The sequence below is a fragment of the Micromonospora sp. CCTCC AA 2012012 genome (genome assembly GCF_040499845.1).
Taxonomy (GTDB): domain Bacteria; phylum Actinomycetota; class Actinomycetes; order Mycobacteriales; family Micromonosporaceae; genus Micromonospora; species Micromonospora mangrovi.
The window spans coordinates 2,854,299-2,911,969 of the sequence record NZ_CP159342.1; the positions used below are offsets into that span (position 1 = coordinate 2,854,299).

The 57,671-nt window shown below is 73.4% G+C and carries 50 protein-coding genes, 1 tRNA gene and 1 pseudogene (2 of these 52 cut by a window edge); 16 read left to right on the forward strand and 36 right to left on the reverse strand.

Annotated features, from left to right (window positions below; genetic code table 11):
* The 7 genes from ABUL08_RS12315 to ABUL08_RS12345 all read right to left on the reverse strand — a co-directional run.
* On the reverse strand, window positions 1-83 hold the 5' portion of the coding sequence (locus ABUL08_RS12315; protein WP_350937591.1) for an acyl-CoA dehydrogenase. It extends 1,615 nt beyond the left edge of the window; 83 of the gene's 1,698 nt are visible here — the first part of the coding sequence; the start codon lies at window positions 81-83; its stop codon lies off the left edge, out of view.
* On the reverse strand, window positions 83-3,700 hold the full coding sequence (locus tag ABUL08_RS12320; RefSeq protein WP_350937593.1) for an AMP-binding protein: 3,618 nt from the start codon (window positions 3,698-3,700) through the stop codon (window positions 83-85). Before ABUL08_RS12320 ends, ABUL08_RS12315 begins: the two co-directional genes overlap by 1 nt.
* Complete coding sequence (locus tag ABUL08_RS12325; RefSeq protein WP_350937596.1) at window positions 3,697-4,902, reverse strand: MAB_1171c family putative transporter; 1,206 nt, start codon at window positions 4,900-4,902, stop codon at window positions 3,697-3,699. Before ABUL08_RS12325 ends, ABUL08_RS12320 begins: the two co-directional genes overlap by 4 nt.
* A gap of 31 nt (window positions 4,903-4,933) precedes the next feature.
* Complete coding sequence (locus tag ABUL08_RS12330) at window positions 4,934-5,269, reverse strand: hypothetical protein (protein WP_350937598.1); 336 nt, start codon at window positions 5,267-5,269, stop codon at window positions 4,934-4,936.
* 356 nt (window positions 5,270-5,625) lie between these two features.
* Window positions 5,626-6,324: a helix-turn-helix transcriptional regulator gene (locus tag ABUL08_RS12335; RefSeq protein WP_350937600.1), complete on the reverse strand. Its 699-nt coding sequence runs from the start codon at window positions 6,322-6,324 to the stop codon at window positions 5,626-5,628.
* A 577-nt stretch (window positions 6,325-6,901) separates the two neighbouring features.
* Window positions 6,902-7,369, reverse strand: coding sequence for a helix-turn-helix domain-containing protein (locus ABUL08_RS12340; protein WP_350937603.1), 468 nt, complete (start codon window positions 7,367-7,369; stop codon window positions 6,902-6,904).
* A 167-nt stretch (window positions 7,370-7,536) separates the two neighbouring features.
* Entirely contained in the window at window positions 7,537-8,760 is a 1,224-nt protein-coding gene (locus ABUL08_RS12345) for a multidrug effflux MFS transporter (RefSeq protein WP_350937605.1), read from the reverse strand.
* Window positions 8,761-9,015: 255 nt separating this feature from the next.
* Between ABUL08_RS12345 and ABUL08_RS12350 the strand changes: the two genes are divergently transcribed.
* Both ABUL08_RS12350 and ABUL08_RS12355 read left to right on the forward strand, forming a co-directional pair.
* Window positions 9,016-9,843, forward strand: coding sequence for a DUF72 domain-containing protein (locus ABUL08_RS12350; RefSeq protein WP_350938596.1), 828 nt, complete (start codon window positions 9,016-9,018; stop codon window positions 9,841-9,843).
* Between the two features lie 373 nt (window positions 9,844-10,216).
* Complete coding sequence (locus tag ABUL08_RS12355) at window positions 10,217-15,679, forward strand: ATP-binding protein (RefSeq protein ID WP_350937607.1); 5,463 nt, start codon at window positions 10,217-10,219, stop codon at window positions 15,677-15,679.
* 55 nt (window positions 15,680-15,734) lie between these two features.
* Here the strand turns inward: ABUL08_RS12355 and ABUL08_RS12360 are convergent, their stop codons facing one another.
* Window positions 15,735-16,274, reverse strand: a complete 540-nt coding sequence (locus ABUL08_RS12360; protein WP_350937609.1) for a hypothetical protein — start codon at window positions 16,272-16,274, stop codon at window positions 15,735-15,737.
* Between the two features lie 109 nt (window positions 16,275-16,383).
* Between ABUL08_RS12360 and ddaH the strand changes: the two genes are divergently transcribed.
* On the forward strand, window positions 16,384-17,154 hold the full coding sequence (gene ddaH, locus ABUL08_RS12365; RefSeq protein ID WP_350937611.1) for a dimethylargininase: 771 nt from the start codon (window positions 16,384-16,386) through the stop codon (window positions 17,152-17,154).
* A gap of 66 nt (window positions 17,155-17,220) precedes the next feature.
* Here the strand turns inward: ddaH and ABUL08_RS12370 are convergent, their stop codons facing one another.
* Window positions 17,221-18,660 (reverse strand): sensor histidine kinase, encoded by a 1,440-nt coding sequence (locus ABUL08_RS12370; RefSeq protein WP_350937613.1) that lies wholly within the window; start codon window positions 18,658-18,660, stop codon window positions 17,221-17,223.
* Window position 18,661: 1 nt separating this feature from the next.
* The gene (locus ABUL08_RS12375; protein ID WP_350937615.1) at window positions 18,662-19,339 is read right to left on the reverse strand and encodes a response regulator transcription factor; all 678 of its coding nucleotides are present in this window, start codon (window positions 19,337-19,339) and stop codon (window positions 18,662-18,664) included.
* A 114-nt stretch (window positions 19,340-19,453) separates the two neighbouring features.
* Between ABUL08_RS12375 and ABUL08_RS12380 the strand changes: the two genes are divergently transcribed.
* Genes ABUL08_RS12380 through ABUL08_RS12400 form a run of 5 tightly spaced genes read left to right on the forward strand, consistent with a single transcriptional unit; the run spans window position 19,454 to window position 22,924 of the window.
* Window positions 19,454-20,062 carry a phosphatase PAP2 family protein gene (locus ABUL08_RS12380; RefSeq protein ID WP_350937617.1) on the forward strand — a complete coding sequence of 203 codons (609 nt, stop codon included), beginning with the start codon at window positions 19,454-19,456 and terminating at the stop codon, window positions 20,060-20,062.
* Entirely contained in the window at window positions 20,059-20,673 is a 615-nt protein-coding gene (locus tag ABUL08_RS12385; RefSeq protein WP_350937619.1) for a DedA family protein, read from the forward strand. Before ABUL08_RS12380 ends, ABUL08_RS12385 begins: the two co-directional genes overlap by 4 nt.
* 18 nt (window positions 20,674-20,691) lie before the next feature.
* Complete coding sequence (locus tag ABUL08_RS12390; RefSeq protein WP_350937621.1) at window positions 20,692-21,624, forward strand: ABC transporter ATP-binding protein; 933 nt, start codon at window positions 20,692-20,694, stop codon at window positions 21,622-21,624.
* Window positions 21,621-22,475: an ABC transporter permease gene (locus ABUL08_RS12395; RefSeq protein ID WP_350937623.1), complete on the forward strand. Its 855-nt coding sequence runs from the start codon at window positions 21,621-21,623 to the stop codon at window positions 22,473-22,475. The genes ABUL08_RS12390 and ABUL08_RS12395 overlap by 4 nt, the downstream gene beginning before the upstream one ends.
* 2 nt (window positions 22,476-22,477) lie before the next feature.
* Complete coding sequence (locus ABUL08_RS12400) at window positions 22,478-22,924, forward strand: hypothetical protein (RefSeq protein WP_350937625.1); 447 nt, start codon at window positions 22,478-22,480, stop codon at window positions 22,922-22,924.
* 165 nt (window positions 22,925-23,089) lie between these two features.
* Here the strand turns inward: ABUL08_RS12400 and ABUL08_RS12405 are convergent, their stop codons facing one another.
* From ABUL08_RS12405 to ABUL08_RS12415, 3 genes are all read right to left on the reverse strand, one after another.
* Entirely contained in the window at window positions 23,090-23,701 is a 612-nt protein-coding gene (locus ABUL08_RS12405; protein ID WP_350937627.1) for a hypothetical protein, read from the reverse strand.
* Between the two features lie 129 nt (window positions 23,702-23,830).
* Window positions 23,831-25,390, reverse strand: coding sequence for a putative Ig domain-containing protein (locus tag ABUL08_RS12410; RefSeq protein WP_350937630.1), 1,560 nt, complete (start codon window positions 25,388-25,390; stop codon window positions 23,831-23,833).
* Between the two features lie 820 nt (window positions 25,391-26,210).
* Window positions 26,211-26,609: a winged helix-turn-helix transcriptional regulator gene (locus ABUL08_RS12415; RefSeq protein ID WP_350937632.1), complete on the reverse strand. Its 399-nt coding sequence runs from the start codon at window positions 26,607-26,609 to the stop codon at window positions 26,211-26,213.
* A gap of 110 nt (window positions 26,610-26,719) precedes the next feature.
* On the opposite strand from ABUL08_RS12415, the gene ABUL08_RS12420 reads away from it, so the two are divergent.
* From ABUL08_RS12420 to ABUL08_RS12440, 5 genes are all read left to right on the forward strand, one after another.
* Window positions 26,720-27,643: an NADP-dependent oxidoreductase gene (locus ABUL08_RS12420; protein WP_350937634.1), complete on the forward strand. Its 924-nt coding sequence runs from the start codon at window positions 26,720-26,722 to the stop codon at window positions 27,641-27,643.
* A gap of 271 nt (window positions 27,644-27,914) precedes the next feature.
* Entirely contained in the window at window positions 27,915-29,090 is a 1,176-nt protein-coding gene (locus ABUL08_RS12425; RefSeq protein ID WP_350937636.1) for an LLM class flavin-dependent oxidoreductase, read from the forward strand.
* A 43-nt stretch (window positions 29,091-29,133) separates the two neighbouring features.
* A complete protein-coding gene (locus ABUL08_RS12430) occupies window positions 29,134-30,426 on the forward strand; it encodes an ABC transporter substrate-binding protein (protein WP_350937639.1) in 1,293 nt (430 codons plus the stop codon).
* A 7-nt stretch (window positions 30,427-30,433) separates the two neighbouring features.
* Window positions 30,434-31,411, forward strand: coding sequence for a carbohydrate ABC transporter permease (locus ABUL08_RS12435; protein WP_350937641.1), 978 nt, complete (start codon window positions 30,434-30,436; stop codon window positions 31,409-31,411).
* Window positions 31,412-31,420: 9 nt separating this feature from the next.
* Entirely contained in the window at window positions 31,421-32,236 is an 816-nt protein-coding gene (locus ABUL08_RS12440) for a carbohydrate ABC transporter permease (protein WP_350937643.1), read from the forward strand.
* 106 nt (window positions 32,237-32,342) lie between these two features.
* Here ABUL08_RS12440 and ABUL08_RS12445 read toward each other — a convergent pair whose 3' ends face one another.
* The 3 genes from ABUL08_RS12445 to ABUL08_RS12455 form a co-directional block, all read right to left on the reverse strand.
* Window positions 32,343-32,660: a putative quinol monooxygenase gene (locus tag ABUL08_RS12445; protein ID WP_350937645.1), complete on the reverse strand. Its 318-nt coding sequence runs from the start codon at window positions 32,658-32,660 to the stop codon at window positions 32,343-32,345.
* 167 nt (window positions 32,661-32,827) lie between these two features.
* A complete protein-coding gene (locus ABUL08_RS12450) occupies window positions 32,828-33,364 on the reverse strand; it encodes a flavin reductase family protein (protein ID WP_350937647.1) in 537 nt (178 codons plus the stop codon).
* 32 nt (window positions 33,365-33,396) lie between these two features.
* Window positions 33,397-33,522 (reverse strand): hypothetical protein, encoded by a 126-nt coding sequence (locus ABUL08_RS12455; protein WP_350937649.1) that lies wholly within the window; start codon window positions 33,520-33,522, stop codon window positions 33,397-33,399.
* 169 nt (window positions 33,523-33,691) lie between these two features.
* On the opposite strand from ABUL08_RS12455, the pseudogene ABUL08_RS12460 reads away from it, so the two are divergent.
* Window positions 33,692-33,865 (forward strand): annotated as a pseudogene (locus ABUL08_RS12460) (M55 family metallopeptidase); the annotation flags it as partial.
* Window positions 33,834-34,310: a M55 family metallopeptidase gene (locus ABUL08_RS12465; RefSeq protein WP_350937651.1), complete on the forward strand. Its 477-nt coding sequence runs from the start codon at window positions 33,834-33,836 to the stop codon at window positions 34,308-34,310. The pseudogene ABUL08_RS12460 and the gene ABUL08_RS12465, both read left to right, overlap by 32 nt.
* Window positions 34,311-34,418: 108 nt before the next feature.
* Here the strand turns inward: ABUL08_RS12465 and ABUL08_RS12470 are convergent.
* The 9 genes from ABUL08_RS12470 to ald form a co-directional block, all read right to left on the reverse strand.
* Window positions 34,419-34,492, reverse strand: a tRNA-Pro gene (locus tag ABUL08_RS12470).
* 203 nt (window positions 34,493-34,695) lie between these two features.
* Window positions 34,696-36,099 carry a ribosome biogenesis GTPase Der gene (der, locus tag ABUL08_RS12475; protein ID WP_350937654.1) on the reverse strand — a complete coding sequence of 468 codons (1,404 nt, stop codon included), beginning with the start codon at window positions 36,097-36,099 and terminating at the stop codon, window positions 34,696-34,698.
* Window positions 36,096-36,776, reverse strand: coding sequence for a (d)CMP kinase (gene cmk, locus ABUL08_RS12480; RefSeq protein ID WP_350937656.1), 681 nt, complete (start codon window positions 36,774-36,776; stop codon window positions 36,096-36,098). Before cmk ends, der begins: the two co-directional genes overlap by 4 nt.
* A gap of 194 nt (window positions 36,777-36,970) precedes the next feature.
* Complete coding sequence (locus tag ABUL08_RS12485) at window positions 36,971-37,732, reverse strand: pseudouridine synthase (protein WP_350937658.1); 762 nt, start codon at window positions 37,730-37,732, stop codon at window positions 36,971-36,973.
* Complete coding sequence (gene scpB, locus ABUL08_RS12490; protein ID WP_350937660.1) at window positions 37,719-38,645, reverse strand: SMC-Scp complex subunit ScpB; 927 nt, start codon at window positions 38,643-38,645, stop codon at window positions 37,719-37,721. The genes ABUL08_RS12485 and scpB overlap by 14 nt, the downstream gene beginning before the upstream one ends.
* Window positions 38,646-38,650: 5 nt before the next feature.
* Window positions 38,651-39,712 (reverse strand): segregation and condensation protein A, encoded by a 1,062-nt coding sequence (locus ABUL08_RS12495; RefSeq protein ID WP_377522034.1) that lies wholly within the window; start codon window positions 39,710-39,712, stop codon window positions 38,651-38,653.
* A 41-nt stretch (window positions 39,713-39,753) separates the two neighbouring features.
* Entirely contained in the window at window positions 39,754-40,677 is a 924-nt protein-coding gene (locus ABUL08_RS12500; RefSeq protein ID WP_088971037.1) for a ParA family protein, read from the reverse strand.
* A gap of 217 nt (window positions 40,678-40,894) precedes the next feature.
* Entirely contained in the window at window positions 40,895-41,836 is a 942-nt protein-coding gene (locus tag ABUL08_RS12505; protein ID WP_350938598.1) for a site-specific tyrosine recombinase XerD, read from the reverse strand.
* 77 nt (window positions 41,837-41,913) lie between these two features.
* Window positions 41,914-43,029: an alanine dehydrogenase gene (gene ald / locus ABUL08_RS12510; RefSeq protein ID WP_350937664.1), complete on the reverse strand. Its 1,116-nt coding sequence runs from the start codon at window positions 43,027-43,029 to the stop codon at window positions 41,914-41,916.
* Between the two features lie 290 nt (window positions 43,030-43,319).
* On the opposite strand from ald, the gene ABUL08_RS12515 reads away from it, so the two are divergent.
* Window positions 43,320-43,571 carry a TM2 domain-containing protein gene (locus ABUL08_RS12515; protein WP_242799045.1) on the forward strand — a complete coding sequence of 84 codons (252 nt, stop codon included), beginning with the start codon at window positions 43,320-43,322 and terminating at the stop codon, window positions 43,569-43,571.
* Between the two features lie 61 nt (window positions 43,572-43,632).
* On the opposite strand, the gene ABUL08_RS12520 is transcribed toward ABUL08_RS12515, so the two are convergent.
* The 11 genes from ABUL08_RS12520 to ABUL08_RS12570 form a co-directional block, all read right to left on the reverse strand.
* Entirely contained in the window at window positions 43,633-44,238 is a 606-nt protein-coding gene (locus ABUL08_RS12520) for an NUDIX hydrolase (protein ID WP_350937666.1), read from the reverse strand.
* Window positions 44,235-45,992, reverse strand: a complete 1,758-nt coding sequence (locus ABUL08_RS12525; protein ID WP_350937668.1) for a CTP synthase — start codon at window positions 45,990-45,992, stop codon at window positions 44,235-44,237. Before ABUL08_RS12525 ends, ABUL08_RS12520 begins: the two co-directional genes overlap by 4 nt.
* Before the next feature lie 151 nt (window positions 45,993-46,143).
* Window positions 46,144-48,519 carry a hypothetical protein gene (locus ABUL08_RS12530; RefSeq protein WP_350937671.1) on the reverse strand — a complete coding sequence of 792 codons (2,376 nt, stop codon included), beginning with the start codon at window positions 48,517-48,519 and terminating at the stop codon, window positions 46,144-46,146.
* 1 nt (window position 48,520) lies between these two features.
* Window positions 48,521-49,669: a glycosyltransferase family 4 protein gene (locus ABUL08_RS12535; RefSeq protein WP_350937672.1), complete on the reverse strand. Its 1,149-nt coding sequence runs from the start codon at window positions 49,667-49,669 to the stop codon at window positions 48,521-48,523.
* Between the two features lie 58 nt (window positions 49,670-49,727).
* Window positions 49,728-51,419: a murein biosynthesis integral membrane protein MurJ gene (murJ, locus tag ABUL08_RS12540; RefSeq protein WP_350937675.1), complete on the reverse strand. Its 1,692-nt coding sequence runs from the start codon at window positions 51,417-51,419 to the stop codon at window positions 49,728-49,730.
* A gap of 1 nt (window position 51,420) precedes the next feature.
* The gene (locus ABUL08_RS12545) at window positions 51,421-52,287 is read right to left on the reverse strand and encodes a hypothetical protein (RefSeq protein WP_350937677.1); all 867 of its coding nucleotides are present in this window, start codon (window positions 52,285-52,287) and stop codon (window positions 51,421-51,423) included.
* Between the two features lie 61 nt (window positions 52,288-52,348).
* A complete protein-coding gene (locus ABUL08_RS12550) occupies window positions 52,349-53,293 on the reverse strand; it encodes a copper transporter (protein WP_350937678.1) in 945 nt (314 codons plus the stop codon).
* A 27-nt stretch (window positions 53,294-53,320) separates the two neighbouring features.
* Window positions 53,321-54,499, reverse strand: a complete 1,179-nt coding sequence (gene steA / locus ABUL08_RS12555) for a putative cytokinetic ring protein SteA (RefSeq protein WP_350937681.1) — start codon at window positions 54,497-54,499, stop codon at window positions 53,321-53,323.
* A gap of 118 nt (window positions 54,500-54,617) precedes the next feature.
* Entirely contained in the window at window positions 54,618-56,375 is a 1,758-nt protein-coding gene (recN, locus tag ABUL08_RS12560; RefSeq protein WP_350937683.1) for a DNA repair protein RecN, read from the reverse strand.
* A 118-nt stretch (window positions 56,376-56,493) separates the two neighbouring features.
* Window positions 56,494-57,396, reverse strand: coding sequence for an NAD kinase (locus ABUL08_RS12565; RefSeq protein WP_350937684.1), 903 nt, complete (start codon window positions 57,394-57,396; stop codon window positions 56,494-56,496).
* A protein-coding gene (locus ABUL08_RS12570) for a TlyA family RNA methyltransferase (RefSeq protein WP_350937686.1) crosses the window boundary here: on the reverse strand, window positions 57,393-57,671 show its 3' end. Its footprint extends 588 nt past the window's final position; 279 of the gene's 867 nt are visible here — the last part of the coding sequence; its start codon lies beyond the right edge, outside the window; the stop codon is at window positions 57,393-57,395. The genes ABUL08_RS12565 and ABUL08_RS12570 overlap by 4 nt, the downstream gene beginning before the upstream one ends.

Consider the following 57,671-nt stretch of genomic DNA (forward strand, 5'->3'; position numbering starts at 1 on the left):
TCGAACCCCAGCGGGTTCGCCGCGTCGAAGGGATCGCCGAGCAACCGTTCCAGGTCCTGCTCGGGCGCGTACGGGAGGGTCATCAGCCGGTGCCCTCCGCGGTCCGGTGCGGCAGCAGGGAGAGCGACCAGCCCTGCCGGCGCTGCCCGGTCAGCACGTCGAGCAGCACGTCGTCGGTGCCGGGGCACCGGTCGGCGGTCAGCACGCGCCGCAGCACCGCCCGCAGCCAGCGGCCGTCCCGCCACAGCGGCGCGGCCGGGCCGTCGTCGTACCGGTGGTGGCTGTGCAGCCAGACGCCGAGGGCGGCGGCGCCCGCGACGTGCAGCGCGAGCCGCTCGGCGAGCCGGAAGGCCGACCGGGGCACGGTCACCCGGACCGGCCGGTACGCGGCCAGCGCGGTCAGCAGCTCGTCGGTACGGGCCTGGAGCAGGCCCGCCAGCTCGGCCGCCGGGGCGAGGTCCGGCGTCCGCCCGGCGAGCCGCCGCAGCCGCTCGACCAGCCCGGGCAGCGCGGCGAGCACGCTGCTGCCGTGCCGCGAGACCAGGGTGAGCCGGCCCGGGTCGAACTCCGGTACTCCTCGACCCACGTCGAAGAGCACCGCCAGCGCGTCCGCGTCCGGCTCCCGCCGGGCCCGCCGCACCAGCGTCGGGAACTCGTTGATCAGGCCGTTGAGGTTGACCAGGGTGTTGCCGTCGAAGATGCCGACGATCCGGTGGTCGCGCTGGAGTTTCTGGAACCGCCCGTCGGCGAAGACCCCGTCGAGCAGCGAGCGGGCGCCGAGGAACCGGCCCAGCGCGCCGATCGTCGCGTCGGTACGGGTCGGCAGCAGGTACTTCACCACGGCGGAGAGCACGCTCAGCTCGTCGGGGAGCACGTGCACCGCGCGGGCGGCGGTCAGGGTGAGCGCCTCGGCCAGCAGCAGGTCGGCGTACGCGTCGGCGAGGACCGCCCGGGCCGCCGGCAGCCCGAGCAGCGGCCGTCCCTGGGGGAACCGCTGCCCGGCGAAGTCGACGGCCAGCCCCAGCGCGTGCTCGCCGCCGCCGAGGGAGAGCGCCGCGCACATCGTCCGGGTCAGTTGCAGGGCCTTGAGCAGGGTCTCCAGCCCGCTGCCGGCGGGACCGAGCCGCGCGTCGGGCGGCACCACCGCCCCGGTGAGGTGGATGCCGCTGATGTCGGCGCCCCGGATGCCGTAGGTGCGCACCTTCGGCAGGTGCGCGTACCGGTCCGGGGACAGCTCGTCCTTGTCCACCAGGAACAGGTCGAACCCGCGCGGCCCGCCCTCGGCCCGGGACCGGGCCAGCACGGTGAGCAGCCGGCCCCGGGTGGCGTTGTTGACCAGCCACTTCGTCCCGGTCAGCCGGTGCCCCTGCGGCACGGGCTCGGCGCGCAGCTCGCCGGCGAGCAGGTCGCTGCCGCGGTCCGGCTCGGTCAGCGCCAGCGAGACGGGCGACGCGTCGAGGACCTGCCGCGCCAACCGCCCGATCCGTGGGGTCGGCGGGGTGATCCACGCGGCCACCCCACCGAGGTACGTCTTGCCGTGCGCGACGGCCACGGTGAGGTCCCGCCGGGCGACCGCCCGGATCAGCGCGACCGCCTCGGTGTGGTCGTCGAGGGCACCGCCGAGCCGGCGGGGGACGTACCAGCGCGGCAGTCCCCACTCGTCGAGCTGGCGGCAGATGTCGGCGGGAAACCGCTCGGCCCGGTCGTGGTCGGCGCAGCGGGCGTGGGAGAAGGTCACCGTCGGGTCCGTCGGGTCGCCGAGGTGGGCCTCCAGCCGCTCCACGGCCCGCCCGGTCCCGGGCTGCCCGACGTCCGGTCCGGTGCGCGGTTCGGTTCCCAGCCCCGTCGGCACGTCAACCCCCCTGCACGGCGGTCGGGTCCACCGCGTCGTCGGGGCGGGCGGCCCGGCGGTCGGATGCGTCGCGCTGTCGGGACGAGGGGCGGCGGCCGGGTCCCGCAGCGCGGGCGGGAGGGTGGCGTGCAGGGGGCGCAGCGACCCGGAGAGGAACAGCTCGCGCATCAGCCGTCGCTGCACCTTGCCGCTGGTGGTACGCCGGACCGCGCCCCGGTTGACCAGGACGACGGCGGGCGGCGGCATGTCGAAGTCGCGGGCCAGGCGGGTGCGGACCGTGTCGGCGACCTCGGCCGGGTCCGCCGCGTCGAGCAGCGCCCGGCGGACCTCCTGCACCAGCACCACGTACTCCCGGTCGACGGTCACGCCGAACGCGACGCCGAAGCCACCGGCCAGCGCCGGGTGCAGGTCCCGGGCGGCGTGTTCGATGTCCTGCGGGCAGAGGTTGCGGCCCCGGACGACGAGCATGTCGGTGAGCCGGCCGGTGACGTGCAGCTCGCCCTCGATGAGGGTGCCGAGGTCACCGGTGCGCAGCCAGGGGCCGTCACCGTCGCGGGTCCGCGCCCCGAACGTCTCGGCGGTGGCCGTCGGGCGGTCGCGGTACCCGGCGGCCACGCTGGCGCCCCGGACCCAGATCTCCCCGGTCCGCCCGGCCGGCACCGGCTCGCGGCTGGTCGGGTCGACGACGCGGACCTGCTGGGTGACCGGCGTGCCGCAGCCGACCAGGGCGATCCCCTGCCCGGCGGTCGTCGGGCGGAACTCGGCGCGTTCCCACGCCCGCGGCTCGGCCCAGCGCACCGTCGGTGCGGTGCCGGCGTCGACCGCGGTGACCAGCAGGGTGTTCTCGGCCAGCCCGTAGCAGGGCGAGAACGCCTCCGGGCGGAACCCGGCCGGGGCGAACCGTTCGCCGAAGGCGGCCAGCGTGCGGGCGCGTACCGGCTCGGCGCCGGTCAGCGCGACGCGCAGCGAGGAGAGGTCCAGGTCGGCGGCCTGGGCGGAGGACACCGCGCGGGCGCACAGCTCGTAGGCGAAGTCGGGGGCGACGGTCATGGTGGCCCGCCAGCGGCTGATCGCCTGCAACCACCGCACCGGCCGCCGCAGGAACGTCATCGGGTCCATGAAGACCCCGTCGCCGCCGGCGTACCAGCAGCCGAGCAGGCTGATCAGCCCCATGTCGTGGAAGTGCGGCAGCCAGAGCGCGCCCACGGTGTCCGGGCCCAGGCCGAGCTGGGCGTGGATCTCCGCCAGGTTGTGCCCCAGGTTGCCCTGGGTGACCATGACGCCCTTCGGGTCGCTGGTCGAGCCGGAGGTGTACTGCAGCAGCGCCACCGCGTCGTCCGACGGCGGGGGCAGGGGCCGGGGCGCGGCACCCGGCTGGTCGGCGGCGACCACCCGCACGGTCGCCGGCAGCCCGGCCTCGCGCAACTGCCGGGTCACGTCGGCCTGCCGCTGCGCGGTGGTGAGCACCAGGTCGAGCCCGCAGTCGCGGACGATCGCCGCGACCCGTCGGGCCCCCGCGTCGTTGCCGGGCAGCGGTGCCGGCACCGCCGTCACGCCGGCGTACAGGCAGGCCACGAAGGACTGGAGGAAGTCGAAGCCGGCCGGGAAGAGCAGCAGCGCCAGCCGGTCGGGCCCGGCCAGGTCGTCGAGGAGGTACGCCGTGCGCAGCGCCGCCGCGTCGAGCTCCCGGTGGTCGCGGCGCTCCCCCACCAGGCCGCCGTCCCCCTCGGTGAGGAAGGTGTACGACCGCTCCACCCCGTACCGTCGGGCCTGCGCCCGCAGGTGGTCGACCAGGCGGGCGGTCGTGGGCCGGTCGTCGCGGCCGTCGGCCAGGGCCACCGCGGTCATCCGGACACCGCGGTCGGCCGGAGGTGTTCGCGTTCCCACCACTGCGCGAACCGGGCGGGCAGCGGCGAGTGGGCGACGGCCTGGCTGACCCGCGACAGCCACTCCGACTCCTCCTCGATGTTGGCGCCACCGGCGACCAGCTCGTCGCGGCCGGAGCGGGGCGGGCTGCCGGCGCGCATCCGGCGGACGCCGAGTTCGATGCGGCACGCCTCGGCCAGCGCGGACTCGTCGGTCTCGTCGACTCCCGCGTCGCGCACGAAGCGCAGCGCCTCCTCGGCGGCGCCGGCGGGGACGAAGGCGCCCAGTTGCAGGATGCCGTCCCGGATCTCGATGATCCGCCGGTAGAGCAGCAGCCGGATCTCGCCGTGGTCGACCAGGGCCCGCCGCCGGTCCTGCCGGTAGGGCAGGACGACGTCCGGGAAGAGCGAGCGCATCAGCCGCCACAGCGGGGAGAGCGCCCCGACCGTCCGGTGGGCCCGGACGATCCGCCACACCAGCGCGGACGCCGGCAGCGCGCCACCGACCACGATGAGGGCGGCGACCAGGGCCAGCACCAGGTCGAGCACCCCGGCGGCAGACCGGAGCGGCAGTTCCTCACCCGCCGCGTGGATCAGGATGAATGTGATCTTGACCAGGGCGTAGCCGGTGTTGAGCAGCGTGCCCAGGGCGATGATCCGCAGGCCGATACGGAGCAGCTTCGCCGTCGACTTGTTGGCGATCCGCCAGAACAGCAGGGTCGCCAGGGCCAGGGCCGCGCCGAGGTAGACCTCCAGCACCAGCCAGTACAGCACGGTCGGGACCGACATCCGGGGCGCGGAGAGCAGGGCGTCGAGGTCGACCTCGATGCCCTGGTCGGAGAGGAAGAACAGCAGCGTGAGGACGACCGACACGACCAGCCCGGAGACCTTGACCCGCTGCGGCGCGCGGGGTCGTACGGCGTCCATGTCGGTCACCAGCGCCACGAACCGGAGCACGGCGACCGCGGCCACGACACCCAGCAGGTGGTGGATCAGGGTGATCAGGTCAGGGCGTCCGGACACCTCGTTGATGAGTCGGGTGACCGGGGCGAAGACGATCGTCTTGGCGAGTGCGAGGCCCAGGAACACCAGCCACACCACGCGGTGCACCGGCCCTCGCAGCAGGGACGGGGTCCGCAGGACAACCGTCAGCCATAACAGGATGAGAACGACAGCGTCTAGCAATAGACCTGAAACCTAACCGGTATCGTTCCGACTACGAGGGGAAGTGCAGAGCCTCGGCCATCTGGGCCAGCTCCTGGTCCTGTCCACCGGGTTGGGGGCACCTGGCCCTGGCGTGCACCAGGGAGGCGAGCATTTCGGCCTCGCGCTCCTGCTCGCTGGTATAGCCGACACGACCGAGGACCCGACGAATCGACGTCGGGTCCAGGTCTGGTAGCAGGCCACCGAGCACCGAATCGGCGATGTCGACGCCGAGGGTGTGGCCGCTGATGATGTGGGCGAGTTCGTGCAGGATGATGTGCTCGGAATGGAGACGGGACGTGTTGACTTCGAAGAAGACATAGTCCGTCGAGGCCAGGGAAATCCACATGCCACAGGGAGCCGTACGGCTCAGGCCGGGCATGGGACGCAGGCACAGTTTCCGCCCGCGGTACCGCGCCACCGCCTCCGACCAGCGTTCGAGACTGAACGGTCGGGGAACGGGAATGTCGTCCAGTCTCCGCTCACAGCGCTGCCGCAGCCTACTCACATGCCCCCCCAGGCTAGTCATGTGTGGACACCGCGCGGTGATGTAACGCTGCGGAAACACCTGGCGCTGATGTCCGTCTGCTTCGCGCCCACCCTACATCGACCCCACTCAGTCCAACACTCCCCTCTTTGAGTCGATCATCAGTGAAGGTGACGTGTCCAAAGGGTGACTCGGCAGTGACCAGGAGACTTCCCGCACTATCGGTCGATGTGATTGGCGTTCACTTTCGGCGGCCAGGAGTCAACACCCAGCAGACCCATAGAGTATGCCTTCGAGACGAGGGCGACCCGGTTGGGCACCTTGAACTCCCGCATCATGCTGCTGACGTGGTATTCGACGCCCTGCCGGCTCAGATAGAGGCGAGCGGCGAGCTGCACCGTCGTCGCGCCGGTCGCAATTCCCTCGAGGATGCGGGCATTGATGGCGCTCAGGTTCTTCTTCCGGCCCGGCCAGGCCCGCCGCTCGTCGGCCGCGCGGTCGGGACTGACCAGCACCAGGACCGTCCGGGACTGCCCGTCCGCCGGGGCGACGGCCATGGCGGTCAGCGTCGCGGTGCTCGGGGTGACGCTGTGCCGCAGCACGGCGAGCCGCTCGACGAAACGCTCGCTGCGCCCCTGGAGCAGGCGCTCCAACTGGTGCAGCACGTGCGGCTTGGCCTGCGGGTGCAGCAGGTCACCGAAGGGACGGCCCCGCAGGTGGACCAGCGGGTCGCCGCACTGCCGCGCGAACGCCGCGTTGCTCTCCCGGACCCGCAGGTTCCGGTCGAGGACGGCGAAGCCCGAGCCGTTCCGCTCGGTGATCGACAGGAAGATGTCGCGGTACTCGGCGCCGGAGAGCAGCGGGCAGTCGGCGCCCAGCTCCGCGAGCGGATACGCGACGGCAGCAGTGGTGGTCACTGGTACGTCTCCTCGTTCGTCGTCAAGAGAGCCCGGCAGTTCCAGTCGCTGGACGTACCGGGGTGGACCGGTCGGACCGGGGCCGGACCGGATGGGGGCGTGCGGGGTCGCGCCGTCGCGGGTCGGGGTGGTGCGCGACGGCGGGCAGCGGCAGGGAACGGGTGGGCGTCGGAGCCCGCCCGTCGGCGGTGCGACAGGGGTACGGGTCCGCGTCAGCGGGCCCGGTGATGTCGTGGAACGTGCGCGGCGGGGCGGCGGCCCCGCCGGTCCACCTCGGCTCTCAGCCCGGCGGGCCGGCCGACCGGGCGACCCTCGGGTGCCCTCGGCGGCTGTCGACTATTGTTGACACGACGGAAGCGTAGGCAACCGATTCTCCTAGTGTCAATACCAGTCGACACCCCGGAACGCAGAAAGACCCGGTCGAGCAGCGGAGAGTGCCGCACAGGGGAAGCAGCGAACCCGCCGGGAAAATATCAGCGTCAACTATTGTCTACAGAAGCGACAGCGCCGTACGGTCTCAGCAAGCCCGGCCGGGACGCACCGCAGGACCCGGGCCGGGTCGATGGGACGCCGCAGGTCAGGGGCGGATGCTCGGCGGATCCTGGTCCAGTCCTTCGAGCCGGCGCACCTGGCGCAGCACCTCGGCGATGGTCTCCAGGCTCTCCGGGGAGAGGCCGGCGGCGCGGAAGGCGACCTCGCGGACGCCGGAGTCGGCCATCGCGGCCAGCAGCTCCCACTGCTCCTCGATGCGCCCCGCGGCCTCGTCGTCGGCGAAGAAGTAGGAGACCGGCACCCCGAAGAAGGCGGCGAGCGCCTCCAGGTGCTTCATCGTCGGGTTGTCCCGCTCGCCGCTGCGCAGCAGGGAGATGTAGCTGTGGGTGATCTCGTACTTGGTGTCGCCGCGCTCGTGGGCCGCCGCGGTGATCGCACCCGCGACGTACCGGGAGCTGTAGGGCTCGCTCTGTCCAGGATGGAAGGTCTGGAACAGATAGTTCAGCTTCTGCGCCAGCGATCGCCGTTGAGGTGATCCGTCCGGATCCACCACCGCGCGCCCCCTTCGGCTGGCCCCAGCGTTACCTCTCGGATACCAAGGTTCCCTTGACATCCCTGCGTCGACTCGTGTTTACACTACCGGTCGACGCGGCGGCCCGACAGCCGGAGGGCCCGCCAAACAGAGATCAATATGACTGGGCCTGCGGCCGGCGGCACGCGTCAGTGCGCGGCGACCGCCGCCACGGCCGGCTCCGTCCCGGCCAACCGCCCCGGCCGGACCACGACCAGCAGCACGGTCGTCGCGGCGATCATGCCGCCGGCCACCACCGCGGCCATCGCCACGCTGCCGGTGCCGAGGACGCCGACCAGCGGCGCGGCCAGCGCGCCGACGCCGAACTGCACCGCACCGAGCAGGGCGGCAGCGGTGCCCGCCGCCTCGCCGTGCCGGGACAGCGCCAGGGCGGGGGCGTTCGGCAGGGCGAACCCGGCGGCGGTGAGCACCACCCAGAGCGCGGCGAGGATCGTCGCCAGGCCGCCGACGCCCGTGACGGCGAAGGCCAGCAGCACGATCCCTGCGACGCTGCCGAGGCCGAGCGCGCTGACCAGGATCCGCTGCGGCGGGTACCGGCGCAGCAGCCGCACGTTCAGCTGGGTGCCGGCGATCAGGCCGACCGCCCCGGCGCCGAAGGCGAGACCGAACTCCTGCTCGTCCAGCCCGTACTGCCCCTGGAGGACGAACGAGGAGCCGGCCACGTACGCGAAGAGCGCCGCCATGGAGAGCCCGGCGACCAGGACCAGACCGACGAACGTCCGGTCGCGCAGCAGTGCGGCGTAGTCCCGCAGGGTGCCGGCGACCCCGCCGTGCCGCCGCCGCTGCGGTGGCAGGGTCTCCCGGATCCCGAACGCCGCGACCGTGAGCAGCAGGACGCCGAAGACCGCGAGGGCGACGAAGACGCCCCGCCAGTCCGACCAGCGCAGCAGCCCGCTGCCCAGGGTCGGGGCGAGGATCGGGGCCGCCCCCATGACCAGCATCAGACGGGAGAAGAGCCGGGCGAAGGAGGCGCCGCTGAACAGGTCCCGCACGATCGCCGTCGCCACCACGGAGGCCGCCGCGACCCCCAGCCCCTGCAGCACCCGCAACGTGCCGACCACCGCGATGTTCGGGGCGACCACGCAGAGCAGGGACGCCAGGACGTGCAGGCCGATCCCGGCGAGCAGCGGCCGCCGCCGGCCCACCGCGTCGGAGAGCGGGCCGATCAGCAGCTGGCCGAGGGCGAGACCGGCGAGGGTGCCGGTCAGGGTGAGCTGGACGCCCGCCGAGGTGGTGTGCAGCTCGTCGGCGATGGCCGGCAGCGCGGGCAGGTACATGTCGATGGTCAGCGGCCCGATCGCGATCAGCGAGCCGAGGACGAGCACGAGGCGCAGCCGTTGCCGCGGGGTCATCCGGTCACCGGGCGTGTCCAGGGTCTCGGCGGCGGTCGGCGGGCTCGATGCGTCCGGGACACGGGCGGGTGGCGGGGCGACGGTCACACCTGGGTGCAAATCGGCAGCCCGGGTTCTCATTCCCGTCCCACCCGAAGGTGGCCCGGCTCACACCCGGCGGTGCGGTCGGCGCGGGCCGGCCGGGTGGGCCGGATAGCGTACGGCGGGTTCGTCGAGGGGTGGGAGGATCCGGTGCGGCTGGATGTCGGGTGTGCGATGTGGACCCTCCGCTCCTGGCAGGGGCGGTTCCTGCCGCACCCGCTGCCGGCCCACGAGCGGCTGCGCGCCTATGCCGGCTGGTGCACCGCCGTCGAGGGGAACACCACCTTCTATGCCACGCCGGCCCGGGAGACGGTGGCGTCGTGGGCCCGGCAGACCGCTCCCGACTTCCGCTTCGTGGCCAAGCTGCCGAAGGTGGTGACGCACGAACGCCGGCTCAGCGGCGCCGACGAGGAGCTGCGTGCCTTCCTGCACGCGATCGAGCCCCTCGGCCCGCGGCTGCACGCGCTCTGGATCCAACTGCCCGGCTCGTTCGGCCCCGGCGACGTGCCCGCGCTCACCGGCTTCCTGCGGCGGCTGCCCACCGACCACCGGTACGCCGTGGAGGTCCGTCACCCCGCCTTCTTCACCGACGCCCGGGTGGTGCGGACGCTGGAGGAGGCGCTCGGCACGGTCGGCGCGGAATGGGTGCCGTTCGACACCACCGCCTTCTTCCGTACCCCCCCGACCAGCGACGCGGAGCGCGAGGCGTGGAGCCGGAAGCCCCGCACACCGCTGCGGACCCGGGCGCTGACCGACCGGCCGATCGTGCGCTATCTCGGCCGGGACGATCCGGCGCGGACGGTCGAGGGCTGGCAGCCGTGGCTGGAGCAGGTGACCGGCTGGCTGCGCGAGGGACGCTCCCCCACCTTCTTCCTGCACACCCCGGACAACGCGGACGCCCCGGAGCTCGCCCGCCGGTTCCACGACGCGGTCCGGGCGCGACTGCCGGAGCTGGCGGCGCTGCCCGAGCCGCCACCGGTCGGGCCCCTGACGCTCTTCTGACCCCGCGCGGCCGCAGCCGCGGTTGGTCCTTCGCCGCCGACGGCCACCTCGTCGTGACCATCGGTGGCCGGTCGTGACCCTCTGGTCCACCCGATCCCGGCCCGCTCCCCGGGCCGGACCGGTACGGCGACGTACCGGTCCGACCTCGGCGTTCCCGGCCCGGGGCGGGCCGGCCTGGCACTTCTTCTGCGATGCGCACCCTCGACGAGCCCCGGTCGGGGCGGCCAAAAAGTTTTGTCGGGTTCCTACAATCGGTGGCGTGCCGGTTCGGTGATTACGACATGGCGCCGCCCGGCGCGAGGCGGAAAAGTGATCTCTGCTGGGCAACGTCGTCCGGCATGCAGATCGTGGGTCTACCGGAGGGGTCGATCGGGTGTTCAGCCGTGTCGCCATCGTCAACCGTGGTGAGGCCGCCATGCGGCTCATCCACGCGGTCCGGGAGCTGGCGGCGGAGACCGGCGCCCGCATCGAGACCGTCGCCCTGTACACCGACGTCGACCGCACCGCCACGTTCGTGCGCGAGGCGGACGTCGCCTACGAGATCGGCCCGGCGTCCGCCCGGCCGTACCTGGACCTGACCAGGCTGGAGCGCGCCCTGGTGGAGACCGGGGCCGACGCCGCCTGGGTCGGCTGGGGCTTCGTCGCCGAGGACCCGGCGTTCGCGGAGCTCTGCGAGAAGATCGGCGTGACCTTCGTCGGACCGAGCGCGGACGCCATGCGCCAGCTCGGCGACAAGATCGGCGCGAAGCTCCTCGCCGAGGAGGTCGGCGTCCCGGTCGCGCCGTGGAGCCGCGGCGCCGTCGACACCCTGGAGGCCGCGCTGGCCGCGGCGGACGGGATCGGTTACCCGCTGATGCTGAAGGCGACCGCCGGCGGCGGCGGGCGCGGCATCCGGGTGGTCCGGGACTCCGCCGAGCTGGCCGACGCGTACGAGCGCACCAGCCAGGAGGCGGCGCGGGCCTTCGGCAGCGGCGTCGTGTTCCTGGAGCGCCTGGTCACCGGTGCCCGGCACGTCGAGGTGCAGGTGATCGCCGACGGTCAGGGCACCGCGTGGGCGCTCGGCGTCCGGGACTGCTCGGTGCAGCGGCGCAACCAGAAGGTGATCGAGGAGTCGGCGTCGCCGGTGCTCGGCCCGGAGCAGGTCGCCGAGCTCAAGGCGTCGGCCGAGCGGCTCGCCGTCGCGGTCGGCTACCGGGGCGCAGCGACGGTCGAGTTCCTCTATCACCCCGGCGACCGGCTCTTCGCCTTCCTGGAGGTGAACACGCGACTGCAGGTCGAGCACCCGATCACCGAGTCCACCACCGGGTTCGACCTGGTCAAGGCCCAGCTCCACGTGGCCTCCGGCGGGCGGCTCGAGGGCACGCCGCCGGTCGAGCGCGGACACGCCATCGAGGCCCGGCTGAACGCCGAGGACCCGGACCGCGACTTCGCGCCGTCGCCGGGGCGGATCGCCCGGCTGGACCTGCCAGCCGGCCCGGGCATCCGGGTGGACACCGGGGTCAGCGAGGGCGACACCATCCCCGCCGACTTCGACTCGATGATCGCCAAGATCATCGCGTACGGCCGGGACCGGGACGAGGCGCTCGGGCGGCTGCGCCGGGCGATGGCGAACACCACGGTGATCATCGAGGGTGGCGCGACCAACAAGAGCTTCGTGCTCGACCTGCTCGACCAGCCCGAGGTGATCGACGCCAGCGCCGACACCGGCTGGATCGACCGGGTCCGGGCCGAGGGCCGACTCGTCTCGCACCGGCACTCCGCCATCGCGCTCGCCGCCGCCGCGATCGAGGCGTACGAGGAGGAGGAGCGCGCCGAGCGGCAGCGTCTGCTCTCGACGGCCGCCGGTGGACGCCCGCAGGTGCAGCACGCCAGCGGCCGGCCGCTGGACCTCAAGCTGCGGGGCACCAGCTACCGGCTGCGGGTGGCCCGGGTCGGCGCGCACCGGTTCCGGGTCGGCATCGAGGCGGGCGGCGACGTCCGCACCGCCGACGTCGAGCTGGACCGCTTCGACCGGCACACCGGGCAGATCGTCGTCAACGGCGACCGGCACCGGCTGCTCACCGGCACGCACGGGCCGGTCCACCTGGTCGAGGTGGACGGGGTGACCCACCGGATCAGCCGCGACGAGGGCGGCGTGCTCCGCTCCCCCATGCCCGCGCTGGTGGTCGCCACGCCGGTGGAGGTCGGCGCCGAGGTCGAGGCGGGCGCGCCGGTGCTGGTGCTGGAAGCGATGAAGATGGAGACGGTGCTGCGGGCGCCGTTCCCGGCCCGGCTCAAGGAGTGCGCGGTCGCCGTGGGCAGCCAGGTGGAGGCCGGTGCGCCGCTGCTGCGGCTGGAGCCGATCGGCGACGGGAGCGCCGAGAGCGCCGCCGACCCGGCCGCCCCCGCCGTCGAGCTGGACCTGCCGGCCGTACCCGGGGACGTGCCCGGCCCGGTCCGCACCCGGCGCGGCCGGGAGGACCTGCGGGGCCTGCTGCTCGGCTTCGACGTCGACCCGCACGACGACCGGCGGGTGCTGGAGGACTACCTGGCCGCCCGCCGGGACGCCATCGAGGCGGGCCACCGGCCGCTGGCCGAGGAACTCGACCTGGTCAACGTCTTCGCCGACCTCGCCGAGCTGAGCCGCAACCGGCCGACGGGCGAGGACGGCGGCGACGGCCCCCTGCACAGTGCCCGGGAGTACTTCCACACCTATCTGCAGAGCCTCGACGTCGAGCGGGCCGGACTGCCGGCCGCGTTCCAGGCCCGGCTCGGCAAGGCCCTGGGCCACTACGGGGTCACCGACCTGGAGCGCTCCCCCGAGCTCGAAGCCGCCGTGTTCCGCATCTTCCTGGCCCAGCAACGCGCGTCCGCCGACGCCGGGGTCGTCGCGGCGCTGCTGCGCGCCTGGCTGCGCGAGCCGGCACCCGACGACAGCCTCCGCGAGCCCGCCGGGCTGGCGATGGAGCGGCTGATCGCGGCGACGCAGGTCCGCTTCCCGGTGGTCGCCGACCTGGCCCGGGGTGTGGTGTTCGCCTGGTTCGCCCAGCCGCTGCTGCGCCGCAACCGGGCCCGCGTCTACGCCCGGACCCGCGCGCACCTGCGGCACCTCGACGAGCACCCGGACACGCCGGACCGCGCCGAGCGGATCGCCGAGATGGTCCGCAGCACCGAACCCCTGGTGCGGGTCCTCGGCCAGCGGCTCGTCCGCCACCACCTGGACAACGCGGTGATGCTGGAGGTGCTGACCCGCCGGTACTACGGCACCAAGGCGCTCACCGCGATCCGCACCCGCGAGGTCGCCGGCTGCACCTTCGTCATCGCCGAGCGCGCCGACTCGGCGGTGGTCTCCGCCGCGGTGACCTTCGAGGCGCTGGGTGACGCGCTGCGCGGGCTCGCCGAACTCGCGCAGGGCGAGGAGGCCCTCGACGCCGACGTCTACCTGTCCTGGGAGAACCAGCCGGCCGACTACGACGCGATGGCGTCGGCGCTGCGCGAGGTGCTCGCCGCGCACCCGCTGCCGGAGCAGGTACGCCGGCTCACCACCACCGTCGCCGGCCGCGCCGCCGCGGTGATGCACCACCACTTCACGTTCCACCCGACGGACGCCGGGATGACCGAGGACCGGCTGATCCGCGGCCTGCACCCGTACATCGCGCGGCGGATGCAGTTGGAGCGGCTGCACAAGTTCGACCTGACCCGGCTGCCGTCGCTGGACGAGGAGGTCTATCTCTTCCAGTGCGCGGCCCGGGAGAACCCCTCGGACCAGCGTCTCGTCGCGTTCGCCCAGGTGCGTGACCTGACCCCGCTGCGCGAGCGGGACGGCCGGCTGGTCGCGCTGCCGACGATCGAGGACGCCGTCGCGGCCTGCCTCGACTCGATCCGCAGCGCCCAGTCGGGTCGACCGTCGAAGGTCCGCTTCAACACCAACCGGATCGTGATCTACGTCTGGCCGCCGAGCGACCTCACCCGCAAGGAGATGGAGATGATCGCCGGGCGGGTACGCCCGACGACCGCGGGCGCCGGACTGGAGGAGATCCTCTTCATCGCGCGGCAGCGCGACCACCGCAGCGGCGAGCTGACCAAGATGGCCGTCCGGATCACCTTCGACGCCACCGGGGGCGCGGCGCTGACCGTCGGGGAGCCGCCGGTCGAGCCGGTCGAGCCGCTGGACGACTACCGGCTGAAGGTGCTCCGCGCCAGCAGCCGCAACACGGTCTACCCGTACGAGCTGACCGGCCTGCTCGGCGACTTCGTCGAGCACGACCTCGACGACGACCACGCGCTGGTGCCGGTCGACCGGCCCAAGGGGCGCAACCGCGCGGCGATCGTCGCCGGCGTGGTCACCACGCCCACCCCGCGGCACCCGGAGGGCGTCACCCGGGTCGTGCTGCTCGGTGACCCCACCAAGGCGCTCGGCGCGCTGTCGGAGCCGGAGTGCCGGCGGGTGATCGCCGCGCTGGACCTGGCGCAGCGGCTGCGGGTCCCGCTGGAGTGGTACGCGCTCTCCGCCGGTGCCCGGATCTCCATGACGTCGGGCACCGAGAACATGGACTGGGTGGCCGCGGCGCTCAAGCGGATCGTCGAGTTCACCCAGGACGGCGGTGAGATCAACATCGTGGTCGCGGGCATCAACGTCGGCGCGCAGCCGTACTGGAACGCCGAGGCGACGATGCTCATGCACACCAAGGGCGTGCTGGTGATGACGCCGGACTCGGCGATGGTGCTCACCGGCAAGCAGTCCCTCGACTTCTCCGGCGGGGTCTCCGCCGAGGACAACTTCGGCATCGGCGGCTACGACCGGGTGATGGGCCCGAACGGGCAGGCGCAGTACTGGGCGCCGGACCTGCCGGCCGCGCGGGACGTGCTGATGGCGCACTACGACCACACGTACGTCGCGCCGGGTGAGGACGCGCCGCGTCGGGCGGTCACCACCGACCCGGTCGACCGGGACGTCTCCACCTTCCCGCACACGCTGGCCGGCAGCGACTTCAGCACCGTCGGGGAGATCTTCTCCGCGCAGGCCAACCCGGACCGGAAGAAGCCCTTCGACATCCGTACCGTGATGCGGGCGCTCGCCGACCAGGACCACCCGGTGCTGGAACGCTGGGCCGGCATGGCGGACGCGGAGACCGCGGTGGTGCAGGACGTGCACCTCGGCGGGATCCCGGTCTGCCTGCTCGGCATCGAGTCCCGGTCGGTGCCCCGGCGCGGCTTCCCGCCCACCGACGGCCCGGACACCTACACCGCGGGCACGCTCTTCCCCCGCTCGTCGAAGAAGGCCGCGCGGGCGATCAACGCGGCCAGCGGCAACCGGCCGCTGGTGGTGCTGGCCAACCTGTCGGGCTTCGACGGCTCACCGGAGTCGATGCGCAAGCTGCAACTGGAGTACGGCGCCGAGATCGGCCGGGCGATCGTGAACTTCCGCGGTCCGATCGTCTTCTGCGTGATCTCCCGCTACCACGGCGGCGCCTTCGTGGTCTTCTCCAAGGCGTTGAACCCGAACATGACGGTGCTGGCGCTGGAGGGCTCGTTCGCGTCGGTGCTCGGCGGTGCGCCCGCCGCCGCGGTGGTCTTCTCCGGCGAGGTGGACGCCCGCACCGCGGCCGACCCCCGGCTGCGGGAGCTGGAGGCGCGCGTCTCGGCGGCGTCCGGCGCCGACCGGGCCGCCCTGACCGCCGAGCTGGACGAGCTGCGCTCCTCGGTACGCGCCGAGAAGCTCGGCGAGGTGGCCACCGAGTTCGACCGGGTGCACGACATCCGGCGCGCCGTCGAGGTGGGTTCGGTGGACGCGGTGATCCGCGCCGCGGAGCTGCGCCCCCGCATCATCGAGGCGATCGAGTCCCGGCTGGGCTGAGCAGCCGGACGGCAACGGCCGGAGGCGTCCCCGAGGGGATGCTTCCGGCCGTTGCTCACTCCGCCCGGTGGCGGCGGAAACCGGCCATCGGCTCGCCGACGGCGTTCTCGTACCGCAGCACCTCGCTGAGACCCACCCGCCGCCCGTCGGGGAGGCTCCGGCAGGACGGCCACAGGGCGGCCCGCAGCCCCTCGTGCTCGACGACGCGGAGTGACTCGCTCGACCTCAGCTCGACACCGGTCTCGTCGCACCAGGCGACGACGGCGGCCCAGAAGCGCTCCACCGTCTCCCAGGCGTCCACCGTGCGGGGCCCACGCATCGGCAGCAGCTCCCGCGTGGTGACCAGTCCCTCCGTGCCGTGCGACGCCGCGTTCTGGAGGTCCTCGAGGAACTCCACCGCGACCTGCGCGGCCTCGCCCTCCTGGACCAGCAGCTCCTCGACCACGGCGAGGGTCGCCGCCGCGCGCCCGCTACGCCGTCGCACCACCTGCATGACGACGTCCCGCACCGGGATCTCGCCACCGGCGGTGGGCAGCCGGGCGGCGGCCATCAGCCGCGCGACGGGGGTCGGCGGTCGCCGTCTGAACAGGCCCACGGGCAGCACCCTCCACACTCGCGGCGTCCGGGCGGTCGCCGTCGGGGTACATGATCATGCCAGCCCGCACCGCTTGAGTTCGGCGGCGGCCACCGGACAGACTGGTGGCATGACGCGAGGCATCGCCCTGGTCCGGCGCCCCGGCGACCGGCTGACCGACGGGCTGGTCACCCACATCGCCCGCAGCGACGTCGACGTGGCGCGCGCCCGACGCCAGCACGAGGCGTACCGGGCGGCGCTGGCCGAGGCGGGTTGGGAGGTGCGCGAGGTCGCGCCCGCCGACGACTGCCCCGACGCGGTCTTCGTCGAGGACACCGTCGTGGTCTGCGACGACCTGGCGGTGCTCACCCGGCCGGGTGCCCCGCAGCGCCGTCCGGAGATCGCCGGCACGGAGAAGACGGTCCGCGAGGCCGGGCTGGAGGTCGTCCGCGTCGAGGCCCCCGGGACGCTGGACGGCGGTGACGTGCTCCAGGTCGGCACCACGGTGTACGTGGGCCTGGGTGGCCGTACCGACGAGGAGGGCGTGGCCCAGCTCGGCGCCCGTCTGGCGACCCGCGGTCGCACGGTGGTCCCGGTCCCGCTGCGTGCCGTGCTGCACCTCAAGTCGGCGGTGACCGCGCTGCCCGACGGCACGCTGCTCGCGCTGCCGGAGCTGTTCGACGCCGCGGCGCTCGGGCAGCCGGTGCGCGCCGTCGACGAGGAGGCCGGCTGCCACGTCGTACCCCTCGGTGACGACCTGGTGCTGCTGGCGGCGTCGGCGCCGCGGACCGCGGCGCTCGTCGCGGAACTCGGCTTCACGCCGGTCGTCGTCGACATCAGCGAGTACGAGAAGCTCGAGGGCTGCGTCACCTGCCTGAGCGTGCTGATCCCCCGAGGCTGAGCAGCCGCGGGAACGGGTGCCGTTCCTGCTCGCCGCCCACCCGGGTGGGCGGCCCGCCGGCGTGCGTCACGGGTGAGCGGTGGGCAGCAGCAGGGTGATGCTGGTGCCCTGCGCGGGGTGGTCGCAGGGCACGTCGAAGCGGGGGTCGACCCGGTGGTGGACACCGCCGGAGCAGATGCGCAGCTCGCCCCGGTGGGCGCGGACGGTGGCCTCGACGAGCGAGAGACCGAGGCCGGCGCCGGGTGAGGTCCGGGAGGTGTCGGCGCGGCGGAAGCGTTCGGCGGCGTGCGGCACGAACGACGGAGGCATTCCCGGCCCCTCGTCGTGCACCGTGATCCGCGCCAGGCCGCCGACCCGTGAGGCCGTGACGGTGACCGGGGGTCCGCCGTGGCGGTGGGCGTTGTCGAGGAGGTTGGTGACGGCCCGGCCGAGGCCGCTCGCCTCACCCGGCACGGTCAGCGCCGGCTCGGCCCGGCAGTGCAGGCCGTCGGGACCGGTGCTGGTCCGGTAGCGCTCGACCAGGTCGGTGAGCAGGGCGGCCAGGTCGACGGGTGGCGCGGTGTCGGTCGGGACGGGCGGGGCGCCGACGGCGAGGAGGGCCTCGGCCAGGGCGATCAGGTCGGCGGTGTCGGCGGCGGCGTGCCGGATGGTCCGCTCCAGTTCGCCGGTGCTGCGGGGCCGGCGGAGCGCGAGTTCCAGCTCGGTGGAGAGCAGGGTCAGCGGGGTCCGTAGTTCATGGCTGGCGTCGCTGATGAACTGCCGTTCCCGCGCCAACACGGCCTCCTGGGCGGCCAGCATGTCGTTGAGGGTGCGGCCGAGCCGGGCCACCTCGTCGTCGGTGCCGGGGACGGCGAGACGTACGCCGGTGGCGCCGGCGGCGATGCGGGCCGCCTCGGCACGGTAACGCTCCACCGGGGCCAGGGCGGCCCCGGCGAGGCGGTAGCCAACCAGGGAGGCCACCGCCAGGGCGGCGAGGTTGGCCAGGGTGAGCTGGCCGATCAGTTCCCGGAGCGCCTCGTCGCGTTGGTCCCGGCGGACGGCCGCGACGGTGACCGCCGGTTGTCCCGCCGCCGGTCGCGCGCCCGGCCGGAGGGGGACCACGTAGAGGCGCAGCGGGCGGGCGCTGATCGGCAGCAGGGTTCCCCGGTCGGCCCGGACCGGCCGGCGCAGGGCGCGGTCGAGCTGGTCGGGGGCGAGCAGCGAGCCGGGCGGAAGCCCGGGACTCGCGGCGAGGACACGGTTGGTCGCGTCGAGCAGCTGCCAGTACTCCCCCGGCCCGCTCCGCACCGCGACGGCCGGCGGCGTGCCGGCCCGGGCGGCGGCGGTCAGCTGCGCCGACTGGGCCGCCAGGTCCTCGTCGAGACGCAGGTCGAGGGCGTAGCGGACGCGCAGGTAGACGAACGCGCCGGCACCGGTGAGCACCACCAGCATCGCGGCGGCGAAGCCGGCGACCAGCCGTACCCGCAGCGGCAGGCGGCCCCGACCGGTCCCCCTGCGTCGCGGCACGTCAGCCGCCGTCCGGGCGGAGCCGGTAGCCGACACCGCGCAGCGTCTCGATCGCGTGCCGACCGAACGGCTTGTCGACCTTGCCCCGCAGGGTGGCGACGTGGACGTCGATGACGTTGGAGCGGATGTCCGTCTCGCCGTCCCACACCTCGTCGAGGATCTGGTAACGGGTCAGGCACTCGCCGGCCCGGGTCATCAGCAGCGCCAGGATGTCGAACTCCCGCGCGGAGAGGTCGACCTCGGTGTCGCCGCGGTACACCCGCCGCCGGGCCGGGTCGAGCAGCAGGTCACCGGCGCGGACCTCGGCGGGCGGCGGACCCGCGGAGCGACGGTGCAGGGCGCGGAGCCGGGCGAGGAGTTCGTCGAACGAGAACGGTTTGGTCAGGTAGTCGTCGGCGCCGGAGTCGAGCCCGGCGACCCGGTCGGGGACCTCGCCCCGGGCGGTGAGCATCAGCACCGGCACGTAGTTGCCCTGCCGCCGCAGGGTGCGGCAGACCTCGGTGCCGCCGAGGCCGGGCAGCATCACGTCGAGCACCACCGCGTCGTACGGGCCGGTGGCCGCGGTGAGCAGCCCCTCGGGACCGGTGTGGCGGACGTCGACCGTGTGTCCGGCTTCGCGCAGGCCCTGGGCGAGCAGGTCCGCCAGCCGCCGCTCGTCCTCCACCACCAGGACCCGCACCGCGTCTCCCTCCCACCGTCCCGTCCGCACCAGTGCAGCACACCTCCCGTCGTCTTCATCTGGGCTTCATGTCGACGTGCCTACCGTCGGCCAGCCGACCGCGGAGGGAACCACATGAACACCCGGCTCTTCCTGGAGATCAACGATCTGGCCCGGGCCACGCCCTGGCTGCACGCACCGATGGCCGGTTACGCGAAGTACGGAGTGGTGCTCTTCGCCGTACTGCTGCTGGCCGGCTGGTGGCTCGCCCGCCTGCGCGGCAGCGGACTGCCGGCGGCGGTCTGGGCGCCGGTCGGCATGCTGCTCGCCGTGGCGGTGAACCAGCCGATCGTCTCGGTGGTGCACGAGCCGCGCCCGTACACCACGCTGCCCGGCATCCTGGTGCTGGCCGACCGGAGCGCCGACCCGTCGTTCCCCTCGGACCACGCCACCATGGCCGGGGCTGTCGCGGCCGGGCTGCTCCTGGTGAGCTGGCGCCTCGGCCTGCTGGCCACGGCGGCGGCGGCGGTGATGGGCTTCGCCCGGATCTACATCGGGGCGCACTACCCGCTCGACGTGCTGGCCGGCTTCGCCGTCGGCGCCACGGTGACCCTGCTCGGCTACCTGCTCGCCCGGCGAGCGATCGGGGCCGCGCTGGACCGGCTGGACGGCACCCGGCTCCGGCCCCTGCTGCGGCCGGCCGGGCCGGCGGTCGCCGGCCGGGCCGCCCCGGCACGCCGGTGACCGGGCATCTCACCGCCCTGGTCGCCCACTACGGCTACCTGGGGATCGCCCTGCTGGTCGGGGTGGAGGGCTTCGGCCTGCCCACGCCCGGCCAGACGGCGATCATCACCGGGGCCGGTTTCGCCGCCCATGGCCACCTGGCCGTCGCCGGGGTCGCGGTGACGGCGTTCCTGGCCGCCGTGGTCGGCGACAGCGTCGGCTACCTGATCGGCCGGGCCGGCGGCCGGTCGCTCCTGCCCCGCTACGGCCGGTACGTCCGGTTCACGCCGGAGCGGTTCGCCCGGCTCGAGGCGTTCATGGGCCGCAACGGGCCGAAGGTGATCGCGGTCGCCCGGTTCATCGACGGGCTGCGGCAGCTCAACGGGATCATCGCCGGGGCGACCGGCGTGCCCTGGCGCCGATTCGTGGCGTACAACGCCGTCGGCGCCGCCGCCTGGGTCGGGGTCTGGGTCACCGCCGGCTATCTGGCCGCCGACCACCTGCGCGCCATCGAGGCCGGACTGCACCGCTACCAGGGGTACGCCCTGGCCCTCGGCGTCGTCGCGGCGCTCACCTGGCTGGGCTGGCGGAGGCACCGCCGACGCGCGCCTTCATCCCGGCTTCATGTGTGATCTCTAGCGTCCGGGGTCATGAGCGACGTGCTGGCGGTCAACGCCGTCCACCTCACCAAGACCTACGGTCGGCTGGCCGCGGTCGACGACGTCACCGTGCAGGTCGCCCAGGGCGAGGTGTACGGCGTGCTCGGCCCCAACGGGGCCGGTAAGACCACCTTGTTGCGGATGCTCTTCGGGCTGATCCGGCCGGACGGTGGCACCCTGGAGGTCTTCGGCCGGTCCTGGCGGCAGCACGGGGTGGGCTCCCTGAGCGGCGTCGCCGGCTTCATCGAGAGCCCGAAGTTCTATCCGCACCTGACCGGCCGGCGGAACCTGCGCCTGCTCGCCGGGCTCGACGGCGGCGACGCCGCCGACCGGGTCGACCAGGTGCTGGACGTGGTCGGCCTGACCGACCGCCGGCACGACAAGGTCCGCGGCTACTCGTTCGGCATGCGGCAGCGCCTCGGCGTCGCCTCCGCGCTGCTGCGCGACCCCCGGCTGCTGGTGCTCGACGAGCCGGCCAACGGCCTGGACCCCGCCGGCATCCGCGACATGCGCGACCTGGTCCGCCGCCTCGCCGACACCGGACTGACCGTGCTGTTGTCCAGCCACGACATGGCGGAGGTCGAGCAGATCTGTGACAACGTCACGATCATGAAGGCCGGTGCGGTGGTGCACCACGGCTCGATCGCCGCGCTCCGCGAGCAGGCCCCGCAGCAGGCGCACCGGATCACCACCACCGACGACGACCGCGCCGCCGACCTGGCGCGGTCGCGCGGGCTGGAGGTGGACCCGGTCGAGACCGGGTTGGCCGTCCGCGGCCCGCAGAAGGACGTCGACGCGCTGGTCGCCGACATCGTCGACGCCGGGATCGCGCTGCGCGGCCTCACCCGCGACGAGACACCGCTGGAAGCGCTCTTCTTCATGCTCACCGAATCCGCCCCCGCCGCCACCGGAGCGCACCGATGACCGCCACCGCCGTACCCGTCGCCCCGCCGGCACGCCGCCGTCCCGGCACCGCCACCGTGCTGCGCGGGGAGGCGACCAGGCTCGCCGCCCAGATCCGCAGCCGCGCCCTGCTCGTCGGCGCGGTCGTCGTCCCGATCGCGGTCGTGCTGATCTTCAACACGCAACTGCCGCCCAAGGACACCATCTACGGCCGGCACATCCACACCAGCGGCTACGCCGTGCCGCTCTTCGTGCTCGCCTTCGCCCACCAGTGGGTGCTGCCCCTGCTCGCGGCCCTGGTCGCCGGGGACATCTTCGCCACCGAGGACCAGCACGGCACCTGGAAGACGATCCTCACCCGCTCGGTCAGTCGTACCCAGGTCTTCTGGGCCAAGACCCTTACCGCCGTCGGCTTCAACCTCCTGGTACTGGCCCTGCTCGCCGCCAGCACCATCACCACCAGCCTGCTCGTCGTCGGCCGGCAGCCCCTGCCCGGGCTCGGCGGCCAACTCATCCCGCCCGGCCACGCGCTGCCGCTGGTCGTCGCGAGCTGGGCCACCGCCGTCGCCCCGGTGCTCGGCTTCACCGGCCTGGCGATCCTGCTCTCGGTGACCACCCGCAACCCCACCGTCGGGGTCGCCGCGCCGGTCGTCCTCGGGATGATCATGCAGTTGGTCAGCAGCCTCGGCGGGCTCAACCAGGCTCGCCGGCTGCTGCTCACCACCCCGTTCGAGGCCTGGCACGGCCTGCTGACCGCCCACCCCTTCACCGCGCCGGTCACCACCGGCGCCGCGGTCAGCGCCGGCTGGCTGGTCGTCTGCCTCACCCTCGCCCACCGCCACCTGCGTCGCCGAGACATCACCGGAGGCTGAGAATGAACCGATCCCGCCTGCACGGCATCGCCCTGGCTGCCGCGCTCACGGTCACGCTGGCCGGCTGCGGCCACGAGGACGTCACCCGGGCCCGGCTCGAACGGGCCGTCGGCCCCGCCTTCGCCGATCTCTACGTGCAGCGCGCCGCCCTGCTCGGCGACCCGGGGGTCACCGCCGCCGGCGTCGGCGCCTCCGCCAGCTGTGACCGGGGCGGCCCGAAGGTCCCGGACGTCGGGCCCGGACCGGACTGGATCTGCATGATCCACTTCCGGGACGACCAGGGACAGCCGCAGGACGGCAGGTTCGAGGTCCAGGCCAGGGCCGACGCCACCTACGTCGCCGGCGGACCGTCGAAGCTCATCGGCCAGGCCACGCTCACCGACCGCCACGGCCACGACGTACCCAACCCGGTCTTCGAATGGGACGGCGCCTTCGACCCCGACCACTGACCGACGCGGCCGGCACGCCCCCCCTCGCGCCGACCGCGCTGGGCGAGAGGGACGCGGCGCCACGCCCGCTCTCCGGGCGATCGCGCCGGGTGAGCGGGACGAGTCCGGCACCTGGGTCGCCAGTGGGCGACCACTGCGGACCGTGAACTGCGGCGGATCAGTCGGTCAGGTGGCGGCCGATCGGCGGCCACCGTGCGAGGCGACCAGGGCGTCAGCCACGATCGCGGCGTCCGCGTCGGCGACGTCGGCGGGGTATTCCGGCAGGAGGTCGTCCCAGACGGGCAGCCAGGAGCCGAAGAGCTGCGCCTGGCCTTCCGGCCGGGCGAAGAACCAGACGTGCAGGTGCGCGCCGCCGTCGCCGATGCGGTAGACGTGGGCCCGCGAGATGTGCGGCAGCGCCTGCACGTGGCGGACGATCCGCGTGGTCAGCAGGCCCAGCTCCGCGGCGAGGTCGTCCGGAAGGTCCGCCATGTCGTGGTGGTCACGCGGGTAGAGCATCAGCACGAGCGGCACGCCCACTCCCGCGACACGGGCCAGCCGCCAGTGCTCGTTGAACCAGATCCCCTCGTCGCGCTCCCGGCACGTCCGGCAGTCCGCCGGATCCTCGCCGTGCCGGGCGGGCTCGGGCAGCACCGGCGGGCGCAGCGGCGCGACGCGCAGCCCCTCCTGCTCGAACGGGCTGATGTCCCAGCCCGTCATGCGCGCCAGCGGCAGCCGCCGCTCGCTGTCGGCGGCGGCAACGGCGTGGTCGTAGAACTCGTCCGGACGCAAGGCCATGGCGCGGAGACTAGTACAGCCAAGATCCGCAGGCTGTCCCCCACCGCCCCGCCGGGCGGTCCCCCGGTCGCGGACGGGGCGAGCCGGCCGGCCACCACGGTGACCAGCCGGCTCGCCCGGTGTACGCGGTCAGCTGAGGGTGAGCGCCGTGTCGTCGATGACGAACGAGGTCTGCAACGAGGAGTCCTCGGTGCCGGTGAAGGTCAGGGTCACCGTCTGCCCCGCGAAGGAGGAGACGTCGAAGGTCTTCTGGGCGTAGCCGGTGGCCTTGTTCAGGTTCGAGTAGGTGGCCAGGGTGGTGGCGCCGAGCTTGACCGTCAGCTTGTCGTACTGGCTGGTGGTCGTGGTCTCGGCGGTGTCGATGTGCAGCCAGAGCGACAGCGTCGCCTTGCACCCGGACGGGATCGTCACCGACTGCGACACGGTGTCGGTGTGGGTGGAGCCGTACCCGTTCAGCCACGCCTTCCAGGAGCCGGAGTGCGCCGCCTGGCTGGAGCTGTTGTCGACGACACCCGTGCTCGCCGACCACGGGGCGGCCGTGCCGGTCTCGAAGCCGGGGTTGCCCAGCTTCTGACCCGAGCACGAACCGCCGGGTGCGGTGACCGCCCAGGTGAACGTCGTGGTGCCGGTGGCGTTGGTGGTGTCCTTCACGGTGACGGTGGTGGTGGCCGTCTGCACGGTCGTCGGCGTACCGCTGATCAGGCCGGTGCTGGCGTTGATGGTCAACCCGGCCGGCAGACCGGTCGCGCTGTAGGTGAGCGTCTGCCCGGCCTGCGAGTCGGTCGCCTGGATCTGCAGGCTGGTGGCCACGTTCTGGGTCGCGGCCTGGTTACCCGGGTTCGTCACGGTCACGGTGTTGCCCGAGCCCGGGGGCTTGGTGAGCAGGCAGCCGGAGATGGTCAGGTCGATCTGGTTGCTGCCGTTCAGGCAGGTGGTGAACCAGTACGTCTGCTGGCCGTAGCTCTGCCCCTGGTAGGCGTGGGTGGTGCCGTCGGCGTCGACCTCACAGGGGTTGTTGAGGGTGCACATCGCGCCGTTGTCGTTACCGGTGTTGTTGATCCCGATGATCTTGCCGGACGCGACCTCCACGATGGGCGAGCCGGAGGTGCCGTGCGTGGTGTTGCAGCCGCTGCTGTAGCGGATGGAGTCGTGCCAGATCCACTGGTCTTCCTTCAGGGTGGGCACGAACCCGTTGACGCTGCAGTTCCAGGTCTGCTTCCAGTACCCCGACGGGATGAACATGGCGCTGCCGTCGACCGGGTGGGTGTTGCCGATGGTCAGCGCGGTCGCGCCGAAGCTGCTCCGGATCGAGGCGAAGGTGGTGCTGAGCCGGTAGAGCGCGACGTCGTTCCCGGTCATCGTGGCGTACAGCAGCAGGTCGGCACGGACCGTGCCGAGTGAGTTGCCGGCCGAGTCGAGCAACGTGCCGGAACGGGTGCTGGCCTTGTTCTGCAGCACCACGCCGGCGGCGGGCATGCTGCCTTCGTAGCAGTGGCCGTTGGTCAGCATCATGGCCCGGTCGGTGTCGAGCGAGGTGGGATAGCGCACCAGCGCCGCGGAGCAGTTGTTCAGCGCGATGGTGGAGGCGAGGCTGGGGGTGACCGCCGCGGCTGCGGGCGTGGCGGGGCCGGTGATGAGGCCCGCGCCGAGAAGCAGCGCACCGAGGGCGGTAGCAAGTCGCCGGAACATGGGGGTCTCCAAGGGATTGCCGTGAGGCGGGCGGCAGCACAGCGACGGGATACGCCGGACCTGTGCGGCTGGGGGAACCCGGTGGACTCCGTGGGGGTGTGGAGTCAGCCGGGAGCGAGCGTGGCGGGTCGACGGTCCCCGACACGATCCGGCCGGGGGTCAGCGCGCCGGACGACGGGGCCCGGACGAGAACCGGAGCCGGAGCGTCGATCGCGACCGGGACCGGTCAAGGCCAGGCAGCTGACGATCCTGCCTTGCCGATGGCGAGGCGCGGGGATGGTCGCACGCAGGTCCTCCCTCCTTCATCGCGGCACGGACAGCGGCGGGGACGGCACCTGGCGGGCCTGTCGCCCACGCCCGCCGCCCGCCCGTCGCCGCTTCCATCGCCGATCATCGATCGCAAGAATCGTCTTCAAGAGACGTCGGCATGTCAAGGCGCATCAGGAACGGCGATGCCCGGGTCGATGCCGTGACGCGGGAGACACTCCTGCGCCACGCGTCACGACCGCACGCACTCGGCCGGCTGCACCCCGATCGCGCGCATGGCCGACGCGTACCGTCGACCGGCCCGGCGCGCCTCGCCGTGCAGGCCGGCCCGGGAGTACGCGGCCGGCCAGGTCGAGACGGCTCTGCTCGTCGTACTCGTCCACGGTGAGACGGCGCAACAGGGACCGCAGCGGTCCGCGGGGGGTCGACAACGAGCTGCTCGGCCCGTTCGGCGAAGCTCTGCGCCGCTTCGGTGTCGGTGTCGGAGAGCACCTCGGCCAGGCCGGCCAGGGCGGTGGAGAGGATCTGCACGGGGATCGGAGACCCGGGACGATCACGTCGCGCCGTCGTACCGCTCGCGGGCGGCCAGCACCTCCCCGATGTGCGTCTCGGACCAGTCCTTCAGCGCCCGCAGCACCGGCACGAGCGTCTGCCCGAGCGCGGTCAGCTCGTAGTCGACCCGCACCGGGACCTGCAGGGTGACGGTGCGCCGGACGAGCCCGTCCCGTTCCAGCTCACGCAACGTCTGGGTGAGCATCTTCTGGCTGATCCCGCCGATCTGGGTCCGCAGCTGCGAATGCCGCCGGCTGCCGTCGGACAGGGCCGTGATGAGCAGGGACGACCACTTGTCACCGACCGTGGCCAGCACCTGTCGGGTCGGGCACACGGCGAGGAACGCGTCATAGACGATCCTCTCCTCCGCCCGCCGCTGCTGCGCGCTCTGGGTCGTCATGGACACCTCCCACTCCCATAGGCACCATCAGGTGCCTACTCCCCAACGGTTCCCTATGAGGTCATTCTGGCAACGCAGTTCCGCGAAGGGAACCGGAAAGGAGTGCAACCATGCGTGTCATCGAGGTGAGTCAGTTCGGTGGTCCGGACGTACTGCGGGAGGTCGACCGTCCCGAGCCGGCACCCGAGCGGGGCCGGGTGCGGGTACGGGTGCGAGCGGCCACGGTCAACCCGGTCGACTGGCTGACCCGGGACGGGGCGCTGACGGCGCTGCTGCCCTCGCTGACCCCACCGTTCATTCTGGGCTGGGACTTCGCCGGTGAGGTGCTCGACGACGGTGACGGATTCCGGGCCGGCCAGCGGGTCGCCGGCATGATTCCGTGGTTCACGGTCGGCACCGGCGCGTACGCGGAGGTGATCCTGGTCGATCCCGCCTGGTTGGCCCCGCTCCCGGACGGCGTGGAGGAGACGACGGCGGCGACCGTACCCCTGAACGGGTTGACGGCGTCACAAGCGCTGGACCTGGCGCGACTGCCGGCCGGCGCGAGCCTGGTCGTGACCGGCGCCAGCGGAGGCGTCGGTGGGTTCGCGGTCCAACTCGCCGCGGCGGCCGGCGCGCACGTCATCGCCGTCGCCTCGCGCGGCGACGAGGAGTACGTCGCCAGCCTGGGCGCCAAGACAGTGCTGCACCGGGACGGCGACCTGTCGGCGGCGATCCGCGCGCTCTTCCCCGACGGCGTCGACGCCGTGCTCGACGCCGCCCCCGCCGGGCCCACGCTGATCAGCGGGGTACGCGACGGAGGCACGTTCGTCGCCGTCCTCGACGCGACGCTACCGGCGGCCGAGCGCGGCACCCGCACCGTCAAGGTCAGCGTCCAACCGGACGCCGACAGGTTGGCGGCACTGCTGGCCGCGCTGGCCAATGGTCGGCTCGCGAGCCGGGTCGCGGATACGGTGCCCCTGAGCGATGCCCCGTCGGCACACCGCCGCGCGGCGGAGGGCGGCGTGCGCGGCAAACTGGTGCTCACTCGGTGATCCGCACCGGCCGGCAACGACGGTAGTTGGCCCGTGGTGGTGAGCGGCGGGCCGGGGCGGGACCTCCGGCCCGCCGCAGGGGCACCTCGGCGGCGCCGCACCCGAGCAGCGCGCGCCGCTGGCGCGGGGCGGGCACCGTGCGCCTGCGCCGAGTGGGAATCTTACTCTACTAAGCCGGTAGGTTTTATGGGTAAGCTGTCGGCGGCACCGGCCAGCAGCGGTCGGCCGAGCCTCGCCGAAGCGGTCCGTCACGATCCCGAGGAAGTTCGACATGGCGCTCACCTTCCATTGGTTCCTGCCCACGTACGGCGACAGCCGCGATGTCGTCGGCGGCGGGCACGGCACCCCGATCGGGACCGCCGGCGGGGCACGCCCCGCCACCGTGGCCTATCTCGGGCAGATCGCGCGCACCGCGGAGCAGCTCGGCTTCGTGGGCGCGCTGACCCCGACCGGCGCCTGGTGCGAGGATGCCTGGCTGAGCACGGCGATGCTCACCCAGGTGACCGAGCGGCTGAAGTTCCTGGTGGCCTTCCGCCCCGGCCTGCTCTCGCCATACCTGGCCGCGCAGATGGCCTCGACCTTCCAGCGGCTGTCGCGGGGACGGCTGCTGCTCAACGTCGTCACCGGCGGGGAGTCGGCCGAGCAGCGGGCGTACGGCGACTTCCTGGACAAGGACGCCCGGTACGCCCGCACCGACGAGTTCCTGCACGTGGTGCGGTCGCTGTGGCGCGGCGAGACCGTCGACCACGACGGCGCGCACCTGCGGGTGGCGGCCGCCCGGTTGAACCGGCTGCCCGACCCGCTCCCGCCCATCTACTTCGGCGGGTCGTCCGCCGCCGCCCTGCCGGTGGCGGTCCGGCACAGCGACGTCTACCTGACCTGGGGCGAGCCGCCGGCCCAGGTCGCCGAGAAGCTGAGCCGGGTCCGCGCTCTCGCCGCCGAGGCCGGACGCGAGCTGCGCTTCGGCATCCGGCTGCACGTCATCGCCCGGGACACCGCCGACCAGGCCTGGGCGCAGGCACGGCGCCTGCTCGACGGCATCGCGGAGTCCGACGTCCGGGCAGCCCAGGAGGGGTTGCGGCGCAGCGAGTCCGAGGGCCAGCGCCGGATGCTCGACCTGCACGGCGGATCCCGGGACCGGCTGGAGGTCTCCCCCAACCTGTGGGCCGGGTTCGGGCTGGTCCGCGGCGGGGCCGGCACGGCGCTCGTCGGCAGCCACGCGGAGATCGCCGACCGGATCGCCGAGTACCACGCGCTCGGCATCGACGAGTTCATCCTCTCCGGCCACCCGCACCTGGAGGAGGCGTACTGGTTCGGCGAGGGGGTGCTGCCGGTGCTGCGCGACCGAGGGCTGTGGCGGCACCCGGACGGCGGCTCCCCGGACCCGACGCCGGCGGCCGTCCCCTTCGCCCCGGCGCCGCACCCGGCGCCCGTTCCCGCCCAGTGATCGCACCCTGACCAGCCCCTCAGCCCGGAAAGGCACCACCCGCATGACGTACGACCTGCCTGCCCTGTCCCGTCGCCGCCTGCTCGCCCTCGGCGGCCTCGCCGGCGCGGCCGGCCTGCTGGCCGCCTGCGCCGGACCGGGCGGCGAGAAGGCGGCCCCCACCGCCTCCGGCGGCTTCGACGGCCCGGTGGAGGGCCAGCTCTCCTTCGCCCACTGGCGAGCCGAGGACAAGGAGGTCTTCGACGGCATCATCGCCGACTTCGTCCGGAAGAACCCGAAGGTCACCGTCCGGCAGGACATCTCGCCGTCCAACGACTACCAGTCCACCGCGTTGCAGAAGCTGCGCGGCGGCAGCGTCGGCGACGCCTTCACCGCCTTCCGGGGCGCCCAGTTCACCGACATCGCCACCGCCGGCGTCTGGTCCGACCTCACCGGGCAGGACCTGGTCAGCCGGTACGAGCCCACCCTGATCACCGCCGGCGCGCAGAACGGCCAGCAGCTCGGCCTGCCGTACCAGCTGGTGTTCAACATGCCGGTCAGCAACCCGGACCTGCTGGCCAAGGCGGGCTACGCCGAGGCGCCGAAGGACTGGGACGGCTTCCTGGCCCTGGCCGAGGCGCTGAAGAGCAAGGGCATCACCCCGATCGCCTGGCCCGGTGGCGACGCCGCGAACGCCGGGCAGCTGCTCAACGTCATGGTGGTCAACAACGCTCCCTCCGACGACGCCCTCGCCAAGATTCAGTCGGGGGAGCTGAAGGTGACCGACGACTGGTTCCTCACGGTGCTCAAGCAGTACGCCCAGCTCCGCCCCTACTTCCAGGCCGGCGCGACCGGCACCGGCAACGAGGCGGCGCAGCAGCTGTTCGTGCAGCAGAAGGCGGCGCTGCTGGCCACCGGCTCGTTCCAGGCCGCCGCGCTGCGCAAGCTCGGCGCCACGTTCCCGCTCGGCCTGCTCGCCCCGATCACCACCACCGCCGACAAGGCCCGCTACGAGGGCGTCTTCAACGCGACCTTCATCCTCGGCGTGAACGCCAAGTCGGCGAAGAAGGGCGCCGCGCTGGCGTGGCTGCGGCACCTGTCCGACCCGGCGGTCGCCGGCGTCTACGCGAACGGCACCGCCCAGCACGTCACCGTCAAGGGCGTGGAGTACACCAACCCCGACCTCAAGGCGTTCGCGCCGTGGCTGACCCGCCGGACGGCGCTCGCGCCCCGCTTCCAGTTCACCAACCTGGACGTACGCGGCGCGGTGGAGAACGCCGCCGTGCAGGTGGTCGGCGGCACCGCCCCGGAGCAGGCCGCCGAGGCGGCCCAGCGCGTCATCGACCAGAAGCGGTGACCCCGAGGTGAGCCGCCCGGCCCCGGGAGACGGGGGCGGTACGGCGATCGTGACCGCCGGTGCGGCGCGGGGTGCCGGAAACCCCGCGCCGCCCGCGGCGACCCGCCGCCGTCGACGCCGCCACGCCTCCCGCCTCCTGTACGTGTTCGCCCTGCCCGCACTGCTGGTCTACGGCGCGTTCTTCGTCGTGCCCGCGCTGCAGGGCCTGCGGTACGCGACCACCGACTGGGACGGGTTCAGCCCCGCGTTTCGAGACGTGGGCCTGACCAACCTGGTCAAGGTCACCACCGCCGACGACCTGTTCCGCAACGCGCTGGTCAACAACCTGACGTTCATGCTGGTGGTGGTGCTCGGCCAGACGGCGCTGTCGCTGCTGCTGGCGGTGCTGCTGGCCGCCCGCAGCCGGTCCTCGACGCTGCTGCGGGCACTGTTCTTCCTGCCCACCGTGCTGTCCTCGGTGTCGGTGGCCTTCGTCTGGCGATTCGTCTACGACCCGAACTTCGGCCTGGCCAACACCGTTCTCGACGCGGTCGGCCTCGGGGCGCTGCGCGGCTCCTACCTCGGCGACGAGGGCAGCGCGATCATCTGGGTGGCGATCGCCCAGATCTGGTTCCACGCCGGGCAGATGATGGTCGTCTACATCGCCGGCATCAACCAGATCCCCGAGGAGCTCTACGACGCCGCGAAGGCCGACGGCGCCGGCCGCTGGCAGCTGTTCCGGCACGTCACCTGGCCGATGGTCGCCCCCGCCACGGCCCTGGTCGTCGCCTACACCACGATTCAGTCGTTCAAGGCGTTCGACCTGATCCTCGGCCTGGCGGGCAATCCGCCCCGAGCCTCGCTGGACATCCTCTCCACCCGGATCTACACCACCTTCGCCAACTCCCAGCTCGGCTACGCCGCCGCCGAGTCGATCGTGTTCATGCTGGCCATCGCGCTGGTCACCTGGTTGCAGAACCGGGCCGCCCGGCTCACCCACGGATAGGAGCCACCCGTGCTCGCCAGACTGGGTCGCCGCGCCGTGCTCGCGGTCTACGCGCTACTGGTGACGGTGCCGCTGCTCGTCGTCGGCGGCGGCAGCCTCAAGACCACCGCGGAACTCTTCGACGCACCCTTCGGCTCGCCCACGAGTCCCCGTCTGGGCAACTACGTCGAGGTGCTGACCACCCAGAACCTGCTCCGGGTGCTCGGCAACAGCGCACTGGTCGTCGCGGTCTCGGTGCCGACCACACTGGTGCTGGCCAGCCTCGTCGCGTACGCCATCGCCCGGCTCCCGGGCTGGCCCGGCCGGGCGCTCTTCGCGGTGTTCGCGGCCGGGCTGGCGGTGCCCGCGCAGGCGGTGATGATCCCGCAGTACGTGCAGTTCGACCGGCTCGGCCTCCGCGACAGCCTGGCCGGGCTGATGCTGATCGACGTGGTGGTCACCCTGCCCGTGGCGGTGTTCATCCTCGCCGGCTTCCTGCGCACCCTCCCCGGTGAGCTGTACGAGGCCGCCGAACTCGACGGCGCCGGCCCGTGGGCCGCGTTCCGGCGGGTGGCGATCCCGCTGTCCCGCCCGTCGCTGGCCGCCACCGCGATCTTCCTGTTCGTCATGCACTGGAACGACCTGCTCTACCCCCTGCTGTTCATCGACGACCCGGCCAAACGCACCCTGCCGCTGGCACTGCTGGACTTCACCGGCGAGTACCTCACCGACTATCCGCTGCTCTTCACCGGCGTGGTGGTCGCGTCCACTCCCATGGTCGTCGCGTACGCGCTCCTACAGCGCCACTTCGTCGCCGGCATCACCGCGGGAGCCGTGAAGGGATGAGCATCGGACCGCTCCGACCCGCTCGACAGCACGGCTCCCCGGTCGACTGGAAGTACCACCACATCGGCGCGCACGAGCTCGGCGACGTGCTGCCCTCACACCACGGTCAGCTGTGACCGCTCCCCCGACCCGGGTCGGGAAGCTCGCGGAGAAACTCCACGCGCGCCGCGCGCACCAGCGGATCCTTGGCGGTGTGGAAGGCGACGACGTGCGCGGCGGCCTCGTGCCTCTCGAAGGCCGCCGCGTCCGCGTACACCTCGTAGAAGATCCGGGCCAGCGGCTCCCCGTCGACGCGGTGGGTGGCGTAGGTCAGCGTTCCCGGCTCCCTGGCCCGAATCTGCTCGAGCAGCTGCGCGGTCAACTCGTCGAACCGGACCACCGACGCCTCGTCCCGCAGGTCGAAGCGCACCACCAACGCGAACACCGGATCCTCCACGAGCCTCTGAGCGACAGTCGACGGTACCGCACCGCCGCCCGTCAGCCGGACCACTCCTTGGCGAGCAGTTCGTAGGACTCGTGTCCGGCGGATCCGCCAGGAACGACGCCGCCGCGGTCATGGGCGGATGCTCCACGACCGCGGCGGCGAGGTGATCAGGCAGCGCGCCGGGTGGGTGGTTCGACGTGCTCGGCCAGGCCGGCGTACCCGCCCCGGTGATAGAGCAGCGGCGAGCCCACGTCGGTGTGCCGGAGCAGTTCGGGTTCGGCCAGGACGATGGCGTGGTCGCCGACCGTCACCCGGTCGATCGCCCGGCACAGGAGCCAGGCGAGGGTGTCCTCGATCAGGGGCACCCCCTCCGGACCGAGGCGCCAGCGGGTCGGCGCCGCGAACCGGTCGATGCCGCTGGTCGCGAACGTGCGGGCCACGTCCTGCTGCTGCCGGCCCAGCAGGTGGACACCGAGGTAGCGGCTCCGGGAGACGGCCGGCCAGCTCGACGAGGTGAGGCTCAGGCAGAACGAGACGACCGGTGGCTCCAGCGACACCGGGGTGAACGACGTCGCGGTGAAGCCGACGGCAGGACTGCCGGGTGCGGTGACCACGGTGACGGTGCTGGCCTGGTGACGTAGCAGCTTGCGCAGGGCGTCCGCGTCGGCGTCGACGGGCGAGGCACTGTCGGCGGGCTGGGTCATGTGTTCCTCCCCGGAGGCAGCGGAGCCGAGGGCTACGGCCGGACGGGCGCGAGCCGCTCGTACGGGATCTTCTCGCCGGCCTCGACGGCCACCGGCAGGCGGTTCTCCGCCCGGGCCAGGGCCACCCGGCGGGAGGTGGACAACCGGCGTCGCAGCACGAGACCATTTTCCTATCTGACAGGTAGGACTTCAAGTGCGGGGCCCGGCCGCCCGGACACTGACACGCTGGCGGTCGCGGCATCCGACGTTCGTCTCTCGCAACGGGCCACCGCGCCCGCGTCGTGCGAGATCGACCTTCGTGCCACGAGCACGTAGGACCCTGGATCCATGAAGGTCTTGATCCCCGTAGACATGGATGGCATCTCAGGGAGAGTGCATCCCACCGAGACCAATCCGGATCGGTACGACCATGAGCGTGGCCGAGCCTCGATGACGGCCGAGACGAACGCAGTGATTGCTGGTGTCTTCGATGCCGAACCCGACGCCATCGTGGGGGTCGCCGACGCACACGGACCGTTCCCGGAACATCCTGCCGGAGGACCTCGACCGGCGCGCTCACCTGGTGCGAGGGAAACCCCGCCCGCTGGGCATGCTCGCGGGGCTGGACGAAGACACGGATGCCGCGATGCTCATCGGCTGTCACGCGCGGGCCGGAGCCGGGCCAGCCGTGCTGGCGCACACGATGAGTGGTGACCTCCTCGACGTGCGGGTAGCCGGACGATCGCTGGCGAGATCGGCCTCAACGCCGCCATGGCGGGGCACCTGGACACGCCTGCTTGTCCAACTCGCCACCATCAAACCCGGCCAGCGCGTGAAGCAACCTTCTGTGCGTGTCGCCAGCCGGTCCGGCCGCCGGCCACAGGTCGGTGCCCTACCGGCCAGCCCGTTTCGGGAGCGGCTGCAACGATGCGAAGAAACAACTGGCAGGCACCAAGGCCGACCCTGACTTGACCGCCGGTCAAGATGCGCTAGCCGCCGCCAACTTGACCGATCTTGGTCCCCAGAACGCAGACGAGGGCATATCCATCGATGAGATATGCCCTCGGAGCTGCTGTCGGGACGGCCGGATTCGAACCGACGACCCCTTGACCCCCAGTCAAGTGCGCTACCAAGCTGCGCCACGTCCCGATGCCCTCGCGCGGTTTCCCCCGCGACAGCCGGTACAGCTTAGCGCAGGATCTCCGTACCGCGCGCACGCCCCCTCCCGTGCCGCGGGCCCCACCCGTCACACCCTCTAGAGCGTCCTAGGAGGGTGGTGGTGTGCAGGAACGCCGGGCGGCTGCGGGAGCCGCCCGGCGTTCCGGGGACGAGCAGGATCGGGACGAGCGGGATCAGCCGTGCGCCTTGCCCCGGCCGCCGGGGCCGAGCTTCTTGCGGGGGCGTACGGAAATGTCGATCGGGCTGCCCTCGAAGCCGAACTCCTCGCGCAGCTTGCGCTCGACGAAGCGCTGGTAGCCGGCGTCCAGCGGCGCGGTGGTGAAGAGCACGAACCGCGGCGGGGCGACGCCCGCCTGGGTGGCGAAGAGGATCTTCGGGGCCCGACCGCCGCGCACCGGGTGCGGGGTGGCCTGGACCAGCGCGGTCAGCCACTGGTTGAGCTGCGCGGTCGGGATGCGGGTCTCCCAGCTCGCCAGGGCCTTGCGCAGCGCCGGCGCGAGCTTGTCCACCGCCCGGCCGGTCTGCGCGGAGAGGTTCAGCCGGATCGCCCAGGGGATGCGGCGCAGCTCCCGGTCGATCTCCTTGTCCAGGTAGTACCGGCGGTCGGCGTCGACCAGGTCCCACTTGTTGAAGGCGATCACCAGGGCCCGGCCGGCCTCGACGACCATGGTGAGGATCCGCTGGTCCTGCTCGCTGATCACCTCGCTGGAGTCGAGCAGCACCACCGCCACCTCGGCCGCCTCGATCGCCGCGGCGGTCCGCAGGCTGGCGTAGTACTCGGTGCCGCTGGCCTTGCCGACCCGCTTGCGCAGCCCGGCGGTGTCCACCAGCTGCCAGGTCTCGCCACCGATCTGCACCAGGCTGTCCACCGGGTCGACGGTGGTGCCGGCGACCGAGTCGACGACCGCCCGCTCCTCGCCGGAGAACCGGTTGAGCAGGCTGGACTTGCCGACGTTGGGGCGACCCACCAGAGCGACCCGGCGGGGGCCGCGCGGCCGGTTCTCCACGATCTTCGGCGCCTCGGGCAGCGCGTCCAGGATGGCGTCGAGCAGCTCACCCGAACCGCGGCCGTGCAGGGCGGAGACCGGGTACGGCTCACCGAGGCCGAGCGACCAGAGCGCGGTCGCCTCCATCTCGATGGCCGTGTTGTCGGTCTTGTTGGCCACCAGGATGACCGGCTTGGCGCTGCGTCGCAGCATCTTCACCGCGGCTTCGTCCACATCGGTCGAACCGACCATCGCGTCGACCACGAAGAGCACCACGTCGGCGGTCGCCACCGCCGTCTCGGCCTGCAACGCGATGGCCGCGGCCCGGTCCTTGGCGTCGGGCTCCCACCCGCCGGTGTCCACCACGGTGAACGCGCGGCCGTTCCACTGCGCGTCGTACGGGACGCGGTCCCGGGTCACCCCGGGGACGTCCTCGACGACCGCCTGCCGACGGCCGATGATCCGGTTGACCAGCGTCGACTTGCCCACGTTGGGGCGGCCGACCACGGCCACCACCGGCTGCGGGCCGGACTCCTCCTCGACGTCGAGGTCCGGGTCGCGCAGTTCCACCCAACCGCTCTGCTCGCTCATACCACGCCCCGCTCGGTGAGCAGCTCGCGGAGCCGGGCGACGACCTCGTCGATGCCCAGCGCGGTGGTGTCCAGCTCGACGGCGTCCGGGGCCTGCTGCAACGGGTTCACCTTGCGCGTCGAGTCGATCTTGTCCCGCCGGGCGAGGTCCGCGGCGGTGGCCGCCACGTCGGCCGCGTCCTCGGCGCTGCGCCGCTGGGCACGGGCCGCCTCGGAGGCGGTGAGATAGACCTTCAGGTCCGCGTCGGGGGCCACCACCGAGCCGATGTCGCGACCCTCGACCACGATCCGGCCGGCCTTGGCGATCATCTCCCGCTGGCGGGCGACGAGGAGTTCCCGGACCGCGGGGACGGCGGCGACGGCGGAGACCGCGCCGGTCACCTCGGGGCCCCGGATCTCCTTGTCGACGGTCACGCCGTCGGCGGTCACGCCGTACCCCTGGGGGTCGGTGCCGATGCGCAGGTCGACCTCGCCGGCGACCTTGGCCACCGACGCGGCGTCGGTGAGGTCGACGCCGGAGCGCAGCACCGCCCAGGTGATGGCCCGGTACATCGCGCCGGTGTCGAGGTAGCGGGCGTCCAGGCTGACGGCGAGCCGCCGCGAGACGGTGGACTTACCCGAACCGGATGGCCCGTCCACTGCGACCACGCACCGCCCGGTTCGTTCGTTCTGCCCCACCGTGTTCCTCCTCAGCCCGTATCTCGCGGGTCGCCGGATTCTCCGGCGCCGTTGAGCGGATGGTCTTCGTCAATGATGCCCGCGCCCCCGTGCGGGGCCGCGCGGACGTGGCCCGGCGCGACCCGCGCCACGGCGCTGGTGCCGTCACCGGCCGCGTGGAAGCCTACCTTCAGCGGTACCCGGAACGACTCCGGTCAGTCTTCGACGGCCTTGAACAGGGCGGCGACCTCCGCGTTGGTCAGCCGCCGGGTCCGCCCGGCGCGCAGGTCGCCCAGCTTGATCGGCCCGATCGAGGTACGCACCAGCCGGGACACCGGGTGCCCGACCTCGGCGAGCAGCCGCCGGACGATGTGCTTGCGCCCTTCGTGCAGGGTCAGCTCCACCTGGGCGGTCTTGCCCAGGGTGTCCACCACCTTGAAGGAGTCGACCTGCACCGGCCCGTCCTCCAGCTCCACCCCGGCCGCCAGTCGCTTGCCCAGGTTGCGCGGGATCGGCCCGGCGACCTCGCACAGGTAGGTCTTCAGCACCTCGTACGACGGGTGCATGAGCCGGTGGGCCAGGGTGCCGTCGTTGGTGAGCAGCAGCAGCCCCTCGCTGTCGGCGTCGAGCCGCCCGACGTGATAGACCCGCTGCTCGACCCGGTTGCCGAGGAAGTCCGCGAGCGCGGTCCGTCCCTTCTCGTCCGCCATCGTGGAGACGACCCCGCGCGGCTTGTTCATCGCGAGGTAGACCAGGCGGGTGTCGACCTGGAGCCGTTCGCCGTCGACGTGGATCACGGCGGTGGTGGGGTCGACCTTGTCGCCGAGCTTCGCGACCCGGCCGTTCACGGTCACCCGGCGGCGGAAGATGAGGTCCTCGCAGGCGCGGCGGGAGCCGACGCCGGCGGCGGCCATCACCTTCTGCAGGCGTTCGCCCTCGGGGGCGTCGGTGGAGACGGTGCGGTCATCGCGTGGCATCGGCAAGCTCTTCTACGTCGTCGGGGAGGAACGGGGCGAGCGGTGGCAGGTCGGCCACGGAGTTCAGCCCCAGCTTCTCCAGGAACATGGTGGTGGTCCGGTAGAGGAACGCCCCGCTGTCCGGTTCGGCGCCGCACTCCTCGACCAACCCGCGAGAGACCAGGGTACGGATCACCCCGTCGCAGTTGACACCGCGGATGGCGGAGATCCGTGATCGGGTCACCGGCTGCTTGTAGGCGATCACCGCCAGGGTCTCCAGCGCGGCCTGGGTCAGTCGTGCGGACTGCCCGTCCAGGATGAACCGCTCGACATAGGTGGCGTATTCCGGCCGGGTGTAGAGACGCCAGCCACCGGCCGCGCGGCGCAGGTCGAAACCGTGCCCGGCGGCGGTGTAGCCGGCGGCGATCTCGTCCAGCATCTCCCCGACCCGCTCGGGTCGCTGCTCGAGGATCTGGGCCAGGGTCAGCTCGCTGACCGGCTCGTCCACCACCAGCAGGATCGCCTCCAACGCGCCGCGCAGCTCCGCGTCGTCCAGCTCGGGCGCCGGCTCCGGCGCGGCCGCCACCCGCCGCCTCCCCCGCTTCCCGGGTACGCCTCCCGCGCCGCTCTCCCTGTCGTCCGCGCTCTCTCCGGAGATCTCGGAAGCTTCTGGCCCGCCCGGAGGCAGTCCGGCTTCAAGATCTTCCGGGGTCTTCTCCGTCGTCGCCGTCAGGGAGGACGCCGCGGGCTCCGCCGGGGGTGTCGTGTCGAGGTCGTGAAGAGTTGCCGTTTCCGGTGAACGGGAGGTGTCCGAGGTCTCGGACTGGGCGGGCGTCGGGGTGGGGTCGGGCTTCGGTGGGGTGGGACGCTCCCACGGCGGGATCCAGGCGGCGGCCTGGTCGGCCAGCGAGTCGCGGCGCTCCTCGTCGCTCATCGGGGTCACTCCTGTGTCGGTGCGGGTTCGTCCGGCGGCGGGTCCGACGCGACGTCGGCCGCAGCCCGCGCGCGGTCAGTGGTCGAGGCAGCATCGGGCAGCGTGACATCAGCCGCCCCGGCGGGCACGGGATCCGTCGACGCGACCGGCGTGGGGTCGGCGGGTGCGGGGTCGGTGGGGTCCGGGGAGCCGGCGTACTCGTCGACGTGCAGGTCGGTGTCGCCCTCGGCGGGGCCCGTCCAGCGCACGGTCAGCTCCTCCAGCGCCTGCTCCTGAACGAAGGCGACCAGACCCTCCCGATAGAGCTCCAGCAGGGCGAGGAAGCGCGCCACCACCTCCAGGGTGATCTCGCAGTCGGCGCAGAGCAGCGAGAAGGTGGCGGTGCCGGCGCGGCGCAGCCGTTCGGTGAGCAGCGCGGCGTGCTCCCGGACGCTGACCCGGACCATGTGCACGTGCGCGATGGAGACCTCGGGCACCGGCTTCGGGGTCATCGCCCGCACCGCCAGCTTGAGCAGCCGCTCCGGGCCGATGCCGAGCACCAGGTCGGGCAGCGCCTCGGCGTACCGGGGCTCCAGGGTGACCGCGCGGGGATAGCGTCGACCGCCGACCGCCTCCAGCTCGGCCAGGTGCGCCGCCGCCTCCTTGTACGCCTTGTACTGCAGCAGCCGGGCGAAGAGCAGGTCCCGCGCCTCCAGCAGGGCCAGGTCCTCCTCGTCCTCCACCTCGGCGGCGGGCAGCAGCCGGGCCGCCTTCAGGTCGAGCAGGGTGGCCGCGATCAGCAGGAACTCGCTCGTCTCGTCCAGGTCCCACTGGTCACCCATGGCCCGGATGTACGCGATGAACTCGTCGGTGACCTTGTGCAGGGCCACCTCGGTGACGTCGAGCTTGTGCTTGCTGATGAGCTGGAGCAGCAGGTCGAACGGGCCGGTGAAGTTCGCCAGCCGGACGGTGAAGCCGGTGGTCTCCGTCGGCTCCGGGGCGGGCACCACCCCGTCGACCTCGGCGGCCAGCCCGGCGGCGACCGCCGGATCGGCGGCGGCGGGCGGGTCGAGGGGCGGCGCGGTCACCGGGAAACCGTAGTCCACGCTGCGGACATGCGGCGTGCGACCTACCGCTCCGCCTGGGCGGCGATCACCTCACGGGCGAGCTGGCGGTAGTTGCGGGCCCCGGAGGACGCCGGGTCGAGCGTGGTGATCGGGGCACCCGCGACGGTCGACTCGGGGAACTTGACGGTCTTGGTGATCACCGTCTGGTAGACCTTGTCGCCGAAGGCCTCCACCACCCGCTGGAGCACCTGGCGGCAGTGCGTGGTGCGGCTGTCGTACATGGTGGCGAGGATGCCTTCGAGCTCCAGGTCGAAGTTGAGCCGCTCGCGGACCTTGTCGATGGTGTCCAGCAGCAGGGCCACGCCGCGGAGGCTGAAGAACTCGCACTCCAGCGGGATGAGCACGCCGTGCGCGACGGTCAGCGCGTTGATCGCCAGCAGGCCGAGGGACGGCTGGCAGTCGATCAGGATGTAGTCGTACTCCTTGCGGATGGTGCGCAGCACCCGGGCCAGCGCCATCTCGCGGGCGACCTCGTTGACCAGCTGGATCTCGGCGGCGGAGAGGTCGATGTTGGCGGGCAGCAGGTGCAGCCCGGCGACGTCGGTCTTGATCAGGACGTCCTCGGCGGTGACGTCGTCCTGCATGAGCAGGTTGTAGACCGACAGGTCGAGGTTGTGCGGGTTGACCCCCAGCCCGACCGAGAGCGCGCCCTGCGGGTCGAAGTCGACCAGCAGCACCTTGCGGCCGTACTCGGCCAGCGCGGCGCCCAGGTTGATGGTCGTGGTGGTCTTGCCGACGCCACCCTTCTGGTTGGCCATCGCGATGATCCGCGCGGGGCCGTGCCGGTCGGTCGGCATCGGCTCCGGGATCGGCTTGCGCATCGTGTACGCGGCCGGGTCGGCGGGACCCAGGTCTGCGCCGAGCGACGCCTGCTGCTCGCGGAGCTCCGACGTCCAGGCGTCGGCACGGTCACCGTTGCCAGCCATGTCCTCGTTGCCCCCTCCCGACGACCACCCGGCGTCGGAGCCGTCCGACACCCTTCGCGGCGCCGCTGCGCTCCACCGTCACCGCCGTCGACACCGCACCCCGGTTCGTCGGCCACGAGGTCCGCGCCGATGCCGACTGTACGCCACGCGCCAGCAGCGCGTTCGGTAGCCGGTCGGCGTGTCGGACGTCCCGGCCGGTCAGCGCGGGAACGACGGGTCAGCCACGGGCCCGTGGGTGGGCGGTGGCGTAGACCTCACGGAGTCGCTCCACAGTGACCAACGTGTAGACCTGGGTGGTGGTCACCGAGGCGTGGCCGAGCAGTTCCTGCACCACCCGCACGTCCGCGCCGCCGTCGAGCAGATGGGTGGCGTACGAGTGGCGCAGGGTGTGCGGGGAGACCGCCCCGGTCCCCTGCACCGGCAGGCCGGCCCGCTCGGCGGCGCGGCGCAGGATGGTCCAGGCGCCCTGCCGGGTCAGCGCGCCGCCCCGGGCGTTGACGAAGACCGCCGGGGTGCCCCGGCCCGCCGCGACCACCCCCGGGCGGCCCCGCACCAGCCAGGCGCGCAGCGCGTCCACCGCGTACCCGCCGATCGGCACCAGTCGGGTCCGGCCGCCCTTGCCGCGCAGCAGCACCGCGCCGCCGTCGGTGTCCAGGTCGTCCACGGCGAGACCGACCGCCTCGGAGATCCGCGCGCCCGTGCCGTACAGGAATTCCAGCAGCGCCCGGTCGCGCAGCGCGAGGGGCGCCCCGTCGCCGGTAGCGGTCGCCGCGCCGGCCGTCTCCAGCAGCCGGACCACGTCGTCGACCGGCAGCGCCCGGGGCAGCCGGCGCGGCGGCGTGGGCGGGCGGACGTCGCGGCTGGGGTCGGCGCCGGCCAGCCCCTCGCGCAGCGCGAAGCGGTGCAGCCCGCGCACCGCGCTGGCCGCGCGGGCCGCCGACGACACGGCCAGCGGCGGATGGTCGGCGTCGCCGGCCCGCAGCCGGGCCAGGTGCGACTCGACCACGCCGGGGCCGACGGCGGCGAGGTCGGCGACGCCGGCGTCGACCAGGGTCGTGAGGTAACGGTCCAGGTCCCGGCGGTACGAGGCGAGGGTGTTCGCCGACAGTCCCCGTTCGACGGTGAGGTGGTCCAGATAGCCGCGGACGGCACGACGCAGGGCCGGCGCGGGCTGCTCGCCCGCGCCGGCCCTGCGCGCAGCAGCGGTCTGGCTGTTCCCCTTCGGGCTGGCGTTCCTCAGCCCAGGACCTCGTCCAGCGGCAGGGTCGCCATGCCGTGCGCCTCGGCGACCGGGCCGTAGACGACCTGGCCGGCGTGGGTGTTCAGGCCCAGGGCGAGCGCCGGGTCGCGGCGCAGCGCCTCCTGCCAGCCGTTGTTGGCCAGCTCCAGGGCGTACGGCAGGGTGACGTTGGTCAGCGCGTAGGTGCTGGTGTTCGGCACCGCGCCGGGCATGTTCGCCACGCAGTAGAAGATCGAGTCGTGCACCTTGTAGACCGGGTCGGCGTGCGTGGTGGGCCGCGAGTCCTCGAAGCAGCCGCCCTGGTCGATGGCGATGTCGACGAGCACGCTGCCCGGCTTCATCCGGGAGACCAGCTCGTTGGAGATCAGCGTCGGGGCCTTCGCGCCGGGCACCAGCACCGCGCCGATGACCAGGTCCGCGTCGAGCACGGCCCGCTCGATCTCGTACGCGTTGGAGGCGACGGTCTGCAGGTGGCCCCGGTAGATCGCGTCGGCCTGGCGCAGCCGGGCGACGTTCTTGTCCAGCAGCAGCACCTCGGACTGCAGGCCCAGCGCGATCGCGGCGGCGTTCATGCCGGAGACGCCCGCGCCGATCACCACGGTCTTCGCCGCGTAGACGCCGGAGACCCCGCCCGGCAGCACGCCCCGGCCACCGCCGGTACGCATCATGTAGAAGGCGCCCACCTGCGGGGCGAGCCGGCCGGCCACCTCGGACATCGGGGCGAGCAGCGGCAGCGACCGGTCGGGCAGCTCGACCGTCTCGTACGCGATGCCGGTGACCTTGCGGTCGATCAGCGCGTCGGTGCACTCCTTCGAGGCGGCCAGGTGCAGGTAGGTGAAGAGCACCTGCCCCTCGCGCATCCGGTGGTACTCCTCGGCGATCGGCTCCTTGACCTTGAGCACCAGGTCGGCGGCGCCCCACACCTCGTCGGCGGTGCCCAGGATCTTGGCGCCGGCGGCGGTGAACTCCTCGTCGGTGATGCTGGAGCCGACCCCCGCGCCGGCCTCGACGAAGACCTCGTGGCCGTGGCGGGTGAACTCGTTGACGCCCGCGGGCGTGATCGCCACGCGGTACTCGTGGTTCTTGACCTCGCGTGGGATTCCGACCTTCACGATGCCGACACCTCTCTTCGGGGCAGCCCACCCCCGACTTCTCGGTGCCGCACCGGCTCCGTTGCCGGCGCGGTCCACCGGTCCCGCCGGCGGCAGTCTAGGCGCGCGGGCCCGCCCCGGGAGCCAGCACAGTGACACCCGGTGCCCGGCCCTCCTGACGATGTGTCAGGCGTGAACCGGGCCGGCGGTGGAGACCGCCTCAGCCGTCAGGACAGTGTTCGTCACCCATCGTCCCACCGTGCGCGCGGCGGTGCGGACAGGACGCCAGTGGATCACTATGGTGTCGCCCCATGACCAACCCTTATCAGCAGTACCCCGGCGGCGTCTCCGACAAGAGCAAGGTCGTCGCCGGCATCCTCCAGATCCTCCTCGGCGGCTTCGGCGTCGGCCGGTTCTACATGGGCGACACCAAGACCGGCGTGATCCAGCTCGTGGTGACCCTGGTGACCTGCGGCATCGGCGCCATCTGGGGCACCATCGACGGCATCCTGATCCTCGTCAACGGCGGGGTCGACGGGCAGGGCCGCCCGCTGCGGGACTGACCCGCAAGAACGACCAGGGGCCGCGCGGTGAAGACCGCGCGGCCCCCGTCACGGGTACGCCTCAGCGGGGCAGCGGCGCGTCCGGGCGGCGCAGCTCGGTGAAGCCGGTGTCGCGGGCCCGGGCGGCGGCGAGCAGCCCCGCCACGCAGGAGGCATTGGTGATCTCGCCGGCGAGGACCATCCGGACCGCCTCGTCGAGGTCGACCCGGACGACCTGGAGGTCGGCCTCCTCCTCGCTCCGCTGGTGCCGCTGCTGCGGCGGCACGTCCGCGAGGTCCCGGGCCAGGAAGACCCGGACCACCTCGTCGGAGAAGCCGGGCGAGCTGTGCAGGTCGACCAGGACGTCGACGCTGCCGGCGGTCAGGTCCGCCTCCTCGGCCAGCTCCCGGGCCGCCGCGGCGGCCAGCTCCTCGCCGCTGACGTCCATCAGCCCGGCCGGCAGCTCCCACAGGTGCCGACCGACCGGGTGCCGGTACTGGCGGATCAGCACCACCTGCCCGGCGTCGTCCAACGCCACCACGGCCACCGCCCCCACGTGCTTGACGTAGTCGCGGGGCGCGGTGCCGCCACCGGGCATCGTCACGTCGTCGCTGACCACCGAGAAGATCCGGCCGGACCAGATCTGGCGGTGCGCGGTCACCTCGTACCGGTGCTCGACGGCGCTCATGAGCCCGAGGCCGCCTTCGCCGCCGGGGCGCCGCCGTTGCGGCCCGCCTTCTTCGCCGCCGGGGCCTGCGCCGGGGCGTCCAGGTCCACCGGGAGCTGGTCGGCCTCGGAGTACGCGATGGCGGCCTTCACGAAGCCGGCGAAGAGCGGGTGCGGCCGGGTCGGCCGGCTCTTCAGCTCCGGGTGCGCCTGGGTGGCCACGAAGAACGGGTGCAGCTCGCGGTCCAGCTCGATGAACTCGACCAGCCGGCCGTCCGGGGAGGTGCCGGAGATGTGCAGGCCGGCCTTGGTGAGCTGGTCGCGGTAGGCGTTGTTCACCTCGTACCGGTGCCGGTGCCGCTCGCTGACCTCGGTGCTGCCGTACGCCTCGGCGACGATCGAACCCTCGGTCAGCTTTGCCGGGTACGCCCCGAGCCGCATGGTGCCGCCCAGGTCGCCCTTGCCGGCGACGATGTCCTCCTGGTCGGCCATGGTGGCGATGACCGGGTGCGTCGCCTCCTCGTCGAACTCCAGCGAGTTCGCCCCGTCGAGGCCGGCGAGGTGGCGGGCCACCTCGATGGTCATGCACTGCAGGCCGAGGCAGAGGCCGAGCAGCGGGATGCCGTTCTCCCGGGCGTACCGGGCGGTGCCGATCTTGCCCTCGATGCCGCGGACGCCGAAGCCGCCGGGGATGAGGATGCCGTCGACACCGGCCAGGGCGTGCGCCGCGCCGGCCGGGGTGACGCAGTCGTCGCTGGGCACCCACTTGAGCTGCACCCGGGCCCGGTGGCCGAACCCGGCCGCCCGGATCGCCTCGCTGACCGACAGGTACGCGTCGGGCAGGTCGACGTACTTGCCGACCACGGCGACGGTGACGGTGTGGTGCGGCTGGTGCACCCGCTCCAGCAGGTCGTCCCAGCTGGTCCAGTCGACGTCCCGGAACGACAGGCCGAGCCGGCGCACCACGTACGCGTCGAGACCCTCGCGGTGCAGCACCTTGGGGATGTCGTAGATGCTCGGCGCGTCCGGGGCGGCGACGACGGCCTCCCGGTCCACGTCGCAGTAGAGGGACAGCTTCTCCTTGAGCTTCTCCGGGATCTCCCGGTCGCAGCGCAGCACGATCGCGTCGGGCTGGATGCCGATGTTGCGCAGCTGCGCCACCGAGTGCTGAGTCGGCTTCGTTTTCAGCTCGCCCGACGGCGCCAGGTAGGGCACCAGCGAGACGTGCAGATAGAAGCAGTTGTCCCGGCCCAGGTCGTGGCGGACCTGGCGGATCGCCTCGAGGAACGGCAGCGACTCGATGTCGCCGACGGTGCCGCCGACCTCGGTGATCACCACGTCGGGCAGCTGGCCTTCGGTGTCCGGGTCGGCCATGCCCAGGATCCGGGCCTTGATCTCGTTGGTGATGTGCGGGATGACCTGGACGGTGTCGCCCAGGTATTCGCCGCGCCGCTCCTTGGCGATCACGTCCGAGTAGATCTGGCCGGTGGTGACGTTGGCCTTGCCGGAGAGCGCCCGGTCGAGGAACCGCTCGTAGTGCCCGACGTCGAGGTCGGTCTCGGCGCCGTCCTCGGTGACGAAGACCTCACCGTGCTGGAACGGGTTCATCGTCCCCGGGTCCACGTTGAGGTACGGGTCGAGCTTCTGCATCACCACCCGCAGCCCGCGCGCGGTCAGCAGGTTGCCGAGGCTGGAGGCGGTGAGGCCCTTACCCAGCGAGGAGGCGACGCCCCCGGTGACGAAAATGTGCCTGGTCGTCCGTGCTGAAGGGGCCAACGCCTGCTCCCGTGTCGTCCGTAGCGGTCGTGCGAACCGCCGTGCCGATCAGCCAAGTGATCACGCGATCCACGGGATTCCACGGTAACACCATCCCCGGCCCGGGCGGGCGTCGCACCCACCGTCGGTGCACGTCGGGTCGGGTGCGAGGTCAGCCGGTGACGACGTCGGTCGATGCCGGGCCGGGTTGGGCGGGCACCCGGACCGGGCCCGCTGAAGGGCTCGGCGGCCCCGGTACCGCCGGATGCGCCGACCCGCCGCCCCCCGTCGCGCCGGGCCGGTCCCGTCCGGCGTCGGCCCTTCCCGGCTCGGGTCGTCCGGCGTCGGGCGTGCGTCCGTCGACCGGTGCCCGGCCGCCCCCGGGACCGTCACCGTCGGTGGGCCCGCCCGCCGCGCCACCCGTGCCCTCGTCGCCGGGGCGACCCGCGCCGGGCAGGGTGCGGTCGGTGGAGTGGTCGAGCACCCGCAGCGAGGCCAGCGCCGCCATCGGCACCACCAGCGCACCGGCCGCACCGGCCACGTCCAGCGCCGACCCGCCGAGCAGCCCACCGATGCCGGCGGCCACCGCCGTGCCCGCCATCGCCGCCCGGATCGCCGGATAGATGCCGAAGAGCCGCAGCAGGCCACCCCAGGGCTGCAACAGGGCGAACCAGACCAGCGCCGCCCCGGCCAGGGCGAGCAGGGTGAGCGGGCTGTTCACCAGGGTCTCCACGTTGGCGGAGCTGGAACGGTGCACGGTGAGCCCACCGGTGCCGTCCCCCACGGCGGCCAGGAACCGGCCGAGGCTGCCCCGTTCGGCGGCCGGCCGTCGGACGTCCAGCACCGCGAAGCCGACGGTGACCGCGAGCCCGGCCATCGTGGCCCAGGCCAGCCGGCTCACCGTCAACCAGCCGCCGGTGCTGATCGCCGCGGCGACGCTCAGCCCGGCGGTCAACGCGATCGCGCCGATCGAGTCCGCACCCAGGTACGGGCTGCCGACGATCACCACGGCCACGCCGCCGACGGCCACCATCACCGCCGGCCGCCAGCCCCGCCGGACCCGCTGGGCCAGCCAGCCGGCGCACAGCAGCGCACCGGCGATGAACACGCCGAGGCCGACGGTGCCGAGGCCGGCGTACCGGCCGCCCTCCAGGGCCGAGTAGCCGACCACACCGTTGAGCTGCAACCGCGCCCCGGTGAGCACGTCCGCGCCGACCACCAGGGTGGCCAGGCCGGCGACCGCACCGAGCGGCCCGAGGGTCCGCTCGTGGCCGGGAGCGAACCGCACCACCGCCGTACCGCCGACCACCAGCGCTGCGGTCACCCCGGCGAACCACCACCCCGGGTGCGTCCCCCGCCACCAGGGCACCGCGTCCGCGAGCAGGGCCGCCGGCACCGCCAGGGCGGCGGCCACCAGCAGCAACTCCACCGTCGCCACGATCCGGCGGGAGACCGGGGCGGGACCGTGCGGGCCGGCGTGCCGGCGGGCCCGGCGCAGCAGCGGCAGCACCGCGATCGACAACGCCACCTGGGCGGCGGCGAGCAGGGCGAAGAACCAGCCCGCCACCCGCCGCTGTGCCCCGGCCTCGCGGTCCGCGCCGGCCGGCTCGTCGATGGCGGTCCGCAGGTCCGCCGGCCGGCCCTCGACGGAGAGCGCCGGCCGGCCGAGGAAGAGCCGCTCGGGCATCGGCCGGCCGAGCGCCGAAAGGGCGGTCGGCGCGAGGTCGACCAGTTGCAGATAGCCCTCCCGGCCGGTGCTCGGCGAGGTGAGCCAACCCCGCTCCCAGCCGGGGCCGTCGGCCACCGCCACGTGCAGCCGGGACGGCACAGCGGTGTCGGAGACGCCCGCGACCAGCACCAGCGAGCGGGGTGGACGGGCGGCGAGCACCCGGGCGAGCTGGGCGTCGGCCCGGCGCGCCTGCGCGGCCCGGGCCGTCGGGTCCGTGCCGTCGACGGTGCCCAGGTCGACGATGCTGAGCACGCAGGAGCCGAGCAGCGGCGCCGGGTCGGCGGGCAGGGCCGGCGCGTACCGGTCGACCCGGCCGAACGGGCGCGCGGCGGCGACCGCCGCGCCGGGGCCCACCGCCACCGAACAGCGCACCGACTCCGACAGCGAGCCGGGCATCGTCCCCCAGGACTGCCGGTCCTGGTTGTAGCGGACCACGCCCTCCTGGTCGGGCAGGTTGGCGCCGATGCCGTCCGGCTGCTCCACGGTGACCTCGGTACGGGGGCAGCCGCCCTGGCGGCGGCTGCCGTTCCAGGCCGCGTAGTTGCCCGCGCCGAGGGTGAGCCAGCCGTCCACCGGGCAGGTGGGCCGGTGCGCCGAGCGGGTCGAGAGCGAGCCGATCGAGCCCTGCTCGGCCATCCGCCACAGCGTGGGGGTGGTCTGCGGGTCGACGTCCTCCCAGCGCAGTCCGGCCACCCCGGCGAGCACCACGAAGTCGGCGCTGCGCCCGGCGGGCCCCTGCTCGGGACGGGCCGCGAGCGCGGTGATGCCGAGCACCACCACGACCAGCGTCAGCAGGACGGGGGTCAGTCTGCGCAGCATCTCAGGGACGTCCCGGTTCCGGGTCGGCCGCGTCCGGGTCGGCGGCGACGGCGGTCGGGGCCAGCTCGGCGTAGAGCGCAGCCAGGGTGGCGACGGTGTCCGTCTCGGTGGGCCAGGTCGCGGCCCGGGCCGCACCCCGCCGGGCCAGGTCGGCCCGGCGGGCCTCGTCGTCCAGCAGCTCCCGGACCGCCGCGTCGACCGCGTCGACGTCACCGGGAGGTACCAGCACCGCGCCGTCGTCGACCAGCTCGGGCAGGCCGCCCACCGCGGTCGCCACCAGCGGCACGCCGGCCCGCAGCGCCTCCTGCGCGAAGAGCTGCCGGGCCTCCCAGTCGCTGGTCACCAGCGCCAGGTCGGCGCCGGCGAGCAGGTCCGCGACGTCGGTGCGGTGCCCCAGCAGGGTCACCGGCGCCCGCGCGGCCGAGATCCGGGCGGCCAGTTGCAGGTACGCGGGTCCGCTGCCGGCGATCACCACCACCGGCGCCGGATTCCGGGTACGCCACCGCGCGGCGGCGTCGACCAGCACGTCGTACCTCTTCTGCGGGTGCAGCCGGCCCACCGAGAGGATCAGCGGCCGGTCGGCGGCGACACCGAACTCGGCCCGGACGGCGGCCCGGCGGCGGCGCGGCGCGGGCAGTACGGGCGCGGCGACCGGCGCCAGCCGGGCGTCGGCCGCGCCCAGCTCGGTGGCCCGCTGCACCAGGTCGGCGGAGGCACCCAGGGCGACCCGGACGTTCCGGGCGACGACCCGCTCGACGAGCCGGGAGACCTGGCCGCGCAGCCCACCGGCGAGCACGGCGTTGTGCCAGGTGACCACGAGCGGGGCGGCCGGGCGGGCCAGGACGGCGACCAGGCCGGCGCGCAGCCCGTGCGCGTGGACCACCCGGACCGGGTGGTCGGCGAGCGCCCGGCGCAGGGCGGTCACGGCCCGCGCGTCGGCGGGGGTCGGGCTGGCCGGGATCTCCACCGGGACGAAGCGGGCACCGACCCCGGTGAAGTCGAACTGTTCCTCGGTGGCGGCCGGCCCGCAGACCAGCACCGACGTGCCGCCGGCGGTGAGACCGCGGACCAGTGAGCGGACGTGCTGCCCCACCCCGCCGGTGCTGGAGGCGAGCACCAGGGCCACCGGGCCCGGCCATGCCGTCGTCATCTGAGCCACCCTTCCGTTCGCGACTGCGGGGCTCGCAGAACCGGCTCACTCCCCACCTTCATGGAGCGACCGTCTCCTTACCGTCACCCCCGGTCCGGGGGCGGTGGCCCTCCCCTGGGCCGCCGGGCGGGGCGGGCGGACGCCGTCGGCCCAGCCGGCGACGCACGGCGGCGAGCAGCGGCCGGAGGTCCCGCTCGTCGGTCAACCAGGCGACGGCGAGGAACAGGACGCCCACCACGGCCCCGGACAGCATGCCCTGAACGAGGGCCTCCGCTGTCGTCGGGGTCCCGTCGCCCAGCCCGGCCAGCCACCGCGCGGTGACCGCCCCGCCGAGCCCGGCGACGACGGCGGCGAGCAGACCGGCGGCCCCGGCCCGGCCGACACCGGCCAGCGCGGCGGGCCCCGCCGAACGGCGCACCGCGGCGAGCAGCAGCGCGCCCAGCACCAGCATGCCGAGGGAGGTGGCGAGGGCGACCGCGAGCACCCGGTCGGCGAGCGGCAGCAGCTCGCCGAGCAGCACCGCCGCCGCCGGTACGGTGAGCCAGCCGACCGCGGTGGCGCCGGTAGCCGCCCGGGTCTCGCCCCGGGCGTAGAGGGCGCGGGTGAGCACGGCGAAGAGGCCGTAGCCGAGCAGACCGGGCGCGAAGCCCGCGACGGCCGCCGCCGCGCCGCCGGCCACCTGCGGCGCGAAGAAGAAGTGCCCGACCGGGATGGCGGTGCCGACCAGCGCGGCGGCGCCGAGCAGGCTGAACAGCACCACCCCGCGCACGGCCGGGGCGAGGGTGTCCCGGTAGGCCCGCTCGTCGCCGCCCGCGTGGGCGGCGGCGAGGGTCGGGTACGCGGCCACCGCCAGCGGCACCGCCAGCACCGCCCAGGGCAGGAAGTAGATCGTCTGGGCGATGTTGTAGACGCCCGGGTTGGACCGGGAGCCGAAGGTGACCAGGACCAGCAGGACGATCAGGGCGATCTGCTGGGCGACGACCGTCACCACCCCGGCGACGGCGAGCCCGCCGACCCGGCCCCTCGCCTCGGCCGGAAACCGGTAGCCGACCCGCAGCGGCAGCCGCAGCCGGCGCAGCGGGATCAGCAGGGAGAGCGACAGCACCACCACGCCGAGGGTGGTGCCGCCGGACAGCAGCAGCTCACCAGCGCGGCTCACCTCGCCGACGGTGGCCAGTCTCCCCTCGGTCGCGGTGAAGGCCAGATAGACCACGATCACCGTGATGCTGGACAGCAGCGGGGCGATCACCGGCCAGGCGAAGCGCCGGTGGGCCTGGAGCACACCGGTCAGCACGATGCCGACGCCGTAGAGCGGCAGTTGCGGAGCGAACAGCCGCAGCATCCGGGCCCCGGCGTGCTGCTGGACGTCGCTCAGACCGGGGCCGAGCAGCACGATCAGCGGGTCGGCGAGCAACGCCACCAGCACCGCGAGGGGAATCAGCAGGCTCAGCGTCCAGGTCAGCAGCGCGCCGGTGGTGGCGGCCACGCCGCGCCGGTCACCGGCCTCGACCGCGCCGGCCAGCAGCGGTACGACCAGACTGGCCAGCGCGCCCCCGGCGACGATCTCGAAGACGAAGTTCGGCAGGTTGTTCGCCACCACGTACGCGCCGCCCAGGTCGGTGGGGGCGAGTGTCCAGGTGAAGACGGCGGTCCGGCCGAACCCGGCGAGTCGGCTGACCACGGTGAGCGCGGCGATGAGCGCGGCCGCTCCGGCCACGCGGCCGGTTCCGGCGAGGGGTGCCTTCGTCACGTCAGTCGGCGAGCCGACCCAGCGCGTCGAGTTCCCGCAGCCCCGGGGTCCGCTGGATGACCTGGGTGAAGCTGACCTTCTCGCTGGCCGCGGTGAGCGCGGTGAGCACGGCGAGCACCCCGGCCCGGCCGAGCGGCCCGGTACGCGCCGCCAGGCTCACCCCGAGCAGCGCGCCGAGGGCGTTGGCGCCGCTGTCGCCGACCATCACCCGCTCACCGAGGTCGTCGCCGATCAGCCCGGCGGCGGCGCCGACCGCCCCGACCGCCACGCCACCGTACGGGCCGCCGGCCAGCGGCGCGCCGAGCAGCAGGCCGGACTTCAACGCCCGGCCGGGACGCAGGTCGAGGAGGTTGAGCAGGTTGGCCGTACCGGCGATCACGCCGGCGCCGAGCAGCACGTCGACCCCGCGGCCGAGCACGCCGTGCCGCTGCCGACGGGGGTGCGCGGCGACCCGGGCGTCGGTGGCGAGCAGCGCCGCCGCGCCGAGCCCGGCCGCCCCCACGCCCACGATCTTCACCAGGCCGGCGGTGACCCGCCCCTCCCGCAGGGCGGCGAGGTGCCCGGCGAAGCCCTTGGCGGTCTTCTGCTCGGGTCGCGCGCCGACCACGTCGTCGTACAGCCCGACCGCACCGGCGCCGAGCCCGGCCACCAGCGCGGCGGCCCCGGCCGGGGCGCTGCCCGCGCCGAGCGCGCCCGCCGTGGCGGCGCCGACCGTGAGGGCCGGACCGGCCGCGAGGGTCACCGTCCGGCCCCGGAAGTTGGTTCGTTCCAGCGTCGGCGCGAACGGGGAGGTACGCACCTCCCGCAGCACGTAGCGGGCGGCGACCGCCCCCGCGCCGACGGCCAGCAGCCGACCCCACCTGGTCACGCGACCCCTCCGATCCGGATGCCGTACGCGGTGCGGCGCAGACCGGACAGCGGTCGGGCGCTCACTGGGGCAGTTTAGGCAGCAGCGCCGCGGCGTTGTCGCCGACACCGTACTGGCCGGCCTTCTTCTCGGTGAGCTGCTGCACGAGGGCGAGCGCGGTGACGAGCTGGCCCTGCACGGTGTTGGCGTTGTCGACGGTGGAGATGCTCTGGGAGAGCACCGGATCGCCCCGGACGACGGCGACCACGTTGCCGCCGGCCGAGCCGTTGCCGGCGACCACGATCGCCCCTCCGGCCCGGTCGAACTGCTCGGCGACCTTGACCACCGACTCGTCCTCCTTGGCGGAGTCCTTGTCGACGTACGGCTGCCCGCTGACCAGGACGACCGCCTCGGCCGACGTGGTGACCTTGTCCTCGGCGGTCAGATATCCGGAGGTCGAGTACGCCGACAGCACCGCCTTGCGGTCGGCGTCGGTGACCGGCGGGCTGCCCGCCGGCCGGTCGAGCAGGACGCTGGCGAGCAGGGCGCTGGAGGTCTCCACGCCGTGGCCGTTGCCCGGCAGGCCGGAGGGGGGCGCGCTGCTCGGGCGGCCGGCGGTGACGGCCAGCTCCAGCAGGTTGTTGTTGCTGTCCGGGTTGATGAACTTGTCCTGGAGGTCGATCCGGCCGGTGATGTTCGCCCCGGCCTGCTCCAGCATCTTCACCACGCCGTCGGTGTGCTTGCGGCCGCTGGGCAGGTCGAGCACCAGCACCCGCCGGCCGGCGAGCTTGCCGGGGAGGACGACCGGCGCCATCTCCGCCGCGAAGTCCTCCTCCAGCTCCAGCTCCTTCTGCATGCTGTTGACCGACTGACGCATCTGCTGGTTGTCCTTGCGCAGCGCGTTGACGTTCTCCTTGAGTGAGTCGGCGACCGGCCCGTTGAGGGCGGCCGTGCCGACCACCAGGCCGATCGCCAACGCCAGGAAGACCGCGGTGAGGGACACCACGTGGTAGCGGAAGTTGATCACGCTTGCAGCCTCTTGATCGTCGGGGAGCTAGAAGAGCTGGCCGAGCTGGAACACGAAATTGTCCCACCATTCGGAGACCACGCCCAAATACGCCTTCCCGACGGTGGAGACCGCCACCGCGGAGGCCATCGCGGCCACCGCCGAGAGGACCAGCAGCAGCAGCGACGAACCGGAGATGCTCTGCCGGTAGAGCCGACTCACGCCCTTGGCGTCGACCAGCTTGCCGCCGACCTTCAGCCGGGTGAGGAACGTCGACGCCATGCCGCCGCGCCCCTTGTCCAGGAACTCGACCAGGGTGGCGTGGGTGCCGACGGCCACCAGCAGCGAGGCGCCCTTCTCGTCGGCGAGCAGCATGGCCAGGTCCTCGCTGGTCGCCGCGGCCGGGAAGGTGATGGCCGGCACACCGAGTCCGTTGACCCGGGCCAGTCCCGGCGCCCGCCCGTCCGGGTAGGCGTGCACGATCACCTCGGCACCGCAGCGCAGCACGTCGTCGGTGACCGAATCCATGTCACCGATGATCATGTCGGGCGTGTAGCCCGCCTCGACCAGGGCGTCCGCGCCGCCGTCCACGCCGATCAGCACCGGCTTGAACTCCCGGATGTACGGGCGCAGCACGTCCAGGTCGGCCTTGTAGTCGTAGCCCCGGACCACGATGAGGCAGTGCCGGCCCTGGACCTGGGTCTGGATCTCCGGCACGCCGACGCCGTCGAGCAGCAGCTCACGTTCCTGCTTGAGGTAGTCCATGGTGTTGGCGGCGAACGCCTCCAACTGCACCGACAGCCCCTCCCGGGCGTCGGCCATCGACTTCGCCACCGTCTCGGCGTCCTGGAGCGCGCCGTGCGCCACCGGTTCCTCGCCGACGAAGACGGTGTTGCCCTCGATGCGGATCAGGTCGCCCTCGCGGATCCGCTCGAAGACGCCCTCACCGAGGTCGTCCAGGAGCGGAATGCCGGCCGAGATCAGCACCTCCGGCCCGAGGTTCGGGTAGCGCCCGGAGACGGACGGCTTGGCGTTGAGCACCGCGGTGACCCCGACGGCCACCAACGAGTCGGCCGCCACCCGGTCCAGGTCGACGTGGTCGATGATCGCGATGTCGCCGGGCCGCAGCCGGCCGACCAGCCGTTTCGTCCGGCGGTCGAGGCGCGCGGTGCCGAGGACTGAGCCCGGTTCCGCGCTCCGGGTCCGGCGCAAGGTGGGTAGACGCATCGTGACCATCCTGGCATGGGAGGCAGGTTCTGCTGTCGCGACATGCCTGAGCAGGGCCGCCTACCCAGGGAAGCACACCGGAGCGCATGCCGGTGTGCTTGCGCTCACAAACCCGACGTCACGGTCGCCTTTCCTTGGCCGCAACGGCCAGGAGCTCTTCGGCATGGGCGATACCCAGATCGGAATCCGGCAAACCCGCGAGCATCCGGGCCAGCTCCCGGGCCCGCTCGGTGTCCTCCACCACCCGCACCCCGCTGGTGGTGACCGCTCCCCCGGTGTCCTTCGCCACCACCAGGTGCCGGTCGGCGAACGCGGCCACCTGCGGCAGGTGCGTGACGACGAGCACCTGGTGGCTGCGGGCCAGCCGGGCCAGCCGCCGGCCGATCTCCACCGCCGCCTGACCGCCGACGCCCGCGTCGACCTCGTCGAAGACCAGGGTGGGCGGGCCACCCGAGCCGGCGAAGACCACCTCGATGGCGAGCATCACCCGGGACAGCTCACCACCGGAGGCACCCCGCTGCAGCGGCAGCGACGGCGCGCCCGGATGGGCCAGCAGCCGCAGCTCGACCTCGTCGGCGCCGTCGGGGCCGACGCCCGCCTCCACGCCGTTGACCGGCAGGCTCGGCTCGTTCCGGCCGACAGGGCGGGGCAGCACCGCCACCTCGATCCGGGCGTGCGGCATGGCCAGCCCGGCCAGCTCCACGGTGACCTGCTCGGCGAAGCGGACCGCCGACTCCCGGCGGGACGCGGACACCTTCCCGGCCAGCTCCGCCACCTCGCCGGCCAGCCGGGACGCCTCCCGGTCCAGCTCGTCCAGCAGCTCGTCGGAGGTGTCCAGGTCGGACAGTCGGGTGCGGGCCCGCTCGCCCCAGGCGATGACGCCGTCGACGTCGTCGGCGTACTTGCGGGTCAACGCGCGCAGCGCCGCCCGCCGCTCGTAGATGACCTGCAACCGGGCCGGGTCGGCGTCCAGCGCGGCCAGATAGGTCGACAGCTCGGCGGAGACGTCGGCGACCAGGGTGGCCGCCTCCTCCAGCCGGCCCGCCAGCTCCCCCAGGGCCGGGTCCGTGCCGGCCTGCGCCTCCAGGGTGCGACGGGCGGTGCCCAGCAGCACCGTCGCGTCGGGCGTCTCGTCGGCCGCCTCCACCCCGCCGGCCACGCACTGCTGGGCCAGCTGCGCCGCCGTGCGCAGCCCCTCGGCGTGCTCCAGGCGCTGCGCCTCGGCCTTCAGCTCGTCGTCCTCCCCGGGTTGCGGGTCGACCCGGGTGATCTCGTCGAGGCCCAACCGGAGCAGGTCGGCCTCCTGGTTGCGCTCGCGGGCGTTGCGCCGCCGGTCGGCCAGGTCGTCGACGACCGTCCGCCACCGGGTGTACGCCTCGCGCAGCGCGTCCAACAGCTTCTCGTGCGTCGGGCCGGCGAAGCGGTCCAGGGCGGCCCGCTGCTCCGCCGGGCGCAGCAGCCGCAGCTGGTCGGACTGGCCGTGCACGGCCACCGCCTGCTCGCCCACCTCGCCGAGCATCGACACCGGCATGCTCCGCCCACCCAGGTGCGCCCGGGAGCGGCCCTCCACCGTCACCGTGCGGCTCAGCAGCAGCGAGCCGTCCTCGTCGGGCTCGCCGCCGGCGTCGGTGATCCGGGCGTGCACCGTGTCGGCCACCCGGCCGGTGAGGCGCAGCCGCCCCTCCACGATCGCGCGGCCCGGCTGGGCGCGCACCCGCCCGGCGTCGGCCCGGCCGCCGAAGAGCAGGCCCAGGCCGGTCACCACCATCGTCTTGCCCGCACCGGTCTCGCCGGTGATGACGTTCATCCCGCCGGCCAACGGCAGCGTGGTGTCCTCGATGACGCCCAGTCCGGTGATGCGCAGCTCTTCCAGCACAGCACCCGACAGTAGACGCGGCCCCCGACAGTTGACCAGCCGGCGCGGCCGGGACGGGGTGACGTCGCCGCCGTCGGCCCTGCTGATCAGGCGCGCCGGCCGGCCGGGGAGACGCCGCTCACCTGCGGCTGCCGCGCCAGCCCTGCACCGGCAGGTCGAACTTGGCCACCAACCGGTCGGTGAACGGGCGGGCCCGCAGCCGGACGATCCGCACCGGCAGGGTCCCCCGACGCACCGTCACCTTGGCGCCCGGCGGCAGGTCGTAGACCCGCCGCCCGTCGCAGCAGAGCACCGCGAGGGTGGTGAACGGGTCGACGGTGATCACGAAGGTCGAGGTGGGCGCGGTGACCAGCGGCCGACTGAACAACGCATGCGCGCTGATCGGCACCAGCAGCAGCGCCTCCACCTCCGGCCAGACCACCGGTCCGCCACCGGAGAAGGCGTACGCGGTGGAGCCGGTGGGGGTGGCGCAGACCACGCCGTCGCAGCCGTACCGGGACAGCGGGCGGCCGTCCACGTCGACGAGGAGTTCCAGCATCTGGGCCCGCTCGCCCTTCTCGACGCTGATCTCGTTGAGCGCCCACGACTCGATGGTCGGACCGCCCTCGAACTCGGCGGTCACGTCGAGGGTGAGCCGTTCGTCCACCGTGTAGTTCCGGTGCACCACGTCGCGCACCGCCACGTCCAAGTCGTCGATCTCCGCCTCGGCGAGGAAGCCGACCTTGCCCAGGTTGATGCCGAGCAGCGGGGCCTTCGCCGGCCGGGCCAGCTCGGCCGCGCGCAGGAAGGTGCCGTCGCCGCCGAGTGCGAAGACGATCTCCGCGCCCTCGGCGGCCTGCGGGCCGGTCACCGGCACCACGCCGGGCAGGTCCAGGTCGTCGGCCTCCTCGGCCACCACCCGCACCTCGAAACCCGCCGCGATCAGGTCGGCCGCCACCGCCCGGGCGTGCTCGGTGCTGCGTCGACGGCCGGTGTGCGTCACCAGCAGCGCCGTCCGCTCCGCTGCATCCCGCACCCTCATGGGGCGACCTCCTGACTCGTGGTCGGGGCGTCCGGCGCGTCGGCCGGGGGCGGGAAACCCGCCGGCCCGGCCGCCACCACCGCGCGTACCCGCTCCGGGTCCGCGGCCGGGGCGCCCCGGCGTAACCATACGAAGAACTCGACGTTGCCGCTGGGTCCCGGCAGCGGGCTGGCCGCGACGTCGGCCAGGCCCAGCCCGAGCCCGGCCGCGGCGGCGGCCACGTCGAGCACCGCCTCGGCCCGCAGCGCCGGGTCGCGGACCACGCCGCCCGCACC

Bases quoted from the DNA above. Each gene is read 5' to 3' on its own strand.
- ABUL08_RS12330 (WP_350937598.1), bottom strand. From the start codon at position 5,269: ATGTGGATTTCCCTGGCCTCGACGGACTATGTCTTCTTCGAAGTCAAC.
- ABUL08_RS12380 (WP_350937617.1), top strand. From the start codon at position 19,454: ATGAACACCCGGCTCTTCCTGGAGATCAACGATCTGGCCCGGGCCACG.
- ABUL08_RS12450 (WP_350937647.1), bottom strand. From the start codon at position 33,364: ATGACCCAGCCCGCCGACAGTGCCTCGCCCGTCGACGCCGACGCGGAC.
- der (WP_350937654.1), bottom strand. From the start codon at position 36,099: ATGAGCGAGCAGAGCGGTTGGGTGGAACTGCGCGACCCGGACCTCGAC.
- ABUL08_RS12400 (WP_350937625.1), top strand. From the start codon at position 22,478: ATGAACCGATCCCGCCTGCACGGCATCGCCCTGGCTGCCGCGCTCACG.
- ABUL08_RS12415 (WP_350937632.1), bottom strand. From the start codon at position 26,609: ATGACGACCCAGAGCGCGCAGCAGCGGCGGGCGGAGGAGAGGATCGTC.
- ABUL08_RS12485 (WP_350937658.1), bottom strand. From the start codon at position 37,732: ATGCCACGCGATGACCGCACCGTCTCCACCGACGCCCCCGAGGGCGAA.
- scpB (WP_350937660.1), bottom strand. From the start codon at position 38,645: ATGAGCGACGAGGAGCGCCGCGACTCGCTGGCCGACCAGGCCGCCGCC.
- ABUL08_RS12535 (WP_350937672.1), bottom strand. From the start codon at position 49,669: ATGACGACGGCATGGCCGGGCCCGGTGGCCCTGGTGCTCGCCTCCAGC.
- ABUL08_RS12565 (WP_350937684.1), bottom strand. From the start codon at position 57,396: ATGAGGGTGCGGGATGCAGCGGAGCGGACGGCGCTGCTGGTGACGCAC.
- ABUL08_RS12345 (WP_350937605.1), bottom strand. From the start codon at position 8,760: ATGACCCCGCGGCAACGGCTGCGCCTCGTGCTCGTCCTCGGCTCGCTG.
- ABUL08_RS12350 (WP_350938596.1), top strand. From the start codon at position 9,016: ATGTGGACCCTCCGCTCCTGGCAGGGGCGGTTCCTGCCGCACCCGCTG.
- ABUL08_RS12430 (WP_350937639.1), top strand. From the start codon at position 29,134: ATGACGTACGACCTGCCTGCCCTGTCCCGTCGCCGCCTGCTCGCCCTC.
- ABUL08_RS12420 (WP_350937634.1), top strand. From the start codon at position 26,720: ATGCGTGTCATCGAGGTGAGTCAGTTCGGTGGTCCGGACGTACTGCGG.
- ABUL08_RS12425 (WP_350937636.1), top strand. From the start codon at position 27,915: ATGGCGCTCACCTTCCATTGGTTCCTGCCCACGTACGGCGACAGCCGC.
- ABUL08_RS12520 (WP_350937666.1), bottom strand. From the start codon at position 44,238: ATGAGCGCCGTCGAGCACCGGTACGAGGTGACCGCGCACCGCCAGATC.
- ABUL08_RS12530 (WP_350937671.1), bottom strand. From the start codon at position 48,519: ATGCTGCGCAGACTGACCCCCGTCCTGCTGACGCTGGTCGTGGTGGTG.
- ABUL08_RS12465 (WP_350937651.1), top strand. From the start codon at position 33,834: ATGCCGAACCCGACGCCATCGTGGGGGTCGCCGACGCACACGGACCGT.
- ABUL08_RS12515 (WP_242799045.1), top strand. From the start codon at position 43,320: ATGACCAACCCTTATCAGCAGTACCCCGGCGGCGTCTCCGACAAGAGC.
- steA (WP_350937681.1), bottom strand. From the start codon at position 54,499: ATGCGTCTACCCACCTTGCGCCGGACCCGGAGCGCGGAACCGGGCTCA.
- ABUL08_RS12405 (WP_350937627.1), bottom strand. From the start codon at position 23,701: ATGGCCTTGCGTCCGGACGAGTTCTACGACCACGCCGTTGCCGCCGCC.
- ABUL08_RS12410 (WP_350937630.1), bottom strand. From the start codon at position 25,390: ATGTTCCGGCGACTTGCTACCGCCCTCGGTGCGCTGCTTCTCGGCGCG.
- ddaH (WP_350937611.1), top strand. From the start codon at position 16,384: ATGACGCGAGGCATCGCCCTGGTCCGGCGCCCCGGCGACCGGCTGACC.
- ABUL08_RS12390 (WP_350937621.1), top strand. From the start codon at position 20,692: ATGAGCGACGTGCTGGCGGTCAACGCCGTCCACCTCACCAAGACCTAC.
- ABUL08_RS12395 (WP_350937623.1), top strand. From the start codon at position 21,621: ATGACCGCCACCGCCGTACCCGTCGCCCCGCCGGCACGCCGCCGTCCC.
- ABUL08_RS12320 (WP_350937593.1), bottom strand. From the start codon at position 3,700: ATGACCGCGGTGGCCCTGGCCGACGGCCGCGACGACCGGCCCACGACC.
- ABUL08_RS12500 (WP_088971037.1), bottom strand. From the start codon at position 40,677: ATGGCTGGCAACGGTGACCGTGCCGACGCCTGGACGTCGGAGCTCCGC.